This window comes from Streptomyces sp. NPDC057424 (assembly GCF_042803315.1).
In the GTDB taxonomy this organism is placed as follows: Bacteria; Actinomycetota; Actinomycetes; order Streptomycetales; family Streptomycetaceae; genus Streptomyces.
On record NZ_JBHVCP010000049.1, the window covers coordinates 1 to 57,006 of the forward strand.

Below are 57,006 nucleotides of genomic sequence, written 5' to 3' on the forward strand. Positions count from 1 at the left end.
CCAGACCCCGCTCACCGGCGTCGAGAAGCACCGTCGCTTCCCTGCGACCTGATCCAAACGACAGGCCCCAGCGGGCCGTCGACCTACTACCCCGCCTGGCAGGTGCACCGCTGAGCGCACGACCGCTGGAGCTGCCGATGCCGACCGCCGTTCGTCTTCCGTATCCGTCACTGCCGGTTCTGCTGGCTCTGCTGCTGGTCCTGGCGGGCGCCGGGCCCGTCGGGGCGGTGGAGCGGCCCGTGGTCGAGCTGTCCACGTCCCAGGCGGGAACGGGCGGTTCGCTCACCGTCAGCGGCAGCGGCTGGCGGCCTCGTGCCCTGCTGACGCTGCTCGTGTGCGGGCAGGCCGAGCCGGAGCGGGGCGTGACCGGCGGTACCAACTCCTGTGCCAACGCCGACGGCCGGACCGTCACCACCGGCGCCGACGGGCGCTTCCGCCGCGAACTGCCCGTCGTGGAGCCGCCGGTGCCGTGCCCCTGCGTGGTGCACGTGGCGACCGTGACGGGAGCCGCGGCCGAGGCCGACGCGGCCCTCCAGGTCGCCGGGCACGCCGTCGAGCCGCTGCCCGCGGAAGCGGCCGGCGGACGGCTGTCCCTGCTCACGGACACCCGGCTGCGGGGCTCCGGCGGGCTGCTCACCTGGTTCGGCTCTCCGCCCGCGCGGACCCTCGTGGTCACCGTCGGCAACGTCGGCACCTCCCCTGTGCGGAACCCGGTCTTCCAGGTCGGTACCTCCCACGGCGTGTTCGCCCCCGAGTGGCAGGACCAGCGGTGGCGGGGCACGATCCGGCCCGGCGGCAAGGCCCGCATCGAGCTGCCCGTGGAGCTCGGGGCCGGGGCACACGGCGACTACACCGTGTCATTGAAGTACGGCGGCAAGGTGCTCGCCGAACACCCCTGGGGCGTGGGGCGCCCCTGGGGCGTGACCTTGTTCTGGGCCCTCGTCCTGCTCGTCGTCCCGGCGGCACTGTTCCGCGCGGGCCTGGCCGTGATCGACCACCTACGGCCCCGCCGCCCCGGACACGCGGCCCGCCCGGCCCGCCGCCTGCGGCTGCCCGCCCCCCGCCGGGCGACGGCGACGCCCTGGTTCGCCCCGGACGCCGACCCCCCCGAGGTCGACCAGGACATGAGGAAGGGCCGTCGTACCCCGGGGGGCGACGGCCCTCGTCTCAGAGTCCGGCGGCGGTGATCAGCGGACGTCGCCCATCATCGCCTTGACCTTCTTGCGGTACATGTACACCGCGAAGCCGGCGACGACGGCGAGCCCCGCCTCCAGCGCCACGAAGCCCGTCCTGTCGAGGTTGACCCCGCCGACGGCCGGGTTGGACAGCAGCGCGGTGACGGAGTCACCCGCGGTGACCGCGAGGAACCAGACGCCCATCATCTGGGAGGCGTACTTCGCCGGCGCCATCTTCGTCGTCACGGACAGGCCCACCGGCGACAGCGTCAGCTCACCGACGGTCTGCACGAAGTAGATCGCGACCAGCCACATCGCCGCGGCCTTGTGGCCGCCCTCGGCGATCGACAGCGGGGCGAGGAAGAGGAAGAAGGACGCACCCACCAGCACCAGGCCGGAGGCGAACTTCACGATGGTGCTCGGCTCCTTGCCGCGCCGGTTCAGCCACAGCCACAGCCAGGCGAAGACGGGCGCAAGCGCCATGATCAGGACCGGGTTGACGGACTGGTACCAGGAGACCGGGAACTCCCAGCCGAAGACGGTGTTGTCGGCCTTGTCGCTGGCGAAGAGCGACAGGGTCGAGCCGCCCTGGTCGTAGATCATCCAGAAGACGGCGGCGGCGACGAAGAACCAGATGTACGCGGACACCTTCGAGCGCTCGCCGGAGTCCAGGTCCTTGTCGCGCAGGATGCGGGTGATGACCAGGATCGGCACGATCAGGCCGAGGAGCGTGAGCGGGATCAGCGCCCAGTTGAGGGTGAAGTGGCCGGTGCCGCCGACCAGGGCGTAGAAGACCACGGCGACGGCCAGCCAGATCAGGCCCTTGCGCAGGGTGGCTGCCTTCTCGGCGGGCGACAGCGGGGTCGGGATCTCGCTGCTCCTGGCGTCCAGGTGGCGGCTGCCGAGCAGGAACTGCACGAGGCCCAGCGCCATGCCGAGCGCGGCCAGCGCGAAGCCCAGGTGCCAGTCGACGCTCTCGCCGACGGTGCCGATGACCAGCGGCGCGATGAAGGCGCCGAGGTTGATGCCGATGTAGAAGACCGTGAAGCCACCGTCGCGGCGCGGGTCCTCCGGGCCGTCGTACAGGTGGCCGACCATCGTGGAGATGTTGGCCTTCAGCAGACCGGAACCGACGGCGACGAGGCCCAGGCCGACGTAGAAGCTCGCGGCGGCGGGCAGGGCCAGGCACAGGTGGCCGATCATGATGACCACACCTGCGACGGCGACCGTCTTGCGGGGGCCGAGCACCCGGTCGGCGAACCAGCCACCGGGCAGGGTGAGCAGATACACGAGCGACAGGTACACGGCGTAGATCGCCGTCGCGGTGCCCGCGCTCAGGTGCAGGCCACCCGGGGCCACCAGGTACAGCGGAAGCAGGGCCCTCATGCCGTAGTAGGAGAAGCGCTCCCACATCTCGGTCATGAACAGAGTGGCCAGTCCGCGGGGGTGGCCGAAGAAGGTCTTCTCGGAACCGGGGGTGCCCGGTCGGGCCGAGTCCTTCGTCAGGCTGGACGCCATGGTCGTTCCTTGCTGCTCGGGACGCGCCCCGCTGCGGCGGTGGTGCGCCCGGTGGGGGGCTGCCGGCACCGGTGGGTACGGCCGTCCGTCCGACGCCTACGGGGTCCGCTCCGGGTCACGGAGCGGTGGGCGGTCGCCACCGGGATCCACGCCTCTACGCGCGTCGCCGCACTGCGAGGCCCGGCCACAGGTCGTTTCACGTGGGGGGCCGGCGGGAACCGGCCCGCACACAAAAGAGACCCTCAGGGCAAACAGCCTCCGAAGGTCGCCGTGGTGCTACAGGCGTTGATTCACCATACGGCAGGACACCGCCGTATATGGAAGGACTTGAGACACGGATCACAGGTGTCGGGGGAACCTCACGCGCCGTTTCCAAGGTCCTTACCGCGATCACACCTCACAGGCAGAGGTTCGTGCACCTACCCCCGGTACGTAAGAGCCGGGTATGCCAACGGTAAGAATCAAGGATTCCGGTCACACCCCAGCTCAGGGCGTTGCAGGTCTACCATCACCTCATGACCCGTGTACTGCTCGCCGAGGACGATGCGTCCATCTCGGAGCCGCTGGCTCGTGCTCTGCGCCGGGAGGGCTACGAGGTCGAGGTCCGCGAGGACGGACCCACCGCTCTCGACGCCGGACTGCAGGGTGGCGTCGACCTGGTCGTGCTCGACCTCGGTCTGCCCGGTATGGACGGTCTGGAGGTGGCCCGCCGCCTGCGTGGCGAAGGCCACGCCATCCCGATCCTCATCCTGACCGCGCGCGCCGACGAGGTGGACACCGTCGTCGGGCTCGACGCGGGTGCCGACGACTACGTCACCAAGCCGTTCCGGCTCGCCGAACTGCTCGCCCGCGTCCGGGCCCTGCTCCGGCGCGGCGCCGCAGAGCCGCAGCAGCCGCCCGCCACGCACGGCGTGCGCATCGACGTCGAGTCGCACCGCGCCTGGATGGGCGAGGAGGAGCTCCAGCTCACCGCCAAGGAGTTCGACCTGCTGCGGGTGCTGGTGCGCGACGCGGGCCGGGTCGTCACCCGCGACCAGCTGATGCGGGAGGTCTGGGACACGACCTGGTGGTCGTCGACCAAGACCCTCGACATGCACATCTCCTGGCTGCGCAAGAAGCTCGGCGACGACGCGGCCAACCCCCGCTACATCGCCACCGTGCGCGGTGTGGGTTTCCGTTTCGAGAAGAGCTGAGCCGAGAGGCGGGCTCGGGTAACAGGACATGCGTCGCCGACTGATCCAGTCCACGCTCGCCGTGGTACTCGTCGTGATCGCCGTCTTCGGCGTCTCCCTCGTCATCGTCGAGACCCGGACGATCAGCAACAGCGCCCAGGAGCGGGTGGAGTCCGAGGCGGTGCGGCTGGCCAGCATCGTCGACAGCAGGCTCTTCGTCGCCCAGCAGGTCGACGCGGAGGTCCTGCGCGAGCAGGTCACGCAGGACCGCTACTACGCGGTGATCCGGATCCCCGGGGAGTCGCCCATCGAGGTCGGCATGAAACCCGCCGGGGACGTCATCACCGCGACCGCGCCCGGTGAGGAGGGCGAGACGGTCACCGTCCAGGAACCGCGCTCCTCGGTGACCCGTGAGGTCGGCCGGACGCTGCTGATCATCGCGCTGGTCGCACTGCTGGCGGTGGTGGCCGCGGTGCTGCTGGCCGTCCGCCAGGCGAACCGGCTGGCGTCGCCGCTGACCGACCTCGCGGAGACGGCCGAGCGGCTCGGCTCGGGCGATCCCCGCCCCCGGCACAAGCGCTACGGGGTGCCCGAGCTGGACCGGGTGGCGGACGTGCTGGACGGCTCCGCCGAGCGCATCGCCCGCATGCTGACCGCCGAACGGCGACTGGCCGCGGACGCCTCCCACCAGCTGCGCACGCCGCTCACCGCGCTGTCGATGCGGCTGGAGGAGATCACCCTCACCGACGACCTGGAGACGGTGAAGGAGGAGGCGACGATCGCGCTGACGCAGGTCGAGCGGCTGACGGACGTCGTGGAGCGGCTGCTGACCAACTCCCGCGATCCGCGCACCGGCTCCGCCGTCACCTTCGACCTCGACGAGGTCATCCAGCAGCAGCTCGCCGAGTGGCGGCCGGCGTACCGCAGCGCGGGCCGGGCCATCGTCAGCTCCGGCAAGCGGCATCTGGAGGCCGTCGGCACGCCCGGCGCGGTCGCGCAGGTCCTGGCCGCACTGATCGAGAACTCCCTCATGCACGGCGGCGGCACGGTGGCCCTGCGCACCCGCGTCACGGGCAACCAGGCGGTCATCGAGGTCACGGACGAGGGGCCCGGCATCCCCGCCGACCTCGGCGCCCGCATCTTCGAACGGGCGATCAGCGGCCGCAACTCCACGGGCATCGGCCTGGCGGTGGCCCGCGACCTGGCGGAGGCCGACGGCGGCCGCCTGGAAATGCTCCAGACGAAACCCCCGGTGTTCGGCCTGTTCCTGTCCCGCACCCGCTTGTCCAAGTCCCAGGACGACGAGCCGACGGTCCGCTAGGGGCTGTCGGGGCACGGGGGTGCCCACCTGGCCTCGGGTCACCCGAAGGGCTACGGCACCTGCTGCTTGGTCTTCGGGGGGCTGGCCGGCTCGTTCTGCAGGACCGGGTCCGGAATCGCCGGCGTCTCCCGGGAGGGGAGTGCGCGGAACACCCACGAGCGGTAGGACCAGAAGCGGAACAGGGTCGCGACGCCGATGCCCAGGAACTTGAAGACGTTGTTCTGGAGCGGGGTGTCCCAGCCGAAGCCGTACGTGGCCGTGTACAGCACGCCGTTCTCGATGACCAGCCCGATCGCGCTGAACAGCAGGAACAGGGTCATCTCACGCGTACGGCGGCTCTTGTCGCGGTCGCGGTACGTGAAGTAGCGGAAACCGACGTAGTTGAAGACGATCGCGACGACGGTCGCGATGACGCTCGCGCGCACCACCTGGAGGTCGGTGGTGTGCCGTACCAGGTTGAAGACGACGAGGTTGACCAGCACCCCGGCACCACCCACCGCGCCGAATTTGGCGACCTCGTGAACGAGCCGTCGGAGCCGAGAAGCACCATGTCCCATGGTCGTGCAGGCCCCCGTCCGGTCGTCGGCGTCAACCCAGCCATGCTAACCACCCTCCCGCGCGATCTTCCTGCGCATGCCGGTGGGCGGCCGGAGACGGTCCGTTCAGGGCCGGGGAGGGAGGGGAAACCGGCCACTCTGGCGCGGCCGATACCCTGGGGGAGTGACGTTCCCGGTAGTCGGCATGGTCGGCGGTGGCCAGCTCGCTCGTATGACACACGAGGCGGGCATCCCGCTGGGCATCAGGTTCAAGCTCCTCAGTGACACCCCGCAGGACTCCGCTGCGCAGGTCGTGAGCGATGTCGTCGTCGGCGACTATCGCGATCTCGACACGCTGCGCGAGTTCGCCCGTGGGTGCGATGTGATCACCTTCGATCACGAACACGTACCCACCGAGCACCTCAGGGCTCTGGAGGCGGACGGCATCCCCGTGCGCCCCGGCCCCGACGCGCTCGTGCACGCCCAGGACAAGGGGGTGATGCGCGCGAAGCTCGACGCGATCGGCGTCCCCTGCCCCCGGCACCGGATCGTGTCCGACCCGCAGGACGTGGCCGCCTTCGCGGCCGAGGGCGGCGGTTTCCCCGTCGTCCTCAAGACCGTCCGCGGCGGTTACGACGGCAAGGGCGTGTGGGTCGTCGACTCCGCCGAGGAGTCCGCCGACCCCTTCAAGGCCGGCGTACCCGTGCTCGCCGAGGAGAAGGTCGACTTCGTCCGCGAGCTCGCCGCCAACGTCGTGCGCTCCCCGCACGGGCAGGCCGTGGCCTACCCGGTCGTGGAGTCCCGCCAGGTCAACGGCGTCTGCGACACGGTCATCGCCCCCGCCCCCGACCTCGACCACGCCCTGGCCCTGCGGGCCGAGGAGATGGCGCTGAACATCGCCAAGGAACTCGGCGTCGTCGGCCACCTGGCCGTCGAGCTCTTCCAGACCCGCAATGACGACGGGTCTTCCGGTGTCCTCGTCAACGAACTCGCGATGCGCCCGCACAACTCCGGCCACTGGTCGATGGACGGTGCCGTCACCAGCCAGTTCGCCAACCACGTCCGCGCGGTCCTGGACCTGCCCCTCGGCGACCCGCGCCCGCGCGCCGAGTGGACGGTGATGGTCAACGTCCTCGGCGGCGACTACCCGGACATGTACTCCGCGTACCTGCACTGCATGGCCCGCGACCCCCAGCTCAAGATCCACATGTACGGCAAGGACGTGAAGCCCGGCCGCAAGGTCGGTCACGTCAACACCTACGGCGACGACCTGGACGACGTGCTGGAGCGCGCCCGTCACGCTGCCGGCTACCTGAGAGGCACCATCACCGAATGAGCCCTGTTGTTGGCATCGTCATGGGGTCGGACTCCGACTGGCCCGTCATGGAGGCCGCCGCCAAGGCCCTCGACGAGTTCGAGATCGCCTACGAGGTCGACGTCGTCTCCGCGCACCGCATGCCGCGCGAGATGGTCGCCTACGGCGAGCAGGCCGACGGCCGCGGGCTCAAGGTGATCATCGCCGGGGCGGGCGGCGCCGCCCACCTGCCCGGCATGCTCGCCTCCGTGACCCCGCTGCCGGTCATCGGCGTGCCCGTGCCGCTGAAGTACCTCGACGGCATGGACAGCCTGCTGTCCATCGTGCAGATGCCGGCCGGCGTCCCCGTGGCCACGGTCTCCGTCGCCGGTGCGCGCAACGCCGGTCTGCTGGCGGCCCGCATCCTCGCCGCGCACGACGAGGAACTGCGCGGCCGTATGCGCGACTTCCAGCAGGAGCTCAACGACCAGGCCACCGAGAAGGGCAAGCGCCTGCGCTCCAAGGTCGAGGGCTCGGGCGGGTTCGGCTTCGGCGCGGGGAAGTGACGACGATGACCTCCCTGGAGGCGGCCCGGGAACTCCTGAGCGAGTTCCCGGTCGTCGACGGCCACAACGACCTGCCCTGGGCGCTGCGCGAACAGGTCCGCTACGACCTGGACGCGCGGGACATCGCCGCCGACCAGAGCGCCCATCTGCACACCGACCTCCCCCGGCTGCGCGCGGGCGGGGTCGGCGCGCAGTACTGGTCGGTGTACGTCCGCACGGACTCGCCCGACCCGGTCGCCGCCACGCTCGAACAGATCGACTGCGTCCGGCAGTTGCTGGTCCGCCATCCCGGGGACCTGCGTCCCGCGCTCACCGCGGCCGACATGGAGACCGCCCGCGGGGAGGGCCGTATCGCCTCGCTCATGGGAGCGGAGGGCGGCCACTCCATCGCCAACTCCCTGGGCACCCTGCGCGGCTTGTACGGGCTGGGCGTGCGTTACCTCACGCTCACCCACAACGACAACGTCGACTGGGCGGACTCCGCGACCGACGAGCCGAAGGCCGGCGGTCTCACCGCGTTCGGCCGTGAGGTCGTCCGGGAGATGAACCGGCTCGGCATGCTCGTCGACCTCTCCCACGTGGCCGCCACGACCATGCGGGACGCGATCGACACGAGCTCCGCCCCGGTGATCTTCTCCCACTCCTCCGCCCGGGCCGTGTGCGACCACCCGCGCAACATCCCGGACGACGTCCTGGAGCGGCTGCCCGCCAACGGCGGTGTCGCGATGGTGACGTTCGTGCCGAAGTTCGTGCTCCAGGCCGCCGTGGACTGGACGGCCGCGGCCGACGAGAACATGCGCGCCCACGATTTCCACCCCCTCGACACCACCGCGGAGGCCATGAAGGTCCACCGCGTCTTCGAGGAGCGGCACCCGCGCCCGGTCGCGACGGTGTCGACGGTCGCCGACCACCTGGACCACATGCGCGAGGCGGCTGGCGTCGACCACCTCGGCATCGGCGGCGACTACGACGGCACGGCCTTCACCCCCGACGGCCTCAGCGACGTCTCCGGTTACCCGAACCTCCTCGCGGAACTGCTCGACCGCGGCTGGTCCAAGGCCGACCTGGCCAAGCTGACCTGGAAGAACGCGGTCCGGGTCCTGGACGCGGCACAGGACGTGGCCCGGGGGCTCCAGGCGACGCGGTCGTCCTCCAACGTCCGCATCGAGGACGTGGACGGCTGAGTCGCGCTCCGACGTGACCTTGGCCGGTGTGCGCTCCCTGCGGCCCGGCCCGGCCGTCTGCGCCGACGGCGGGCTGTTGAAGAACGGCTACAGCGGGTAAGACCGAGGTGGACCTACCGCGTTATCGCGATTTCTCGGATCGAGCCTGGCGTCGACAGGGCCCGAGCCGCCCGGGTGCGAGCTCCCGGCGCCGGGCGAGCTGCCAGGAGTGGCAACTCGGCGTGCGAAGGGGGCGGCATTGGCTGAGGATCGGGGTGCGGTTTCATGGCGGAAGAGCAGTTACAGCAGCACGGCGGAACAGTGCTGCGAGATGGCCGTGGTCGCCGGGGGCGTACTGGTTCGCGATTCGAAGTGCCCGAGCCGCGTGGTGCTCGCCTTCACACCGGACGCCTGGCGTACGGCCTTGGTGTGGATGTCCCGCCCCCTTCCGGGCCGGGCGGCACCATGAGCGAATCGGATGCGGACGGACGTGAGATGAGCGGCCCACGCCGTGAGCGGTCGACGACCAGGGAGCCCGGTTTCCTCGGATACTGCCTGGTGACCGGTGTGCTCGCCTCGGCCGCCGGGGCCGGCGCCTCGCTCCTCGGCGGGACGCTGTGGGCGCGGCTCACGATGTGGGTGACCGTGCTGATCGGCGTATCCGCGGTCGCGGGATGGTGGTGGGTGCGCTCCCCGGCTACGGCGCGTCATTGGACGGTTGATCTTCTGGTGCGTCCGGCAGCAAAGGACGTATCGTCTCGAAGAGCCTGATGAACGTGCGGACCAGGAGGGGGCCTCCGGCCACGCTGCCCATCCAGCAGATCTCCGGGGGGACGCCCATCCGGATGCCGGCGTAGGCCACGAGCGTGGAGACGGCGGACGAGAACACCACGAGAGCGGCGACGTTGCGGACCACCCGTATGACGTCGTCCACATGGGCCCGTCGGCGCCGGATGTTCTGCTCGGTTTCCGCCTTCTTCAGCCGGAGCAGACGAGCGCACGCCTCGCGGCCGGCGATGGCTCTCCGCACCAGAGCGGTGTGCTCGGCGCCCTGGGGCCGGTGACCGGGCCCAGGGGCGGCCACCGGGCGCGTCGAATCGGCGCGCACCTTACCGGGAGACGGCTCCGTCCTGCGGCGCCTCTTCCTCCCCTTTTCCGTCGTCATGGCTTCCCCTGGGCCCCCGTGGCACGCTGAACCGGCGGTCAGGTGCGGTGGAATTGTTCGATGAGGTCGTCGAGCAGCGCCACCGTTTCGTCCTCGGTCAGCGCCTTGTTGCGCAAATCCTCGAAGCACTCCTGGTACCGGGCGACCAGTTCACGGTCGTCCCGGTTCGTCAGCATGCCTCCCGGGCCGGCCATGTAGAGCACGTCCTCGTCGGCCTGGAAACCCAGGAGGAAGAAGGTGCTGTCCAGGCTGTCGTGCGCGCCTGCGGTGAAGGGCAGAGCGCGGAGGGTGGCACGGCTCTCGGTGATCAATTCCTTGATGAAGCCCAGTTGGCGCCGCATCGTCGCGGGGCCGCCGATCTGGCGGCGCAGGGCCGCCTCGTCGAGAATCATCTCCACTTCGGGGCCGTCCTCCTGCAGGACCCGCTCCTGCCGGGCCATGCGGAGATCGATGTGCTGCTGTGCCCTGGGGTTGGGCTGGCCTGCCTCGAAGAGCGCGGACACGTAGTCCGCGATCTGCAGGTGACTGGGGATGAGGCTGGGGTGGTAACCCTTGATGGCGTTCGCCGCGCTCTCGTACCCCAGGTACTGGGCGAACGGCTGGCTGATGATGTCGTTGTACTCGGACCACCACGACTGGCCTTTGCTGCCGCGAGCCGCTTCTTCCAGTTCCGTGACCAGGTCCGGATCTTCCACTCCGTATTCCTGGAGCATCGCCCGAAGGTCTGTCACGGAGAGGCTGACCGAGCCCGCCTCGATCCGGATCAGCTTGGACAGCGACCACTCGAGCACTTCGGCTGCCTGCCGCTGGGTCAGGCCGCGCTTGTCGCGGGCGGCCTTGAGGGCGAGACGCAGCTTGCGGCGGTTGAGGCTCGGGTCCACGGACCTGGGCATGGCGCTCCTTCGGGAGAGTGACGGCGGCGAAACAGCACTTGGCGTGCCGAAACTTTCCCATCCTACGGGCGCGAATCGACTGTCATCCATCCGAGTGACTCGAATGGCTGCATGCTTGACGCTGCCGTCAATCCGGGGATACCCGAACGACACATGTCTAATCGACCTGCGCCGGTGCGGGCCCAGTGAGTGGTGCAGGTCACATCACGGGGAGGAACGGCTGAGCGGTCGTGGTGCTGAAGAGGCAGGAAGGGCCCGTGGCCGCGGCCCCGGGCCGGGGAGCGGAGGACGGCCGGTGTGATCGCGGCGGCGTACTCCGAACGCTCCGCCCATCAGGAACCGCTCCGGGCTCCGTGCGACGGTGACCGTACCTCACGAACGACCGTACGGAGCCGCCATGGCAGACCTCCAGGACGACCTGCGCCCCACCGCCGCGGCCGCCGGCGAGTTCGACGAGCTGGCCGAGCCGTACCCCGACGAGGGTGTCGTCACGGCGGAGTCCTACGAGCCCGTCTCCGATCCGGAGGACGCGCCCATGGCCCGGGCGCACGCCATCCTCGCCGCACACCCCGTCGCCGACGGCTACAACGGTCTGCCCTGGGCGCTCAAGCGCCTGTCCTGGTACGACCTGGAGGACGGCGAGAGCACCGTCGACACGGATGTGCCCCGGCTGCGCAGCGGCCGGGTGGGCGCACTGTTCTGGTCGTTGCACCTGCCCGAGGGCCTCGACGGCGACCGGGCCGTCGGCGCCACCCTGGAGCAGCTGGACCTGGCGAAGACCATCGTCCGGACCTGCGAGGGCGGCCTGCGGCCGGCCTGCACGGCGGGCCAGGTCGCGGACGCCCGCAACTGCGGTCGCGTCGCCGTGCTCCTCGGCCCCGCCGGCGCCCAGGCTCTGGGCGACTCGATCGGCATCCTGCGCCAGCTGCACCTGCTCGGCCTGCGCGTCCTCACGCTCACCGGGGTGTCCTGGGCCAGCGATGCCGGGCTGACCCGGTTCGGCGAGGAGGTCGTGCGTGAGATGAACCGCCTCGGCGTGATCGCGGACCTCTCCGGCGCCTCCGCCCAGACCGTCCGCCGCGTCCTGAGCCTCTCCCGGGCCCCCGTGCTGTGCAGCCGCTCAGCGGCCCGGAGCCTGCGCCCCCACCCGGTCAACCTCCCCGACGACCTGCTGGCGGAGCTGGGTGCGGCCAAGGGGCTGTGCCTGGTGCCGCTGACCGCCGAGCAGACGGGCCCGACCGTCCGCGATGTCGCCGACCATCTCGACCACATCCGCGCCGTGGCCGGGGCGCACTGCGTCGGACTGTCCGGCACCTACGACTCCGGAGCCGCCCACCCGCAGGAGCTCGGCGACACCTCCTGCTATCCGCGGCTGATCGCCGAGTTGCTGCGGAGGGGCTGGGAGGAGGCCGACGTGGCCCTGCTGACCTGGGGCAATGTCCAGCGTGTCCTGCGCGGCGCCGACTTCACGGCCCGCGCCGCACAGCAACGCCGCGAGCCGTCGACGGCGACGATCTCCGATCTGGACGGGTAGCGGGCCGGCCGACCGGGCCGGATCAGGCGTGCACCCGACCTGACCAGGCGTGCACCGGGCCGGATCAGGCGTGCACCCGACCTGACCAGGCGTGCACCCGACCGGACCAGGCGGGCACCCGACCGGATCAGCCGTGCTCGATCCGGCACAGGCAGAACGGATGCCCCGCCGGGTCGGCGTAGACACGGAAGCCCTTCTTCTCGTCGTCCTCCTTGTCCAGCACCCGCGCGCCCAGCGCCAGCACCCGCTCCTCGGCCGCGTCGATCTCGTCCCAGGTCGCCCCGGCGTCGAAGTCCAGGTGGAACTGCTGGGCGTTGCGGTCGGCCCGCGGCCACTCCGGCGGAGTGTGGCCGGGGGAACGCTGGAAGGCGAGCCGTGGCCCGCCGGGGAGGCGCAGCACCACCCAGTCGGGGTCGTCGTCCTCCGGCGTGCCCCCGCCGACCCGCGCGTAGAAGCGGGCCAGCTCGCGGGGGTCGGGGCAGTCGACGACCACGGAACGGAAACGTGCCACGGCGGACATGGGGCCTCCGGGGTCAGTTGGCGCAGAGGCAGAACGGGTGCCCGGCCGGGTCGGCGTAAACCCGGAAGGTCCGCTCCCGGTCCTCGGCGTCCAGCGGCTTCGCCCCGAGCGCCAGCACGCCCTTCTCGGCCGCGTCCAGGTCGTCCACCACGAGGTCGAGGTGGAACTGCTGCGAGCCGTCGGGTGACGGCCACTGCGGCGGTACGTACCCGGGGGATGCCTGGAAGGCCAGCGGTGTGCCGCCCGGCACCGTCAGGTCGACCCACTCGTCCTCCCCGTCGGTCTCCACCGTCGGCGTGCCGCCCAGCACCTCGGCGTAGAAACCGGCCAGTGCGCGCGGGTCGGGACAGTCCAGGACGACCACACCCAGCTTGGCGAGAGCCATGACTTCCTCCTCGAAGTCGCCGTTACCCGTAAAGGCGGGCAACCAGTAACCGTTACTGCATGCTCCCTCATTGGCGGTAACCTCGCAAGGGGAATCGCGAGAGGTACGGTCCAGCCATGACGGAGAGATCGCCCGCGCCCGGCGGCCTGGCCCTGGTCGAGGCCCTGGTGAACACGCTGGACATCGAGTGCGGCGCCGACGCGCTGGACACGCCCGAGGGCCGGGCGCGCCTCGGCATCACCGCGGACGAGACGGACCGGGCCCGCACCCTGCGCGAGTCCCTGCGCGCGACCCTCCTCGCCCACGCCGGCCACCCGCCGCACCGCGCCGTCACCCCCCTCGGCACACTCCTGGCCGAAGCGCCGCTCCTGGTCACGGTCGACGCGGCGGACGGCTCGGCCGCCCTCGCCCCCGCCGACGACCGCTCCCTGCACGCGCGCGTGGCCGCCGCCGTCGCCGAGGCCCTGGTCGCCGGCACCTGGACCCGTCTCAAGGCCTGCGAGGCCGCCGACTGCCACTGGGCCTACTACGACCGCAGCCCGGCCGGCCGAGGCCGCTGGTGCTCCATGCAGGTCTGCGGGGCCCGCGCGAAAATGCGCCGCTACCGGGCCAAGGAGGGCTAGGGGGTCACCCGCGGATCTCCGCGGCGTCGCGACGCCCGGCATGCCGGGAGCACGCACCGCACGCCGCTCCGGCGTCACGGCGATCCGTCACAAGCCCCCAGCCGCCCCCGCCGCACGGCCGGGTGGTGCAGAATGCACGAAGACGCCGGTTCGGCCGACTGAGCCTCGGCCGAACCGGCGTCATCTTCCTGACGCTTCCCGCGCTCAGGCCCGCGGACGCCCCATCGCCCGGTACGTCCAGCCGGCCTTGCGCCAGCGCTCCGGGTCCAGGGCGTTGCGGCCGTCCAGGATCACCCGCGCCGCCGCGACCTCGCCGAGTGCCCCGGTGTCCAGCTCGCGGAACTCCCGCCACTCCGTCAGGTGCAGCACGATGTCGGCGCCACGCACGGCCTCCAGCGCCGAGTCGGCGTACCCGAGGGTCGGGAACACACTGCGGGCGTTGTCCATGCCCTTCGGGTCGTAGACCGTGACCTGGCCGCCCTGGAGGTGGATCTGCCCGGCCACGTTGAGCGCGGGGGAGTCCCGCACGTCGTCCGAGTCGGGCTTGAAGGTCGCCCCCAGCACCGCCACGCGCTTGCCCAGGAACGGCCCGCCGCCCAGCACCTGCCGGGCCAGCTCCACCATCTGCCCGCGCTGGCGCATGTTGATCGAGTCGATCTCCCGCAGGAACGTCAGCGCCTGGTCCGCGCCCAGCTCACCGGCGCGCGCCATGAACGCCCGGATGTCCTTGGGCAGACACCCGCCGCCGAAACCGATCCCGGCCCGCAGGAACTTCCTGCCGATCCGGTCGTCGTAACCGATGGCCTCCGCCAGCTTGGCGACGTCCCCGCCCGCGGCCTCGCACACCTCCGCCATCGCGTTGATGAAGGAGATCTTCGTGGCGAGGAAGGAGTTCGCGGAGGTCTTCACCAGCTCGGACGTCGGGAAGTCGGTCACCACGAACGGCGAGCCCTCGGCGATCGGCGTCGCGTACACCTCCCGCAGCAGCTTCTCGGCCCGCTCGCTGCGCACGCCCACCACGAGACGGTCGGGGTGCAGCGTGTCGTCCACGGCGAAGCCCTCGCGCAGGAACTCCGGGTTCCACGCCAGCTCGGCGTCCTCCCCGGCGGGCGCGTGCGCGGCCAGGTAGGAAGCGAGGCGGTCCGCGGAACCGACGGGCACCGTCGACTTGCCGACGACCAGCGCCGGACCGCGCAGATGCGGCGCGAGCGAGGCGAACGCGGAGTCGACGTAGCTCATGTCGCAGGCGTACTCGCCGTGCCGTTGCGGGGTGTTCACACAGACGAAGTGCACATCGCCGAACGCGCCGATCTCTGCCCAGTCCTGGGTGAAGCGCAGCCGGCCGCTGGAGCCCTCGATGCCGGCGACGTGCTTGCGCAGCAGCTCCTCCAGCCCCGGCTCGTACATCGGGGCCTCGGCGCGCTCCAGCTTCTCGATCTTCTCGCGCACGACGTCGAGGGCGAGCACCTCGAAGCCCAGCTCGGCCATGGCCGCCGCGTGTGTCGCGCCGAGATAACCGGTGCCGATCACGGTGATCTTCAGGGCCATGGGTGCTCCAGGGGTCTACGGCATGTGGTGCGCGCCCGAGCATAGCCGGGGCATGGCGGCGCGCTTCACCGGGCAACTATCCCGCTGTCGCCTAGCTCACGTATCACTCCCGTGGGCGACCCCATAAACTTTTGATTACTTAACGGTAGTTAGCGTCACCATCGCAGCGTTTTGGAGCGTGAGAGACCTTGGCCGGATCGGCTGACTTCGACCTGTACCGCCCGTCCGAGGAGCACGACATGCTCCGTGACGCCGTCCGCTCGCTGGCCGAGGCGAAGATCGCGCCGTACGCCGCCGCCGTGGACGAAGAGGCCCGCTTCCCGCGCGAGGCGCTCCAGGCGCTGGTGGCGAACGACCTGCACGCCGTGCACGTCCCCGAGGAGTACGGCGGTGGGGGCGCGGACGCCCTGGCGACCGTCATAGTCATCGAGGAGGTCGCGCGGGTCTGCGCCTCCTCCTCCCTCATCCCGGCCGTCAACAAACTCGGCTCCCTGCCCGTGATCCTCTCCGGCTCCGAGGACTTGAAGAAGCAGTACATGACCCCGCTCGCCAAGGGCGACGGCATGTTCTCCTACTGCCTCTCCGAGCCGGACGCCGGCTCCGACGCCGCCGGCATGAAGACCAAGGCCGTCCGCGACGGTGACCACTACGTCCTCAACGGCGTGAAGCGCTGGATCACCAACGCCGGCGAGTCCGAGTACTACACGGTGATGGCCGTCACCGACCCCGAGAAGCGCTCCAAGGGCATCTCCGCCTTCGTCGTCGAGAAGTCCGACGAGGGCGTCTCCTTCGGCGCCCCCGAGAAGAAGCTCGGCATCAAGGGCTCCCCGACCCGCGAGGTCTACCTCGACAACGTCCGCATCCCCGCCGACCGCATGATCGGCGAGGAGGGCACCGGCTTCGCCACGGCGATGAAGACCCTCGACCACACCCGCATCACCATCGCCGCCCAGGCCCTCGGCATCGCCCAGGGCGCCCTCGACTACGCCAAGGGCTACGTCCAGGAGCGCAAGCAGTTCGGCAAGCCGATCGCCGACTTCCAGGGCATCCAGTTCATGCTCGCCGACATGGCCATGAAGATCTCGGCCGCCCGCGCCCTGACCTACCAGGCCGCCGCCGCCTCCCAGCGCGTCGACGCCGACCTCACCTACCTGGGCGCCGCGGCCAAGTGCTTCGCCTCGGACGCGGCCATGGAGGTCACCACGGACGCCGTCCAGCTGCTGGGTGGGTACGGCTACACGCGGGACTACCCGGTGGAGCGCATGATGCGCGACGCCAAGATCACGCAGATCTACGAGGGCACCAACCAGGTCCAGCGCATCGTCATGGCGCGCAACCTGCCGTAGCCCCGCCCTCGCGGACACCCCCCGGCCTCCGGCTCGTGCCGGGGCCGGGGTGTGTCACAGGAAGCGGCGGATCGGGGTGACCGCGGCCTCGGCGAGGCGCAGGGGGAGGGGGCGCCGCTTCCAGCGGGTGGGGTCGATCGGCTCGCTCCGCTTCCGGTCGGCGTCGAAGTCGGTGTCGAGCTCCGCGGTGAAGTCCTCGTCGAGGACCGCCAGGACGACCTCCTCGTCGTGCTCCATGGAGCGGCGGTTGACGTTGGTGGAGCCGATGAGGGAGCACACCCCGTCCACCGTGATGATCTTCGTGTGGAGCATGGTCGGCTGGTACTCCCGCACGTCCACGCCGGCGTCGACGAGGGTCTGATAGTGCTGACGCCCGGCCAGCAGGCAGGCCCGCTGGTCGGTGTGCGGTCCGGGCAACAGGATCTCGACCCTGACCCCGCGGCGGGCCGCCGCTGCCAGGAGGCCGATGAAATAGGTGTCGGGGGCGAAGTAGGCCGTGGCCAGCCGCAGGCGCTCCTGCGCCGAGGTGATCAGCACCCGCAGCACCGTCTGCATGTCCTGCCAGCCGAAGGAGGCGGAACCCCGCACGACCTGGACCGTGGCCCGTCCCGGCTGTTCCTGGGCGGTGAAGCGGTCGTGGTCGTCGTAGAGGTCGTCGTGGCACTCGGCCCAGTTCTGGGCGAAGGCCGCGGCGATGCCGTCGACCGCGGGGCCGCGGACCTGTACATGGGTGTCGCGCCACTCGTCCGGGTTGCGGGCGGCGCCGCACCACTCCTGCGCGATCCCGACGCCCCCCGTGAACGCCGTGTGCTCGTCGGTGACCAGGACCTTGCGGTGGCAGCGGTGGTTCTGCCGCATCGGCGACAGGCGCGTGGGCCTGCGGAACCAGGCCACCTGGACGCCGGCCTCGTCCATGGCGTCCAGCAGGTCCCGCTCTATCTCCTTGGCCCCGAAGCCGTCCAGCAGCAGCCGCACCCGGACACCCGCGCGAGCCCGCGCGGCGAGGGCGTCCGCGAACTCGTGGGCGACCTCGCCGCGCCAGTACACGAACGTCATCATGTCGACGGTGTGCTCCGCGGCGCGGATGGCGGCCAGCATCGCGGGGAAGATCTCGTCGCCGTTGCGCAAGGGCACGAGCTCGTTGCCCTCGGTCGCGGCGACGCCGATCAGCCGCTCCAGCCGTCTGCGCAGCCGCTGTTTCTGTGCCTCCGGTCCTCTCGGCTCCGGTACCCGCCGTTCGTCGTGCATCTGCTGCGTCATGTGTGGGTCTCCCCCCTGCGCGGTTCGCTCGCCGCCCCCGGCCTCGCGACGCCCGGGCCCCCGGCGCGCCTGCACACCCTTTTTGCCGCTGCCGGAGGATTCACGCAGATCCCGGTGAGTCGTGCCTCACAGACGAGGAGGACCGCACACGGGCGGGTCTGCCCTGTGGTGCTCATGGGGCCGGAGGCGTAGGACGAGAGGAGCGGGCGCCGATCCGCGGTTCCGGCCGCCCCCAGGAGGAAGTCATGACCCAGCAGCCCGCCACCACCACCCCGCTGAGCAAGGAGATGCAGGACTGCGTCCAGGCGTGCATGACCTGCCACAGCGTGTGCGAGGAGACCATGAGCTCCTGTCTGCAGACGGGCGGCCCGGCCCAGATGCAGATCATGCGCACGGTCATGGACTGCGCCGAGATGACGCGCATGTGCGCCGACATGATGATGCGCCGCTCGCCCCTCATGGCCGAGATGTGCGCGATGTGCGCCCGGGCCTGTGACATGTGCGCCGAGGCGTGTATGTCCATGCCGGAGGACGCGCAGATGATGCGCTGCGCCGAGGCCTGTCGCCGCTGTGCCGAGATGTGCCGCTCGATGTCGGCCGCCTCGATGTGAGAACCGCCCCACGGTGAAGGGGGCACCCGCCCGGGTGCCCCCTTCCGCTGCCTGCCCGCTCAGTTGCCCGAGACGGTGACCTTTTCGTCGTTCTTCAGCTGGTTCACCAGTGTCTTCACCTTCGCGGTGTTCCACTGGAGGTTGCCGTTCGGGGCGTTGCCTGCGAGCGGCATGTTCATCGACTTGCCCTCACCGCCGCTGACGCCCTTCATCGCCCAGAACATCGACGCCAGGTCGAACAGGCCCATGTCCTCGTCGACCACCAGGGAGTCCAGGCCCGCGCCCATGGTCGGGTACAGCTTGAACGGGTTGAGGACGGTGCTCGGGGTGGCGACCTGGTTGGCCAGGGCCGAGAGGAACTTCTGCTGGTTCTTCGTACGGTCCAGGTCGGAGCCCCTGAGGGCGTAGCGGGTGCGGACGAAGGCCAGGGCCTGCTCGCCGTTCAGGGTCTGCTTGCCCTTCTTGAGGTCCGCGCCCGACTTGGTGTCCTTGATGTCCTGCGGGATGTCCATCTCGACACCGCCGACCGCGTCCACGATGTTCGCGAAGCCGCCGAAGCCGATCTCCACGTAGTGGTCGATGTGCAGGCCGGTGTTGGCCTCGACGGTACGGACCAGCAGCTCCGGGCCGTCCTCCGAGTACGCCGCGTTCAGTTTCGTCTGGCGGCCCGTGGCCGGGTAGAGCTTGCCGGAGTCGGAGCCCTTGTACGAGGGGATCGTGACGTTCGAGTCACGCGGCAGCGAGACCAGCGTCGGGCCGTTGCTGCCGGTGTGCAGGATCATCATCGAGTCCGTGCGCTTGCCCTCCGCGGAGCCGGTGCGCAGTCTCTTCTTGTCCTCGGCCGACATGCCCGCGCGGCTGTCGGATCCGACGATCAGGTAGTTCGTGCCCTCGCCGGCCTCCGGCCGGTCGATGACCTTCGACAGGTCGACATCGCGGTTGAGCTTGGAGTCGGCCCAGAAGTACGTGCCGACGCTCGTCACCACCAGCACCGTCACGACGGTGATCGTCGTCACCTTGATCCGGCGGCGCCAGTTCGGCCCGGGGCGCGGCTCGTACCAGCCGTCGTCCGGTCCGCCGGGGCCTCTGCCGCCGGGCGAGCCGTAGACCTGGCCGGTGTTGTAGCCGCTGTCGTACCCGTCGCCGGGACCGTAGCCGCCGCCGTCGACGTACGACGGCTGCTGCGGCACTCCGCCCTGGTACGGCGGGGCACCGCCGTACGCCGCCTGCCCGGGTGACGCCGCCGGGCCGCGGCGGACCTGCCGCATGACACGGGCGCTCTCGGGCCGTGCGCTCGAGCTGCCGCGTCCGTACCGGCTGCCGCGGTTGTCGCCGGGGAATCCCTCGGGCCAATCATTCATGCGCCCCAGTGTGCCGGTCCCCGTGGTGGGCCATACAAGAGTCGTCGGAAAATCAGAGCACGGCTGTGGCGAAGCTGACACAGAATCCCCTCATACCGCCTCGGCATAAGGTGGGGGCCATGACAGACCAGGCCCCAGCTGCGGATTCCGGCACCACGGGAATCCCGGGCAAGCCGACTTCGGCGTCCCGCACCACCCTCAGCCACATCATGACCCACAACGACACGAACCTTCTGGGGACCGTGCACGGCGGGGTGATCATGAAGCTGGTCGACGACGCGGCGGGAGCGGTGGCCGGGCGGCACTCCGGTGGGCCGGCGGTCACCGCGTCCATGGACGAGATGGCGTTCCTGGAGCCGGTCCGCGTCGGTGACCTGGTGCACGTCAAGGCCCAGGTCAACTGGACCGGCCGCACGTCCATGGAGGTCGGTGTCCGGGTCCTGGCCGAACGCTGGAACGAGTCCGCCCCGCCCACGCAGGTCGGTTCCGCCTACCTGGTCTTCGCCGCGGTCGACGCCGACGGCAAGCCCCGCCGGGTCCCCCCGGTCCTCCCGGAGACGGAACGCGACAAGCGCCGCTGCCAGGAGGCCCAGATCCGCCGCACCCACCGCCTGGCCCGCCGCCGCGCGATCATGGACCTGCGCGAGAAGCGAGCGGCGGAGGGCTTCGAGGACTGACGCGCGCCTACGGGCACGCCACCTCGTCGCCCCGCACCACACCGAACTCGCCCTGACCCGGGTCCTCGGCGCGCACCTTGCTGACGCGTTCGAAGTCGGGGCCCGCGATCACCTTCAGGGTCGGGCCCAGGCCCTTGACCGCCCGGAGTTCGCTGCCCGGCAGGGCCGCCGCGAGGGACTTGGCGGAGCGGTCCCAGCGGGGGTCGTGGGCGACGATCGTGCGCTTCACGTCGCGGACCGCGGCGTTCACCGGGGCCTTGGTCGTGCGGAAGCCGGTCGAGGCCAGGGCCGCGTCCACCCGACGGCCGAGGCCGGGTGTGCGGGTGCCGTTCTCCACCTGGACGCGGATCTGCTGCGGGGCGACCGGGACGATCCGGGCCGCGCCGTGCGGCCGGTGCACGGACAGCGGCTGGTCCTGGCGCAGGGCGTGGAAGAGCCGCTCGGACTTCACGGGGTCCCACTTCAGGGTCGAGCCGACCCCCTTCACGGCGTATCCCATCCGCCCGATCGGGACGGTGGTGAACTCGGAGGAGGAGGGGGAGAAGTTCCGCATGGCCCGGCCCAGGTCCAGCATCTCGTCCGTGCCGAAGCCCTTGTCGGCCCGGACCGAGCCGAGCACCGCACGGGTGACGTCCCGGAACTTCATCGGGTTGAGGAGGATCCCGGAGGAGGTGATCCGCTCCACCAGCGCCGCCATGAAGCGCTGTTGCCGTTTCATCCGGCCGAGGTCGGAGGCGCCGTCGACGTGGCGGGCGCGGACGAACTGGAGTGCCTGCCCGCCCGCGAGCGTGTGCCGGCCGGCCGGGAGGTTCAGGCCGGTGTAGCTGTCCTTCAGGGGGTCCGCGGTGCAGATCTGCACGCCGCCGACCACGTCGACCGTCTTCATGAAGCTGGTGAAGTCGACCTCCAGGTAGTGGTCGATCTTCACCTTCGTCATGTTCTCGACCGTGCGCACGGTCAGCTGCGGCCCGCCCTCGGCGTACGCCGCGTTCAGTTTGACGGGGTGCCGGCCGTGCCGCTTGCCCGTCGTACGGTCGGTGTGCGCGGGCATCACGGCGTACGAGTCGCGCGGCAGGCTCACCACGCTCGCCCGCTCCCGGTCCTGCGAGATGTGCACGATCATCATGGTGTCGGTGCAGTGGCAGGGGGCGCCGCCCAGCCGGTACTTGCGCCGCTCCTCCTCGCTGATCTTCTCGCGGCCGTCGGTGCCGACCAGCAGGATGTTCATGCCGTGGCCGGCCTGCGGGCGGTTCTTCATGTCCTTGAAGGGGTCGACCCGGGCGATGTCCGCGTCCAGGCTGGTCATCACCGCGTGCCCGATACCGGCGGAGGCGAGGACCACCACGGACAGCGTGGTGACCGCCCGCATGCCCCAGCGCGGTCGGCCGCGCCGTGCGGGCGGAGCGGGGCGGCGCGGAGCCCGGCGGGGGGCGGGGGGCTGCGAGCGGCGCTGGGGTGCGGCGGTGGACCGAGGGGACCGCGGCGGCGTGGGCATGGGGACACCTCCGGACGACGGCCGTACGTGGGATCCGTGAAACCGTAGGCCGATACGATCTGCGGCCCGGGCCTCCGCCCCGGCGGCGCGCACCGGTGTCCCCCGTTCGCGGTAACGTGAGCCCCCTATGAACGCCAATCCCGACGTGCGGCTCCCCGCCGTTTCCGTGATCATGCCCGTCCTCAACGAGGAGCGGCATCTGCGGGGAGCAGTCCAAGCGATCCTCGCGCAGGAGTACGCCGGCGAGATGGAGGTCGTGATCGCCCTCGGTCCGTCCACGGACCGCACGGACGAGATCGCCGCCGAGCTCGTGGCCGACGACCCGCGCGTACACACCGTCCCCAACCCCACCGGCCGTACGCCCGCAGCGCTGAACGCGGCGATCAGCGCCTCCCGGCATCCGATCGTCGTCCGCGTGGACGGGCACGGCATGCTCTCGCCGAACTACATCGCCACCGCCGTACGGCTCCTGGAGGAGACCGGCGCGCAGAACGTCGGCGGCATCATGCACGCCGAGGGCGAGAACGACTGGGAGCACGCGGTCGCCGCCGCGATGACCTCGAAGATCGGGGTCGGCAACGCCGCCTTCCACACGGGCGGTCAGGCGGGCCCGGCCGAGACCGTGTACCTGGGCGTGTTCCGGCGCGAGGCGCTGGAGCGGCAGGGCGGCTACAACGTGGAGTTCATCCGCGCCCAGGACTGGGAGCTGAACTTCCGGATCAGGGAGGCCGGGGGCCTCATCTGGTTCTCGCCCGAGCTGAAGGTGTCGTACCGGCCCCGGCCGAGCGTGAAGGCACTCGCCAAGCAGTACAAGGACTACGGCCGCTGGCGGCACGTGGTCGCCCGCTTCCACGAGGGCTCGATCAACCTGCGCTACCTCGCCCCGCCGACCGCCGTGTGCGCGATCGCGGCCGGGGCCGTGGTGGGCGCGCTGCTGACGCCGTGGGGCTTCGTGGTGCCCGGCGGCTACCTCGCGGCGATCCTGCTCGGCTCGGTACCGGCGGGCAAGGGCCTGCCGCTGAAGGCGCGGCTGCAGATCCCCGTGGCGCTGGCCACGATGCACATGTCGTGGGGCTGGGGCTTTCTGACCAGCCCGCGGGCGCTGGCGAAGAAGGTCATCGCCTCCCGGCGCCCCGCGGTGCGCGAGGACGCCACCGCGAGCTGACCCGACGCGGCCATGGGCCCCCTTCCCCGCCGGGGAGGGGGCCCATGGTGTGTGCGGGCGCCCGGGTGCGGTGATCGGCAGCCGGGGCCGCGCACCACGTGACGACGGCGCCGACGAGGACGACCGGACCGGCACGGGCGAGCCGCGTGTGCGGGTCCCGCCGGGCAGCGGCCCGCCCGCTCCGCGCTGATCGCGCTCGGCACGGTGCTCGGCGTCGGCACGTTCGTCGCGGTCCTCGGACTGACCGCGACCACGTCTTCGCAGCTCGGCTCCTGCTTCAACGAACTGACCGTCACCGAGATGACCGTCGAGGACACCGGCGGCGAGCAGCCCGAGTTTCTCGCCAACGCCTTCCCGGCGGACGCGGACCGCCGCATCGAGGCGCTGGGCGGCGTCCGCGAGGCCGGGGCGTACTGGCCCGTACGGCTAGACCCGGGCACCACCGTCGGCGCCGCGCCCCCGACTGCCGGCGCGACGGGGGAGGAGGCGCGGGTCGTCGCCGCCTCGCCCGCCGTCCTCCCGGAACGGCGGGCCCGCTCTCTCATGCCGCGGGCGTGTTCACCACCGGTAGGGCTCGTACACGTCCATGCACTCCTTCTTGTCCGCTGTCAGCGCGTCCGCGGACTCGGGCAGGTCGCCCGCCTCGGGAGCCTTCTGCTTCGGGTAGACCGTGCCCTCCCGCCAGTCGCTGCCGATGGTCAGCGTGGTGGTCACGTCGTCCGTCGCCCGCACCTGGCTGCTCGGGATGCCGACCGCCTCCGCCACCGACAGCGCGTTGGCCCGGCCCTGCTCCCCCGTGCTCTTCGGGTACGTCACCCGGGTCCGGGTCTGCGGATCCTGCCGGCCGGTGGCGACGGCCCGGGCGAAGCCCTCCTGCTGCAGCGCGGCCACGATCGCGGCGGCCCGCCGGGGAACGGCGGCCTGTTCGTCACCGGCCGTCCCGTTGACGACGGAGACCGACAGCCCCGCGGCCGGCGCGGCGGCGGGCTCCGTGGCCTTCACCGACGCCGGGGACGGCCCCGATGCCGTGGCCGCACGCGCCTTTCCGCCCTTGTCGAAGGAGACGTCGTCGCGGAGCATCGCCCACATCCTGTCGGCGTCCTCCGGCTTGGGCACCAGGTGGTTGCGGTTCAGGGGGTCCTCGATCCACGGCATCGTCGTCATCGTGATGCGGTTGGTCGGGACCGACTTCAGCTGCATGCCCAGGTCGTACAGCTCCTTGACCGTGCCGATCTCCTCGGACACCTTCAGCGCCTTCGTGCCGGCCTCGGCCAGGCCCATCAGACGGCCGGTGTCGGTGAAGACGTTCTGCTCCTTCAGCGTCCGGATCATCGCGTTCATGTACATGTGCTGCGCCTTGGCGCGCAGCGGGTCACTGCCCCAGGCGTGGCGGGTGCGCAGCCACTGCAGCGCCTCCTTGCCCTGCACCTTGTGCGTGCCGGCCTTCAGCTTCAGTCCGGAGCCGCCTCGCTGGCCGGGCAGCGGCCGGTCCCACACGTTCTGGTTGACGCAGACGGGAACACCGCCGACGGCGTCCGCCATGTCCACCACTCCGGCGAAGTCGACCATCATCCAGTGGTCGATGTACACGCCGGTCAGGTTCTGCCAGGTGGCCAGGGTGCAGCCCGGGCCGCCCCGTTGGAGCGTCTCGTTGATGATCGTGTTCTTGGCCGGGTAGGTCTCCCCGGTGTCGGGGTCGACGCACTTGGGGATGTCCACCCGGGTGTCCCGCGGGATGCTCACCACGGACGCGCTCTCGCGGTCCGCCGAGACGTGCAGGAGCATCTGCACGTCCGCCAGGGGCTTGCTGCCGACGTTGTCCCTGCTGCCGCCGAGCTTGACGTTCTCCGCCGAGTTACGGCTGTCGGAACCGATCAGCAGGATGTTGAGCGGGGTCTGCCCCGCCGCGTTGGGTCCGGACTTCTTGACGTCGGACTCGCCGCTGCTGCGTTTGCCCTTGTCGATGTTGCCGTTGAGATGGCGGTAGTAGAGGTATCCGGCGCCGGCCGTCCCGAGTATCAGTACGGACAGCACGAGCGCGGACCAGCGCAGTATCCGGCGCCCGCCGCCGCGCCGCCGGCCGTGGCCGCCTCTGGTCACCTCGCTCCCGCCCGAGGAGGGCGCCGCCGTCCCCGGACGCTCGTCCTGGGCCGGGCCGTCCGAATCGTGCCGTGTGCTGCCTCCGCGCACGTCACTCTGCGCCATACCCCTGCCTCCCACCCCTACGGCCGACCCACGGGTCCGCCCCGCGTCGTGTTCGGATCACGGGTGACCCGTGCCCGTCCGGAACACGGGTTCCCCCGGTGCTCTGCCGGAGCACGGTCGTCCCCGCTCCTGGTTGGACCACTGACATGCCCGGTCGGATGTACACCCGGCCGATTCGTCCGGGCATGCTCCGTCCACCTGTGAGACGCGAGAGGGGACAGTCAGGTCACTTCGCGCACTCGACCTTGTCGGCGGTGGCCTTCTGCACGTCGTCCGGCACCTTCGCCGGGGTGGTGAGGGGCACGCCCGCGCCCTCGAAGTCCTTGCCGAGGGTCAGCGTCATCGCGGGTGCCCCCTGGGAGTTGGTCACGCTCTCGCCCGGCTTCATCGCGGACCCGGACAGGCCCATGATGGCGGCGAGCCGGCGCGCCTGGGCGGCCTGGTCGGGCGCGTACTCCAGCGTGGTCTTCGCCAGCGGCTGCTCCGCGTTGCCCGCGTTCTCGGACTTGGTCACGCCCTCCTGGACCTGGAGCCAGCTGAGGGTCTCCTGGGCGCTGCCTGCGACGGCACCGCCGTTGAGGATCCGCACCCGGACCTCGGAGGCCGGCGCCTTGGTGCCCTTCAGCCGGGCGGCCTCGGCGGCCTTCTCCTTCTTCTTCTCCTGCTTCACCTCGGACAGCGACACGTCGTCCCGGACCATCGCGAAGAGCTGCTGGGCCTGGGGTTCCCTCAGGACCACCGTGGCCTTGACCTTCTCCGCGGGGTTGTCGTCGACGGGCACGGTGGCGAACGTGAGGTTCTTGGTGTCGAACTTGCCCAGCTCGGCCCCGAGGTCGGCCAGCTTCTTGATCGTGCTGATCTGGGAGTCGACGGTCAGCGCCTTGGTGCCCGCCTCCGCCAGCTTGATCATTTTGGACGGGCTGGTGAGGGTGTCGTTGGACTTCAGCTTGCGCAGCATCGAGCCCAGGAACTGCTGTTGCAGCTCGATCCGGCTCAGGTCACCGCCGAAGCCCACGGAGTGCCGGGTGCGGACGAAGGCCAGCGCCTCCTCTCCCTCGATCGTGTGCTCGCCCTTGGGCAGATCGAGCTTGGAGTCGGGGTCCTTGATGTCCTTGGCCAGACAGACGTCGACCCCGCCCACCGCGCTGGTCAGCGTCTTGACCGCGTTGAAGTCGGCCACCATGAAGTGGTCCATCTTCAGCCCGGTGAGCTCGGTGATCGTACGCATGGTGCAGCTCGGCGTCCGGTCCTCCTGCCCCAGGCTGTTGTTGAAGCGGGTGCGCTGCGTGCCCGGGATGACCTTCTCCGAGCCGTCCTCCTGCGTCGTCGGACAGTCCGGGATGTCGGTGATCAGGTCGCGCGGGATGCTCAGCACCGTCGCGTTCGTACGGTCCCTGGAGACGTGCAGTACGAGCGTGGTGTCCGCGTGCCCGGAGCTGCCCTTGTCGCCGTAGCCCTCGTTGCCCTTGCCGGTGCGCTTGTCGGTGCCGACCAGCAGGATGTTGATCGCGCGGTCCTTGCTGAACCCGCCGGTGCCGGCGCCGTCGTCGGAGACGGACGTGATGTTGTCGTTGAGGTGCTCGTAGTAGAGGTACGCGGCCGCGCTCACCCCGACCAGCACGAAGGCCAGCGAGCCGCCGGTCCACACCAGGGCCTTCTTGCCCTTCGCCTTCTTCTGCGCCGGACGGCGTCCGCGCCGCCCCGCGGTGGGCCCGGCCGGGGCGCTGGTGCGTCTGCGCGGGGAGGGCGTCTCACCGCCGGGTGCCGCCGTCCCGGAACTCCGGGCGGGGGCTGTGGTGCGGGCACGTGCCGCGCCATCTGTTCCGGTCGTGCCACGGCCACCGGAACCACGGGGCCCGGGAACGGACGACTGCGCTGCGGAAGGGGCCAGTCGCAGTTCGTATTCACCGGTGTTCGGGTTGAGTACCCATTGGTCTGCGGGGTCGATGTCGTCCGCCCGCCCACGGCCTTGCGCGTCCACGGTTGCCTGATTCCTCCGTCGGGCCACGCGGCGCCCTCCCCCGGAAGACGCACGGTGCTGGTGAAGCAGTGCACCCCCCAGGACGGACCTCATGGGTGAGAGCACTGGATCGCACACACTATCCGCACACTTCGCCGTCAAGTGACGTGGGTGAGAAATTCCACGTTCTCACAACTGGGCAATTCCGCCCATTTGTTTGAAGAAAGCTCGGCGAACGCGAAGGAAATTTACCTCACTTGGCACACTCGACCTTGTCGGCGGTGGACTTCTGCACCCCCTCCGGTGCCTTTGAGGGTGCGGTGAGGGAGACCCCCGCCCCCTCGAAGTCCTTGCCGAGGGTCAGCGTCATCGTCGGCACCCCCTGCGTGTTGGTCACGCTCTCGCCCGGCTTCATCGCGGACCCGGGCAGGCCCATGATGTCGGCGAGGCGGCGGGCCTGGGCGGCCTGGTCGGGGGCGTACTCGAGGGTGGTCTTCGCCAGCGAGGCGGGCGCGTTGCCGGCGTTCTCCGACTTGGCCACACCCTCCTCGTTCTGCAGCCAGCTGAGGGTCTGCTGGGCGCTGCCTGCGACGGCGCCGCCGTTGAGGATCCGCACCCGGACCTCGGAGGCCGGGGCCTTGGTGCCCTTCAGCCGGGCGGCGACCGCGGCGGCCTCCTTCTTCTTCTGCTCCTTGACGGCGGTGAAGGACACGTCGTTCTTGATCATGTCGAAGACCTGTGGGGCCGTCGACTCGTTCAGTACGACCGTGGCCTTGACCTTCTCGGCCGGGTTGTCGATGACCGGAACGGTGGTGAACGTCAGGTTCTCGGTGTTGAGCTTGCCCAGCTCAAGACCCAGGTCCTTCAGCTTGCCGATGCTGTCCAGCTGCGAGTCGACGGTCAGCGCCTTCGTGCCGGCCTCGGCCAGGTCGAGCATCTTCGACGGACTGGTGAGGGTGTCGTTGGACTTCAGCTTGCGCATCAGCGCACTGAGGAACTGCTGCTGCAGCCCGATCCGGCTCAGGTCACCGCCGAAGCCGACGGCGTGCCGGGTGCGCACGAACGCCAGCGCCTGCTCGCCCTCGATGGTGTGCGTGCCCTTGGACAGCTTGAGGTGCGAGTCCGGGTCGTCGATGTCCTTGCCCACGCAGACCTCGACCCCGCCGACCGCGCTGGTCAGCGTCTTGACCGCGTTGAAGTCCGCGACCATGAAGTTGTCCGGCTTGACCCCGGTCAGCTCGGTCACGGTCCGCATCGTGCAGCTGGGCGTACGGCCGTCCTGGCCGAGGCTCGTGTTGAAGCGGGCCTGCTGCGTGCCGGGGATGATCTTCTGGGTGCCGTCCTCCTGCGTCGTCGGGCAGTCCGGCACGTCGACGATCAGGTCACGCGGGATGCTCAGCGCGGTCGCGTTCGAACGGTCCTTGGAGACGTGCAGCAGGATCGTGGTGTCGGCGTGCCCGACACTGCCCGCGTCGCCGTAGCTGTCGTTGCCCTTGCCGGTGCGCTTGTCGGTGCCGATCAGCAGGATGTTGATCGCCTTGTCCTTCTGGAAGCCACCGGTGCTCGCGCCGTCGTCGGAGACGGACGCGATGTTGCCGTTCAGGTGCTCGACGTAGAAGTACGCGGCACCCGCGCCGGCGACCAGTACGAACGCCATCGTGCCGCCGGTCCACAGCAGGGCCTTCCTGCTCTTCGAGGCCTTCTTCGCCGGACGCCGTCCGCGCCGCCCCGGCAGCGGCTCCTCGGGCGCCCCGCGGCGCCTGCGCGGCGAGGGCGCCGCGCGCCCGGGCGTCTCGGACCGGGACCGGCCGGGCGCCTCCCTGCGGCCGCGCGCCGGCGGGGCCGCCTCGGAGGACCGCGGCCTGCGGGGACCGGGAACGCCCGACTGCGGTGCGGAAGTCCCCAGGCGCAGTTCGTATTCGCCGGTGTTCGGGTTGAGCACCCACTGATCTGCGGGATCGATGTCGTCCGCTCGCCCACGGCCTTGCGCGTCCACGGTTGTCTGTTTCCTCCGTCGGGGCACGCGGCGCCTTCCCCCTCCAGGCGCTCGGGTCTCGGTCACACAGTGCGCGACCTCAGGGCCGTCCCTCAGAGCCGGGCGCACCGGATCGCTCACACTAACCGGCCCTTTCGGCGCGGAGTGACGACGGTGACCCATTCCACGTCCCTACACCTGGGCAATTCGCCCATTTTCCAGGTGAAGAGTTCATTGCCTTGAAGTGACCTTGGCGCCCGCTTTACTCGCAGGTGTCCTCGGCTGCCGTGTTCCCCCGAAACGTCGGTGGAGGAGAAACGGTGACGGCGGGCTCGCGATAAGGGCCCGGATGCGAATCACCGTACGACCCGTGACGTGGGCCGTTCCCCTCGACGACCACCGGTGTGTCCGTACGCAGCCGCTCGAACAGCCGCTCCGCCGCGGGCTCCACGAGTTGGTCGCGATTGGCGTCGTACGCATACGACTCCCGGGGGACGGTCAGGAATTGCACTTGTTCCATGGGGATGTCGCGCAGGCCGCGCACGAGTTCGTACAAACCACGCAAGCTCGCCAGTTCCGGGTCGGTGGTGAGGGATGACGTGGCGGCGTCCAGGACGGGATACAGCTTCGCCGGATTCAGCAGGACGTCATTGCTGCGCACCTTGTTGACGAGTGCCCCGAGAAAACGCTGCTGGCGCTCCATCCGCTCGGTGTCGCTGCCGTCGCCGAGGGTCTTGCGGGCCCGGACGTAGCCGAGGGCCTGCTCGCCGTTCAGTGTCACGCGCCCGGCGGGCAGCCGCAGCTTGGCGGCCCGGTCGTCGATCGGCGCCCGCAGGCACACCTCGACGCCGTCGACCGCGTCGACCATCTTCTTGAACCCGTGGAAGTCGACGACGACGTGATGGTCGACGCGGATGTCGGTCAGCTTCTCCACGGTCCGGATGGTGCACGCCGAACCGCCGAGCTGGAAAGCCTGGTTGAACATGGCGAGGCGCGGCGTGCTGCGGGACCCGTCCGGGCGCCGGCAGCCCGGCAGGTCCACCATCAGGTCCCGGGGGAGGGAGACGGCGGTGGCGCTGTCCCGGCCCGCGGACAGATGCAGCAGGATCGTGGTGTCGGACCGCTCGGTGCCGGAGTCCCGCCCGTAGCGGGAGTTGCCGGTCCCCTCACGCGAGTCCGACCCGATCAGCAGGATGTTCCGCGCGTCCTTGACCAGGGAGGTGGGCCGCTCCCTGTCGTAGCGCGCGAGCTCGGCGGCGGCCGCCTCGTCGGGGGTGATGTTCCCGCTGAGCTTCGCGTACACGGCCCAGCCGACCCCGCCGGCCGCCACGAGGAGCGCCGTGACCCCGAACGCCGTGATCCGCACCCACCGCCGCCGGCGCCGCCGTACCAGCCCCCGCCCGCTGGCGGACGCCCCCACGCCCGGACCGACCCTGTAGCCCACGGCAGCAACCACCCCTCCTGACGTAGGAACGCCCCGCGCGCACTGCTCCTACGACCATGGCGCGGATGGCGGGAGGGGGGTGGGTGGGGATGGGCCGAACGGGGGGAGGGTTCGGCTACCGGCCCGCCGTGCCGCGGGCGATCGTCGTGACCCGCTCGCTCTCCACCCGCTTGTCCAGCACCCCGTCCGCGGCCTGCTCCAGATGCCGGCACAGCACGACGGAGCTCCCGGTGGCCAGGGGCCCGTACAACCCGGCGTTCAGCCCTTCCCACGTGTCGTACGGCAGCCCCGACAGGATCCGCGACCCTGGCCCGGTCAGGCCCAGCTCCGTCGCCTCGGCCCGGGCCCGCTCGACCACCTCGGCCCCGCTGAACTCCCGCCCGGCCACGATCAGCGCAGGCCCCTCCGGATCCACGGGTGCGTACGGCACGAACCGGTCGCCCTGCCCCGGGACTTCCACCGCGTAGTCGGCAAACCCCTCGGGGGCCTGCGGAAACCGCCCTCCGAGTGGCCGCAGCGCCATCGCGATCCGCGTCCCGGAGCAGGCTCGTGCCTCCTCCAGCCGGTCCGGTCCGCTCACCACGACGTCGGCCGCCCGGGCGTCCCCGGACACGTCCGCGACGACTCCCGCCGACGCGCACGCCAGCAGCCACACCGCCGTCTGCCAGTGCGCGGGCAGCAACAGCGCCACCCGGTCCCCGGGCTCGACGGACAACTCGTCCTGGAGGAGGTTCGCGGTCTTGGCCACCCAATTGGCGAAGGTGGCCACGGACAGTTCGACACGTTCACCCGTGGCGTCGTCGTAGAAGGTCACCAGGGGACGTCCCGGGTCCGCGGTGAGCGCGGAACCCAGCAGGTCGGCGGGGGTGCGATCGGTGGCGTTCACCCGCGCAAGCGTACGCGGCGCACGACCCTCCCCCCAACGGCCCGGTCGCCGCCCCGCCGCGAATCCGCCACCGGTTCGGCCGAACCGGGCCGACAGCCCGTCACATCACAAATAGACAGACTTGTATGACTATGTCCAAGATCAGGGGCATGCGTGGATTCCTTGCTTCCTCGATCGGTGTCACCTGTGCGGCCGCTCTGGCCCTCCCCCTCACCCCTCCCGCCCTCGCGGCGACGGCGGGACCGGTGCCGGCCACGGAAGCCGCGGCGACGGCGAGACCCGCGCCCCACGCGGGGACCCCGGCCACGGCCCCGACCGACCGGCGCGCGGCCGAACCGTACGCCGCCGGAAGCACCCAGTCCCTCCCCCTCGAACCCCTCACCCGCAACCGCGCCACCCCCTCCGCCCCCTCCACCGAGCAGGGCCTGCCCCGCCGGGCCGTACGCCACTTCTCCCTCGTGGGCGTCGTCTGGGACGACCCCGACGCCGAACTGCACGGCCTCGTCCAGGTCCGCACCCGCGCCGCCGATACCGGCAGCTGGTCGGGCTGGCAGGACGTGGAGACCCACAACGCCGACCACGCCACCGACCCGGACACCCCCGAGAGGGCCTCGGGCCGCGTCCGTGGTGCCACGGCCCCGCTGTGGGTCGGCGACTCCGACGGCGTGGAACTCCGGGTCCGCTCCGAATCCGACGGCCCGGCGGCCGACTCCGCCGAGCACACCCGGGGCACCCGCAACCGGCCCGCCGCGCCCCCGCTGCCCTCGGGCCTCCGCCTCGAACTCGTCGACCCCGGCGAGGGCGACGCCCCGCCCCCGGGTGCCGGAGCGGACGGCCCTCGCACCGGCGGCCTGAACGCCGAGGCCTCCGCGCTCACCGACGCCGCCTCCGCCGTCAACGCCGGCCTCGCCCCTCTCGGCGCCACCGAGATCACCGCACTGAGCCGCGCCGAGACCGAGCAGGAGTTCTTCGCCCTCAACGCCGGCGAACCGACCGAGCAACAGCGGCAGGCCAGGCCGTACGTCGGACCGCGCCCGGGTATCGTCACGCGGCGCGGCTGGGGGGCGAGCGAAGGGTTGCGGGAAAGGGGCTTCCGGTACACCAAGAAGGTCCGGGCGGCCTTCGTGCACCACACGGCCAGCGGCAACAACTACCGCTGCTCGCAGGTCCCGTCACTCATCCGCAGTATCTACCGCTACCACGTCAAGAGCATGGGCTGGCGGGACATCGGCTACAACTTCCTCATCGACAAGTGCGGAAAGATCTACGAGGGCCGTGCCGGGGGCGTGGCGAAACCGGTCCTCGGCGCGCACACGCTTGGTTTCAACAGCAACAGCATGGGGATCGCCGTCCTCGGGTCGTACGGCGCCACCAAGCCGTCGAAGTCCGCGGTCAAGGCCGTCGCCCGGCTGACCGCCTGGAAGCTGGGGCTGTACCGGGTCAATCCGAAGGGAAAGACACACCTGAGGTCGGCCGGCAGCAATCTCTACCGCAAGGGCAAGAAGGTACGACTGAACGTGATCTCGGGGCACCGGGACGGCTTCAAGACCGAGTGCCCGGGACGCAAGCTCTACGGCAAGCTCGGCTCGGCCCGCTCCAAGGCGGCCCGCTACCAGGGCCGCTGAGCACACGTTCACCGTCGACGGGAGGGGCAGGGGGCGGAATGCCGCACGGCCGACGAAGGCGCCACGGAACGGTCTGCATACACTGACCGGCCGAAAGACAGTTCGGCCGGTCCCGGCAGGAAGCAGAGACGACACGTGACAGAAGCGATCCTCCTGGTCGGCGGCAAGGGCACCCGGCTGCGCCCGCTCACGGTGCACACGCCCAAGCCCATGGTCCCGGCGGCCGGGGTGCCCTTCCTCACGCACCAGCTGGCGAGAGCGAGAGCCGCGGGTGTCGAGCACATCGTCCTGGCCACGTCCTACCTGGCCGAGGTCTTCGAGCCGTACTTCGGTGACGGCTCCGCGCTGGGACTCCACCTCGAGTACGTCACCGAGGAGGAGCCGCTCGGCACCGGCGGAGCCATCCGCAACGTGGCCTCACGGCTGCACTCAGGCCCCGACGACCCGGTCCTGATCTTCAACGGCGACATCCTGACGGGCCTGGACATCCGGGCCCTGGTCGACACCCACGAGACGACGGGTGCCGACGTCTCCCTGCACCTCACCAAGGTCACCGACCCGCGCGCCTACGGGCTGGTCCCCACGGACGACACGGGCAGGGTCCTGGCGTTCCTGGAGAAGCCGCAGACCCCCGAGGAGATCGTCACCGACCAGATCAACGCGGGGGCGTACGTCTTCCGCCGCTCGGTCATCGACTCGATCCCGCTGGGCAGGCCGGTGTCGGTGGAACGGGAGACCTTCCCCGGCCTCCTCTCGGCCGGCGCGCACCTGCAGGGCATGGTCGACTCGACGTACTGGCTGGACCTGGGCACCCCGGCAGCCTTCGTCCGGGGCTCCGCCGACCTGGTCCTCGGCCGGGCCCCGTCACCCGCCGTCCCCGGCCGCTGCGGCGACCGCCTGGTCCTGCCCACGGCACAGGTCGCGTCCGACGCGAAGCTGTCGGGCGGCACGGTGGTGGGCGAGGGCGCCTTCGTCGCGGAGGGCGCGCGGATCTTCGGCAGCACGATCCTGCCCGGCGCGGTCATCGAGCCGGGCGCGGTCATCACCGACTCCCTGATCGGCACCCGGGCCCGTGTCGGCCAACGCTCGGTCCTCACGGGCACGGTCATCGGCGACGGCGCGGTGGTCGGCCCCGACAACGAACTCCTGGAGGGCGCCCGCATATGGTGCGATGCCCGCATCCCGGCAGGAGCGGTCCGCTTCTCGTCGGACCAGTAGGACGTACGGGGGCGGGGCCGCCCGGCCGCGGGGGCCCTGTCCCGCTCAGCTGCGGGGGTCCCCTCCCAGCTCAGCTGCGAGCCCCCGTTCCGCTCCGCTGCGGGTCATCGTGCCGCTCAGGGCGATGGGGGCCCTGTTCGAGCGAAGCCGAGGTGTCGCGGGAGGGCGGCGCAGCGGCACCCCGCTCCACCGGGCCGAGCAGCGCCCCGCCCCAGCACCCACGCCCAGCACCTGAACCCAACGGCTCAGAGCTGCCCGATGTCCCACCGAGGCATCTTCGGCGCCCTGCGCGCGGGCACCCTCCCGCTCAGCAGAATCAACCGGGCCGCCCGATGCCGCTGCCCCGCATACGGCTCCAGCAGCTCCAGCATCACCGCATCATCCGCATCCCGGTCGCCGGCCAGCGCCCACCCCACGATCCCGGGCAGATGCAGATCGCCCACCGTCACCTCGTCCGCAGCCCCGTGACTGCGCTGCACCGTCTCCGCAGAGGTCCACGGCCCGATCCCCGGCACAAGCTCCAGCCGCGCCCGAGCCGCCCCGGGCGCCATCCCCACCGCCTGCTCCAGCCGCGCAGCCACCCGCACGGCACGCAGAATCGTCGACGCCCGCTTGTTGTCGACCCCCGCCCGGTGCCACTCCCACGACGGAATCAGCGCCCAGGTCCGAGGCGCCGGCATCACATACATCCGCGCGGGCGCGGGCCCCGGCGCCGGCTCCCCGAACTTCCGCACCAGCAGCCGCCACGCCCGATACGCCTCATCGGTCGTGACCTTCTGCTCCAGAATCGACGGGATCAACGACTCCAGCACGAGCCCGCTCCGCGTCAGCCGCAAACCCGGACGCCGATGACGGGCCGACGCCAGCAACCGGTGCCGCGGCACGAACGCCGACGGATCGTCCTCCGCGCCGAGCAACTCCGGCAACCGCTCCAGCAGCCACTCCGCCCCGGGCCCCCAGGCCTCCCCGCGCACCCCACGGCCGTACGCGCACACCCGCAGCGTCCCGGGCCCGGCCGGAGTGAGACTGGTGCGCCAGACGGCCCCGTCCGGTGTCGCCCGGAACGTCGGATCGCCGGGCCCGCGCCGCAACGGCCCGAGCACCAGCCCGAGATCCAGCGGCCCGTCCGGCACCCAGGCGCGCACCCGCCCCGGCCCCGCCGCCTGCCGCGGCACCCCTCCGGGCACGGCGACATGTCCACCGCGCACCGGCACGGGAGTACCTCCCACGCCTTTCGGGCTGTGGGGGAGCGTGGGTCGCGAAGCGAACCGTCCTGCCATGAATGACGTCCCTGGAATCCGTGAGGTGCAGCCCTACGAGCGTAGGCGCCGCCCGGCACCTGTCACCGCACCTCGATGAACGCCCCCGCGTCCCGGTCGGGCCGCGACCGCGGTTCCTCCGCCGGATGCCCGACCGCCACGGCCCCCATCGGGTCCCAGTCCGCGGGCAGGTCCAGTACCTCGCGCACCACGTCCCGGCAGAACATCGTCGACGACACCCAGGCCGAGCCGAGCCGCTCCCCGGCCAGCGCGACCAGGAGGTTCTGCACGCCGGCGCCCGCCGCGACCACGAACATCTCCCGCTCGGCACCGTCCCGCCGCGGGTCGCCGTACGTGTGCGAGCCGTCCATGACCAGGCAGGGGACGACGAGACAGGGCGCGTTGCGCAGGACGTCCCCGCGCCGGACCCGCTTGGCGATGGACTCCTCCGTCTTGCCGTCCCGCCGCAGATCGGCGATCCACGCGTCCCGCATGGCGTCGAGCAGCCGCGTCCGCGACTCCTCCGACTCCAGCAGGACGAACCGCCACGGCGTCGTGTGGTGCGGCGCCGGAGCGGTCACGGCCGCGGCCACGGCCCGCCGTACGGCGTCCGCGTCGACGGGCTCGTTGGTGAAGGACCGGACCGTACGCCGCTGGGTCACGGCCAGCCGTACCGCCTCCGAGGTGCCGAGGCGGAACATGTCGTCGCGCGCTCCGCGGACCACGGCCCGCGCTCCCTCGCCGTCGTCGCCCTCCGCGACCAGGTGCGGGAGGCCGCGCACCACGGCGACGGGCAGCCCCGCGGCCTTGCCCTTGACCAGGTCGCCGGCGGCGGCGAGTTCGTCGGCCGTGGCGACGACGGTGGCACTGAGCGGATTGCCGTACGCGTCCGTGCCGCCGCGCAGATCGTCGAGCACGCGCACTCCGGCGGCGCCGATCGCGACGTCCGTGAGCCCGGCGCGCCAGGGTCGGCCGAACGTGTCGGTGACCACGACCCCTACGTCGACGCCGAGGGCGTCGCGCAGTCCGTCGCGGAGGGCGCGGGCGGACGCGTCCGGGTTCTCGGGCAGCAACAGCACCGTCCCGGAAGGGGTGTTGGACGCGTCGACCCCGGCCGCGGCCATGACCAGGCCCTGCCGGTTCTCGACGATCCGCAGGGCGCCGCGCCGGGCCACGACCCGGACGGTCTCCGCGTCGATCGCTGCCTCCCGGTCGGCGGCCCGGACGATCCGGCCCTCCGCCTTGGACACGATCTTCGAGGTGACGAGCAGTACGTCCCCATCGGCCAGGCCGGGCTCGGCGGCCGCTATCAGCTTCGCCAGGTCGTCCCCGGCCGTGACCTCGGGCAGCCCGGCAATGGCCCACACCCGGTAGCCGCCGGCGCCCGGCTCCTCGCCGCTCACGCTCCGCGCACCTCCTCGGCCAGCGCCAGTGCCTCCCGGGCCATCCGCGCGGTCGCGTCGGCGTCGCTCATCATCAGCGGCACGGCCCGGCAGCGGATCCCGGCCGCTTCGATCTGCTCCACCGCGCCCGTGTCCACCGAGTCCACGAGCCAGCCGTCCAGCAGGCCCGAACCGTAGTGCTCGGCCACCGCCGTCGCGGTCGACTCGACCCCCACGGCGGCGAGCACCTTGTCGGCCATGCCCCGCACGGGCGCGTCGCCGACGATGGGGGAGAGGCCGACGACCGGCACCCCGGCGTCGGCGATCGCCTCCCGGATGCCGGGCACGGCGAGGATCGTGCCGATCGACACGACCGGGTTGGACGGCGGGAAGAGGATCACGTCCGCCTCCGCGATGGCCTCCAGGACGCCCGGCGCGGGCTTCGCCTGGTCGGCGCCCACCGGCACGACCGCCCGGGCGGGTACCGAGGCGCGCAGCCGCACCCAGTACTCCTGGAAGTGGATCGCCTTGGTCTCGCCGTCGATCTCGACGGCCACATGGGTCTCGACGCGGTCGTCGGACATGGGGATCAGCCGCACGCCCGGCTTCCAGCGGTCGCACAGCGCCTCCGTGACCGCGCTCAGCGGGTATCCGGCGCCGATCATCTGCGTCCGCACGATGTGCGTGGCGAAGTCCCGGTCACCGAGGCCGAACCACTCGGGCCCGACGCCGTACGCCGCGAGCTCCTCCTTGAGGTGGAAGGTCTCGTCGGCGCGACCCCAGCCCTGTTCCTCGTTGATGCCGCCGCCGAGCGTGTACATCACCGTGTCGAGGTCCGGGCAGACCTTCAGCCCGAAGAGGTGGATGTCGTCCCCGGTGTTGCCGATGACCGTGATGTCCGCGTCCGGCACGGCCCGCTTCAGACCGCGCAGGAACCGGGCACCGCCGATGCCGCCTGCCAGAACCACAATGCGCATGGGAGCCATCCTTGCAGGCGCCTGAGACAACCGGTCAGCGGCTACGGCAACCGGTCAGCGGCTACGGCAACCGGTCAGACGGTCAGAGCACCCGGTACGGTCCGGGCGTCGCAGTGCGGGGCCGTGTGCATCGGCATCTCGGTGAGGCCCGGGTAGTAGACGTGCAGGCTCACCGCCGGCTCCATCGCGTCGTTGACGACTTCGTGCACGTACCCCGGCGCGAACACGCGCTGCGCGCCCGCCCGCAACGCGCGCGTGCCCCGCTCCGTGCGCTCGGTCAGCGTGCCGTCCAGCACGGTCAGCACACCGGAGGAGCGGCCGTGGTCGTGCAGCCCGCTGCCCTGCCCGGGCACCCAGGACAGCAGCCACACCTCGTAGCCCGGGCCGGTGCGCAGCCGGTGGTACCAGCGGCTGGCGGCGTCGTAGCGGACGAGGTGCTCCCACTGGGAGCGGTCCTCGGCGAGGGAGCGGGCCAGTCCGGCGAACTCGGCGACGGTGGCCGGGTGCTCGCGTGGGGACTGCAGGAGGTGGGTGACTTCGAGGATGTCGCCGGCGATCTGGAGGTCGCTGTCGCTGTTCATGGGGTGCGTGGTTCCTCAGTGAAAGAAGGTCAGAGGGAACGGGAGCCGAGACGCGGGTGGCTCGGCCTTCAGCTGGAGCAGGTGTGGCTCAACAGCTGGGACAGCAACAGCTACAGCGAGCGCGGGCAGCACCGTGGGACCCGGCGGTGCGGGTCGAGGTGGGTGCCGAGTTCGCGAGCATGCCCACAAGGACACCGGTTCACACCTTCACTGTCAACTCGACACCCGGTATGTGGGACGTGGTTCACCTCATCCGGTCGATCGCTCAGATGAAAGGTTTGTTCATGGGCCGCCCGGGACACATGGCGTCCAACCGGGCGCACAAACCCCGTTGCGTAGTCGTGATCCGACTGTGATCCGTTTCGCTTCGACGTGCGTGTCGGAACGAGATCGAACTCCTGGGCGTCCTTCTCCGTAGAGGTCTGCGAGGGGTCCGGTGGAAGGTGCGAGCCCTCGCGGGCTCGGTCTGTGTGTCAGGTTTTATGGTGATTTGAACACTTTCCGCATGGGCTTGGTTCCGCAGAGTGAATAAGGGGCTCAATAGCAGATCTCGGCTTGACTCGCCCGGAGCAGCACACTTGTAATTTCACTCGTGTCGTTCAGCCGGAATCGGTAACGGCTAGATCACGGGGACGCGAAAGACAGACGAGGGGCGCACATGACCGAGACGGTGCAGCAGCTGCTGGTCGACGACGCGGACGAGGAACTCGGCTGGCAGGAGCGCGCGCTGTGCGCCCAGACCGACCCCGAGTCCTTCTTCCCCGAGAAGGGCGGCTCGACCAGGGAGGCCAAGAAGGTCTGCCTCGCCTGTGAGGTCCGCTCCGAGTGCCTCGAGTACGCCCTCGCCAACGACGAGCGATTCGGCATCTGGGGCGGCCTGTCCGAGCGGGAGCGCCGCCGGCTGAAGAAAGCGGCCATCTGACCCACCCCTCTTCGTGAACGGCCCGCCGCCCATGGGTTATCCACAGGCGGCGGGCCGCTGTGCTGCGCAGCCGATAGTGTGGTCGCTCGTCCGAGACGCCCCGCATCCCCCACCGGGCGCAGGCGTCCACCGCAGTCCACCGAACCGGGGCCCGTACCTCGATGTCCGTGCACAGCCACCCGGCAGCCCATCACGACAGCGCTGCCGCACCTGAGTTCCCGCGCCATGTGGTGACCGCGGTCCTCGTCTCCCACGACGGCGCCCGCTGGCTGCCCGACGCGCTCGCCGGGCTGCTCGGCCAGGAGCGGCCCGTGCAGTTCGCGATGGGGGCCGACACCGGCAGCGCGGACGCCTCCGCCCAGCTGGTCACCGACGCCCTCGGCGCCGACCGCGTACTGCACCTCGCCCGCCGCACAGGATTCGGCCAGGCCGTCGAGGAGTGCGGCCGCACCGCCCCCGTCCTCACCCCGGACGAGCTGCCGTACCTGAAGCGCCCCAGCGGCTGGGACCCGGTCACGCGCTCGTGGCGCGACGACGCCTACGACCTGCCCGAGCTCCCACACGGCGAGCCGGTGCAGTGGCTGTGGCTGCTGCACGACGACTGCGCCCCGGACCCGGACGCCCTGGCCCAGCTGCTGCGGGTCGTGGACAACGAGTACGAGCTGGGCCGCGAGGACGTGGCCGTCGTGGGCCCCAAGCTCCGCGGCTGGTACGACCGGCGGCAGCTGCTGGAGGTCGGCGTCACCATCGCCAACTCCGGCCGCCGCTGGACCGGCCTGGACCGCCGCGAGCAGGACCAGGGACAGCACGACCACGTCCGGACCGTGCTGTCGGTGTCCACCGCCGGCATGCTCGTCCGCCGAGACGTCTTCGAGCAGCTCGGCGGATTCGACCGCCACCTGCCCCTCATGCGCGACGACGTCGACCTGTGCTGGCGCGCCCACGCGGCCGGCTACCGCGTCCTCGTCGCCCCCGAGGCGGTCGTCCGCCACGCCGAGGCGTCCAGCCGAGAGCGCCGCACGGTCGACTGCGTGGGCCGTACGGCCGCCTCCCCGCACAAGGTCGACAAGGCCGGCGCCGTCTACACCCTGCTCGTCAACTCGCGTACGGCCGTGCTCCCCTGGGTGATGCTGCGGATCGTGCTCGGCACCCTGCTGCGGACCGTGGCCTACCTCGTGGGCAAGGTCCCCGGACAGGCCGTCGACGAGATCCGCGGCCTGATGGGCACGCTGCTCAGGCCCGAGCGGATCCTCGCCGGGCGGCGCGGACGAGGCGCACCCCGGATCGACAAGGGCGAGCTGCGGGCGCTGTTCCCGCCGCCCGGCGCGACCGTCCGAGTCACGGTCGAGCAGGCCGCCGGCAGCCTCGCCGGCAGCTCCGACCCGGAGGTCACCGCCGGGGCGGGACGGCACGGCGGCGCCGTCGAGTCGGGCCCCGGCGGCGACGACGCCGACTTCCTGGAGATCGAGCAGTTCGCCCGGCTCAAGCGCATCGCGCGCAAGCCCGGCCCGGTCCTCTTCCTGGTGCTGCTGCTGGTCTCCCTGGTCGCCTGCCGCCAGCTCCTCGGCGGCGGCGCGCTCGCGGGCGGCGCCCTGCTGCCCGCCCCGGCCGGCTCCGCCGAGCTGTGGTCGCGCTACCTCGACGCCTGGCACCCGGTCGGCGCCGGCGGCACCTCGTCCGCGCCGCCGTACGTCGCACTCGTGGCGATGCTGGCGTCCCTGCTGCTCGGTTCGACCGGCCTGGCCGTCACGGTCCTGCTCGTCGGCTCGGTGCCCCTGGCCGGCGTCGCCGCCTACTTCGCCTCCCGCCCGCTCGTCGAGTCCCGGCTGCTGCGCGCCTGGGCGGCCGTCGTCTACGCCTTCCTGCCCGCCGCCACCGGCGCCCTCGCCGGCGGCCGCATCGGCACCGCCGTCCTGGCCGCGCTGCTGCCGCTCATCGCCCGCGCGGGCATCGCGGCCGGCGGCCTGACGAACTCCGCCGGAGCCCGCGGCAGCTGGCGCGCCACCTGGGCGTACGCGCTGCTGTTGACCATCACCACCGCCTTCACGCCGATCGTGTGGCCCATCGCACTGCTCCTCGGCATCGGGCTGCTGGTGCTGCGGCGGAGCGACATCACGGCCTACGGGCTGCGGTTCGTCGCCCAGCTGGGCACGCCCCTGCTGCTCCTCGCACCCTGGTCCCTGACGCTGCTCCCGTTCGGCTTCCTCAAGGAAGCGGGCCTCGAGTACGGCCCCTCGACCGCCTCCGCCCTCGACCTGCTCGGTGCCAGCCCGGGCGGCCCCGGCACCGTCAGCGGCCTCATGCTCATCGGCATCGTGCTGGCCGCCCTCGCCGCCCTGGTGCGCTCGGAACGCCAGTCGGGCATCTGGACGGCCTGGGTGGTCGCCCTGGTCGGCTTCGTCTTCGCGGTCCTGTCCAACACCTCCACCTGGGCCGGCCCGGCGACGCTCGTCTACGGCATCGCCCTCCTGGCGGCCGCCGCGCTCGGCGCCGACGGGGCACGCGCGCGTGTGGCCGAGCAGAGCTTCGGATGGCGCCAGCCGGTCGCCGTGCTGATCGCCTTCGCCTCGGCCGCGGGCCCGCTGCTCGTCGCGGCCGGCTGGATGATCCGCGGCGCCGAGGGCCCCCTGGAGCGGCGCGACCCGACCCAGGTCCCCGCGTTCGTCGCCGAGGAGAGCGGCACCCGGGACCAGGCCCGCACCCTGGTCCTCGACAGCGACTCCGGCGCCCACGTCGGCTACATGCTGGTCCGCGGCTCGGGCGCCCGCCTCGGCGACGGCGAGATCGCCGCGGCCGACGGCGAGAACAGGAGGCTCGACAAGGTCGTCGCCAACCTGGTCGCCGGTTCCGGCGCCGACCAGGCCGACCAGCTCGGCGGCTTCGCCGTGCGCTACGTCCTCGTCCACCAGGGCGCGCCCCGCGAGGTCACCCGCGTCCTGGACGCCACTCCGGGGCTGACCCGGCTCAGCCAGCAGGACGGCGGAGCGCTGTGGCGTGTCAACCGGGAGGTCGCGCGCGCGACCATCGTCCCCGCCTCCGGCACCCCGCAGCCCGTCGCCGCCGGGCCCGTCGACATCCACACCACGATCCCGACCGGCACCGGCGGACGCGTGCTGCGCCTCGCCGACTCCGCCTCCGACGGCTGGTCCGCCACGCTCGACGGGAAGCCGCTGACCCGTACCACGGTCGACGGCTGGGCCCAGGGCTTCACACTCCCCGCCACCGGCGGCAGGCTGGACGTCACCTACGACGACCCGATCGGTCACACGGCCTGGCTGTGGGCCCAGGGTCTGCTCGCCGTCGTCCTCGTGGTGCTCGCCCTGCCCGGCCGCCGCCGCGACATCGACGACGACCTCCCCGAGGAGCCGCTCGTCCCGGCCCAGGCCGTCTCGGGCGAGGGCCGCCGCGCGCGTCGTCTGCGCGCCCAGGCGGAGGCGGAGGCCGAAGAGGCCGCCGGACCCGAGGAGTTCCCGCCCGCACAGCCGGAGCAGCCGCCGGCGCCGGTGCCCCAGCAGCAGAACTACGGTGAGTGGGACAACGCCGGCTACCAGAACGGCGAGTACGCGGGCTACGGCGACCAGTACCAGAACGCCCCGTACCCGGCGGACGCCTACGGGCAGCAGTACCAGGCGGACCCGTACCAGGGCGGCCAGTACGACCCGTACGCGTACGGCGGCCAGGGCCAGACCCCCTCGTACGACCAGCACGACCAGCAGGGTTACGACCAGGCCTACCAGCAGGGCTACGGCACGCCCTACGACCCGGCGCAGCAGCATCACCCCCACGGCACGGGCAGTGAGCGTCCCGACGGGAGCCAGCAGTGAACCGCACCACCCTGTCCCTGATCGCCGGCACGACCGCGCTCGCCGCCGTCACCGGCTTCGCCGCACTGTCCCAGCCGGACGACCCGGGTACGGACACCGCCGCAAAGGCGGCCGCCCAACTGCCCGTGGAGCGCACGAGCCTGCTGTGCCCGGCGCCCAGTACGTCCGACCTCGCCGAGACGACCTACACCTCCTTCACGCCCGTCACGAAGGGCACCGGGAGTGACGGCAAGGCCGAACTCCGCGCGGCCACCGAGGAGTCGGCGGACGCCTCGGGCGACGGCGAGGACAAGGGCAAGGACGACGGGAGCTCCGGCAAGGACAAGCCCGCGAAACCCGGGCTGACTCCCAAGGAACCCGGCAAGCCGGTCACCGGCGACAGCTCCGGCGGCGACGCGCCCGCCCTCCTCGGGACCGCGGACGGCAGATTCGCGCCCGGCTGGACCGTCCAGGAGACGACCGAGGTCGCCGCGGGCACCGGGCGCGGGCTGCAGGGCGTCAACTGCACCGCTCCGGACACCGACTTCTGGTTCCCCGGCGCCAGCACGGAAGCGGACCGCACCGACTACGTCCACCTGACGAACCCCGACGACTCGGCCGCCGTGGTCGACATCGAGCTCTACGGCAAGGACGGCGCCCTCAAGTCCGCGGTGGGGGAGGGCATCACGGTCCAGCCGCACTCCAGCGAACCGGTCCTGCTGTCCACCCTCAGCGACGCGCGGCAGACCAACCTCACCGTGCACGTCAACGTCCGCAGCGGACGCGTCGGTGCCGCCGTGCAGGCCCTGGACGACAAGCTCGGCGGCGACTGGCTGGCCGCGTCCACGGACCCGTCGGGCAGCCTGGTCCTGCCCGGCATCCCCAAGGACGCCACCGCCGTGCGCCTGGTCGCCTTCACCCCCGGCGACGCCGACGCGGACCTGAAGGTGCGCCTCGCCTCCCCCTCCGGTCCGATCACCCCGGCCGGTCACGAGACGGTGCACGTCAAGGGCGGCATGACGACCGCCGTCGACCTGGGCGACGTCACCCGCGGCGAAGCGGGCTCCCTGGTGCTGACCCCGACGGACCGGTCCGTGCCGGTCGTGGCGGCCCTGCGGGTCGTACGCGGCAAGGGCGGCAAACAGGAGACGGCGTTCATCCCGGCCACCCGCCCCGTCGGCACACGCGCGACGTCCGCGGACAACAGCGGCAAGGGCAGCACCCTGTCCTTGACGGCCCCGGGCGCCGCCGCCACGGTCAAGGTCACCGCCTCGGCCGGCAGCGAGGGCGGCACCCCGGTGTCGAAGACGTACACGATCAAGGCCGGCACGACCCAGGACATCGAGCCCCCGGCCCCCAGCGGCCTGAAGGGCACCTACGCGCTCACGGTCGAGCCGGTCTCCGGCGGCCCGGTCTACGGGGCCCGCACCCTGACGGTGAGCGAGGGCGGCGTCCCCGCCTTCACCGTGCAGACACTGCCGGACGACCGGGGAACGGTGGCCGTACCGGAGGCGGACGAGGACCTCTCGGTGCTCCAGAAGTAGGGCTGCCGGCCGGCAGCCGTCTCAGCCCTGGTCCTCGCCGTACCGCGGATCCACCGTCTCCGGCGTCAGCCCCAGGATCTCGGCGACCTGCTCGACGACGACCTCGTGCACCAGCGCCGCCCGCTCGTCGCGCCCCTTGGTGCGGATCTCGACCGGCCGCCGGTAGACGACCACACGCGCGGGGCGGCCGTCGCGCGCGCTGATCGTGCCGCCGAGCGGAACCGCCTCGTCGTTCCAGGCCTGGCCGGGCCCGTCGAGCCGCGGCACCTCGAGGACCAGGAAGTCGATGTCGGCGAGCTGCGGCCACCGCCGCTCCAGGCGCTCCACGGAGTCCTGCACCAGATCGGCGAACGCCTCCGCTCGGCTCGCGGCGAGCGGCACCTGCGGCGGTGCGATCGGGCCGCGCATGCCCCGTCCGTGGCGATCACGACGGCGGGGCCCGGGGGCGGCGGCACGGGGCGTTACGGGCTTGTCCATCACTGGTGAAGGGTAGTCCCCGCGGCGTCCCTGTGCCCGGTACCGCACGGCGGCACGGACGGGTTCCGGCCGCGCCGCGCGGCATGTCGCTACACGACCATTCAAGCCAACGTTGGGCTCAAATCCGTATACCGTCGAGACCGGTGACCTCACGGCAATTGAGGTTTTTACGGCGACTCTTGACCGCTTGCGGGGTCGTTCGACATCTTGGACGTCGATGTCCTGGCAGGTCAGCAAGGTGTGCCCAAAGGGGTGTGTGGGGCGTTTCACAACACGACACGGGGGAGTGACCTGGTGGAGAGTCGTCGCGGCCCGCTCAAGAGTGCGGTACCGTCCAACGTCGTGAGCCCTGTACGTCGCTGTTCGCGCACCGCCTGCGGCCGTCCCGCCGTCGCGACGCTGACGTACGTCTACGCCGACTCGACCGCGGTCCTCGGCCCGCTCGCCACCTACGCCGAACCCCACTGTTACGACCTGTGCGCCGAGCATTCCGAGCGCCTCACCGCCCCGCGCGGCTGGGAGGTCGTCCGGCTCCTCGACGGTTCGGCTCCGGCCCGCCCCAGCGGTGACGACCTGGAAGCCCTTGCGAACGCCGTGCGTGAGGCGGCCCGTCCCCAGGAGCGGGCGGCCGGGGCCGGCGGCGGAGGCCGCGGGGCCGACCCGATGGAGGTCGCGCGGCGCGGCCATCTGCGGGTCCTGCGCTCGCCCGACAACTGACCCCCTTCCTCGGCTGCACCGCACGCGCACCCACTGATGCGCGGCGAGCCGGGGAGTCGCCTTCGCCGCCGCCCAGTTCGCCGCCTCCGACGTCGTCCCCGGCGCGCAGATCCCGGCCCGTCCAGTACCGGATCGCCCAGGCCACGCAGACCTGTTACCGGCCCTTCCCGGAGTTGCCAGGCCCGGACGGCGAGCAGGTGGCGGAAACGTGTCTCGACCGGTGGCACACTCCTCCCGCCCGCCGGGATCTGCCCGGCCGCCTCGGCGTCGCCGCGACCGGCTCGGACACCCCCGCCAGCGCCCTCTTCGGTGCCCTCCAGGTGACCGCCGCCCGCGAGTCCGGACGGTCGCCCGAGCTCCTGGCCGCCGCCAACGGCTCCGGCGGCGTCCTCGGCAGAGGATCTCCCCGCAGAACCCGGCTCCGGGCTGGGTGCCGCCCTGACCTGAGGTGACGGACGGGAGCCCTCCGGGCGTCCGCCCAGCGCGCTGTCGGCGGGCAGGGGTAGTTTGAGCGGACCGACAGTACTTTTTCAGGAAGGTTGGCCGTGGCTGCTGATCTGTCGCAGGTCGTGAAGGCGTACGACGTACGCGGGGTCGTCCCCGACCAGTGGGACGAGTCCCTGGCCGAGCTCTTCGGGGCGGCCTTCGTGCGGGTCACCGGCGCGAGCGCCATCGCGACCGGGCACGACATGCGGCCCTCCTCACCGGGCCTGTCGCGTGCCTTCGCGCGTGGGGCGGCGGCCCTGGGCGCGGACGTGACGGAGATCGGCCTCTGCTCGACGGACCAGCTGTACTACGCCTCCGGCGCGCTGAACCTGCCGGGCGCCATGTTCACCGCCTCGCACAACCCGGCGCAGTACAACGGCATCAAGCTGTGCCGCTCGGGCGCCGCCCCGGTCGGCCAGGACACCGGCCTCGCGGAGATCCGCGAACTGGTCGAGGGATGGAGCGAGTCGGGCGCCCCGGACCCGGCCGCGAAGGCGGGCACGATCACCGGCCGCGACACGCTGTCCGACTACGCGGCGCATCTGCGCTCCCTCGTCGACCTGACCTCCATCCGCCCCCTGAAGGCCGTCGTCGACGCGGGCAACGGCATGGGCGGGCACACGGTCCCCGAGGTCTTCGCCGGCCTGCCCCTGACGCTGGTCCCGATGTACTTCGAACTCGACGGCACCTTCCCCAACCACGAGGCCAACCCCCTCGACCCGGCCAACCTCGTCGACCTTCAGAAGCGGGTCCGCGAGGAGGGCGCCGACCTGGGTCTCGCCTTCGACGGCGACGCCGACCGCTGCTTCGTCGTCGACGAGCGCGGTGAGCCGGTCTCCCCGTCGGCGATCACCGCCCTGGTCGCCTCCCGCGAACTGGCCCGGCACGGAGGCAAGGGCACGGTCATCCACAACCTGATCACGTCCTGGTCGGTCCCCGAGGTCGTCGAGGAGAACGGCGGCAGCCCGGTCCGCACCCGCGTGGGCCACTCCTTCATCAAGGCCGAGATGGCCCGCACCGGCGCGATCTTCGGTGGCGAGCACTCCGCGCACTACTACTTCCGTGACTTCTGGAACGCCGACACGGGCATGCTGGCCGCCCTCCACGTCCTCGCGGCCCTGGGCGGCCAGGACGGCCCCTTGTCCTCCCTCGTGGCCCAGTACGACCGCTACGCCGGCTCCGGCGAGATCAACTCCACGGTCTCCGACCAGCAGGCCAGCCTCGCCGCGATCCGCTCCGCGTACGGCACCCGCGAGGGCATCACCCTCGACGAGCTCGACGGGCTCACGGTCTCCGCCGCCGACTGGTGGTTCAACGTCCGCCCGTCCAACACGGAACCGCTGCTGCGCCTGAACGCGGAGGCGAGAAACGCCGAGACGATGGCCCGGGTGCGGGACGAGGTGCTGGGGATCATCAGGGGCTGAGGCCCCACCCCCACCGGCGGTAACCTGACCAGGCACGACCCCAAGCGCCCGCACCTCGAAGGAAACCCCATGCCCCTCGAATCCGGCCTCCTCGAGATCCTCGCCTGCCCGGCCTGCCACTCCCCCCTCACGGAGCAGGACAGCGAACTGATCTGCACCGACACCAGTTGCGGTCTGGCCTACCCCGTCCGCGACGGCATTCCCGTCCTGCTCGTCGACGAGGCCCGCCGCCCCGCGTGACCGGCGGGGGCTCAGGCACCCGGGCGACACTTCGGTGCACATAGCCCCCGGCACAGCGGGCACGCTTCAGGACACCCTCATATCGGACCCCGGCGATGGGAAGCTGCCGCCCATGCTCGACGAATCGCTGCTCGACTCCCCGGAGGGCCTCGCCGAGGCCGACCACCGCGGGCTGCTCCGCGGCGCCGCAGAAGCCGGCGCCCGCGTCCGCACGGCCGCCCGCCATGCCGCCGAGGCGGGCGTCAACGACCTCAAACCGGACGGCCGCCCCCGCGCGGTGCTCATCGCCGGCCCGGGTGCCGCGGCCACCCACGCCGCCGACCTCATCGGCACGCTCGCCGGTGCCGGCAGTCCGGTCACCCGCCTCGCCCCCACCGGCGTCGCCCCCGCCGCGGGCGCCCTGCGCTGGGAACTGCCCGGCTGGGTCGGCTCCGTGGACCTCCTGCTGATCACCACCCCCGACGGCACCGAACCCGGCTTGTCCCTCCTCGCCGAGCAGGCCTACCGCCGAGGCTGCACCGTCGCCGCCGTGGCCCCCGGCCGCACCCCGCTCGCCGACACCGTGCACGGCTCGCACGGCCTGTTCATGCCCATGGCGACCGCCCCGTACGACCAGGACGAGCCCCTGGCCGCGTCCGCCCCCGGCGTCCTGTGGGCCCTGCTCACCCCGCTCCTCGCCCTCCTGGACCGCACGGGCGTGCTCGCCGCCCCACCGGACGCCCTCGGCAAGGTCGCCGACCGCCTCGACCGCGTCGCCGAACGCTGCGGCCCGGCCATCGCCACGTACAGCAACGCCGCCAAGACGCTGGCCGCCGAACTCGCCGACGCGCTCCCGATCGTCTGGACCGAGGGCGTCTCGGCCGGACCCGCGGGCCGCCGCTTCGCCGCCGCGCTCGCCGAACTGTCCGGCACCCCCGCGGTCGTCGCCGAACTCCCCGAGGCCCTGGCCGCCCACGGCGCCCTGCTCGCCGGCCCGCTGGCCGCCAGCGCCGACCCCGACGACTTCTTCCGCGACCGCGTCGAGGAACCACCCGCCCTGCACGCGCGGGTGGTGCTGCTCCGCGACCGCCCCATCGGCGGCCTCACCGCCGCCCCCGGCGCCCGCGAGCTGGCCCTCAGCCACGACACACCGATCAGCGAACTGGAACCGGAGGAGGGCGGCGAACTGGAGACCCTCGCGGAACTGATCGCCATCACGGATTTCGCCGCGGTTTACCTGGCGCTCGCTTCGAGGGCCTGATCTTGCCCGGGACACCCTGAAGCGCCCGCACCCCGCACACGCAGAGAGAACCCCATGGACCGCCTCGACAACACCATCCGCCCCTACGCCTGGGGTTCGACGACCGCCATCCCGCAGCTGCTCGGCACCGAACCGACCGGCGAACCGCAGGCGGAGATGTGGATGGGCGCCCACCCGGGCGCGCCCTCGCGCACCGGCCGGGGCACGCTCGTCGAGGTCGTCGCCGCCGCCCCCGAGAAGGAACTCGGACCCGCCGCCGTCGCCAAGTTCGGCCCCCGGCTGCCGTTCCTCCTCAAGATCCTCGCCGCGGGCGCCCCGCTCTCCCTCCAGGTCCACCCCGACCTGGCGCAGGCCGAAGAGGGCTACGCGGACGAGGAGCACCGGGGCGTCCCCGTGGACGCCCCGCACCGCAACTACAAGGACGCCAACCACAAGCCCGAACTGATCTGCGCGCTCACCGAGTTCGACGGCCTGTGCGGCTTCCGCGCGCCGCTGGAGGCCGCGGCCCTGCTCGACGACCTCGGAATGGACTCCCTCAAGCCCTACGTCGACCTGCTGCACGCCCACCCCGAGGACGCCGCCCTGCGCGAGGTCCTCACAGCGATCCTCACCGCCGACCCCGACGAGATGTCCCGCACGGTCGCGGAAGCGGCGACCGCCTGCACCCGCCTGGGCGGCGCCTACGCCCCCTACGCCGACATCGCCCACCACTACCCGGGCGACCCCGGCGTCATCGCCGCGATGCTGCTGAACCACGTCCGGCTCCAGCCCGGCGAGGCCCTCTACCTGGGCGCCGGCGTCCCGCACGCCTATCTGAACGGCCTCGGCGTGGAGATCATGGCCAACTCCGACAACGTCCTGCGCTGCGGCCTGACCCCCAAGCACGTCGACGTCCCCGAACTCCTGCGCATCGTCCGCTTCCTCCCCGGCGACCCCGGCGTCCTGCGCCCCGAGGCCTCCCCGGACGGCGAGGAAGTCTACGAGACCCCCATCGACGAGTTCCGCCTCTCCCGCTACGTCCTTCCCGAGGCCGGCGCCGCTCACGACCTCACCCGCCCGACCCCGCAGATCCTGCTCTGCACGGCCGGCACCGTCCGGGCCGGCGAGCACGACCTGACCCCGGGCCGATCCGTCTTCGTCCCGGCCGGCGAAAGGGCCGAAGTAGCCGGAACGGGAACGCTCTTCCGGGCCACGGTCGTCGCCTGACCATCTCGAAGCCGCCCGTGCTGGTGACCTGAAGCACCGCGGCCCGAACGGGCTGCAACAATGGCCCACCGTCAAGCACGGGCAAAGCCACGGGCGCCGCATCAAGGCGGTGTCCCGGCCCTGGAACGGCGTACGAAGGGACAACGCGAACCTATGAGCGCGTCAGGCGGCACCAAGGCGATCGTGGCGGCACTGGCCGCCAACCTCGCGATCGCGGTAGCGAAGTTCGTGGCGTTCATCTTCAGCGGCTCGTCGTCGATGCTCGCCGAATCCGTCCACTCGCTCGCCGACTCCGGCAACCAGGCGCTCCTCCTGCTCGGCGGCAAGAAGGCGAAGCGCGAGGCCACCCCGCAACACCCCTTCGGCTACGGCCGCGAGCGCTACATCTACGCCTTCCTCGTCTCCATCGTCCTCTTCTCCGTCGGCGGCATGTTCGCCCTCTACGAGGGCTACGAGAAGATCAAGCACCCGCACGAGCTGACGAACTGGTACTGGCCGGTCGGCGTCCTGGTCTTCGCGATCATCGCCGAGACCTTCTCCTTCCGCATGGCCATCAAGGAGTCCAACGTCCTGCGGGGCAAGCGCTCCTGGAAGGAGTTCGTCCGCCACGCCAAGGCCCCCGAGCTCCCGGTCGTCCTCCTGGAGGACCTCGGCGCCCTCGTCGGCCTGATCCTCGCGCTCGGCGGCGTCGGCCTCGCCCTGCTCACCGGCGACAGCGTCTGGGACGGCATCGGCACCCTCTGCATCGGCATCCTGCTCATCCTGATCGCCCTCGTCCTCGCCGCCGAGACCAAGTCGCTGCTGCTCGGCGAGTCCGCCGGCGTCGAGGAGACCCAGAAGATCGAGGCCGCCGTCGTCGACGGCGACACGGTCACCCGCATCATCCACATGCGCACACTCCACCTCGGCCCCGAGGAACTCCTGGTCGCCGCCAAGATCGCCGTCCGCCACGAGGAGACCGCCTCCGAGATCGCCGCCGCCATCAACGCCGCCGAGGCCCGCATCCGCGAGGCCGTCCCCATCGCCCGCGTCATCTACCTCGAGCCGGACATCTACAGCGAGACCGAGGCGGCCAAGGGCCCCGACGCCGAGGCCTCGCCCGGAGGCCCGGCCCCCACGGCCCACTGACCCCTCCTCCCGCGCCCACGGGGCCCGCCGGACCACTCGGCGGGCCCCGTCGCCGTCCCCGGACCCGTCACATGATCGGCTCGATGTGTTCGCGGGCGGACTGGGGTTCGCACCCGCCCCCGGTGTAGCTTGGGACGGAGCCAGACGTCGCTGCTGATGGCGGTCGGGCGGTCCTCTCGCGGACCGGCCGAGGGAGAGAGGGCCTCCGACGGACTGCGCTGCGCGTACGCGGGCATGCCTGTGTCCTCTTCCGGGCACTCCTGTGTCCGCCGCCGCGCAGACCAGCCGTACCCACCTCGCCCCAACCCCGAGGAGCAGCTCGCAATGACGACTGTCGACAACCGACAGGACTTCAAGGTCGCCGACCTCTCCCTGGCCGCGTTCGGCCGCAAGGAGATCACCCTCGCCGAGCACGAGATGCCGGGCCTGATGGCGATCCGCAAGGAGTACGCCGAGGCGCAGCCCCTGGCCGGCGCCCGCGTCACCGGCTCCCTGCACATGACCGTGCAGACCGCCGTGCTCATCGAGACCCTGGTCGCCCTCGGCGCGCAGGTCCGCTGGGCCTCCTGCAACATCTTCTCCACCCAGGACCACGCGGCCGCCGCCATCGCCGTCGGCCCGAACGGCACCGTGGACAACCCCCAGGGCGTCCCGGTCTTCGCCTGGAAGGGCGAGACCCTGGACGAGTACTGGTGGTGCACCGAGCAGGCCCTGACCTGGCCGGACAGCCCCACCGGCGGCCCCAACATGATCCTGGACGACGGCGGCGACGCCACTCTCCTCGTCCACAAGGGCGTCGAGTACGAGAAGGACGGCAAGGTCCCCTCGCCCGACACCGCCGAGTCCGACGAGCACCGCGTCATCCTCGAACTGCTGACCCGCACCCTGGGCGAGAACCCCCAGAAGTGGACCCAGCTGTCCTCGGAGATCCGCGGCGTCACCGAGGAGACCACGACCGGCGTCCACCGCCTGTACGAGATGCAGCGCGACGGCGTCCTCCTCTTCCCGGCGATCAACGTCAACGACGCCGTCACCAAGTCGAAGTTCGACAACAAGTACGGCTGCCGCCACTCCCTCATCGACGGCATCAACCGCGCCACCGACGTCCTCATCGGCGGCAAGACCGCGGTCGTCTTCGGCTACGGCGACGTGGGCAAGGGCTGCGCGGAGTCCCTGCGCGGACAGGGCGCCCGCGTGATCGTCACCGAGATCGACCCGATCTGCGCCCTCCAGGCCGCGATGGACGGCTTCCAGGTCACGACCCTCGACGAGGTCGTCGACAAGGCCGACATCTTCATCACCACGACCGGCAACAAGGACATCATCATGGCCTCGGACATGGCCAAGATGAAGCACCAGGCCATCGTCGGCAACATCGGCCACTTCGACAACGAGATCGACATGGCCGGCCTCGCCAAGATCCCCGGGATCGTGAAGGACGAGGTCAAGCCGCAGGTCCACACCTGGACCTTCCCCGACGGCAAGGTGCTCATCGTCCTGTCCGAGGGCCGCCTGCTGAACCTGGGCAACGCCACCGGCCACCCGTCGTTCGTGATGTCCAACTCCTTCGCGGACCAGACCCTGGCCCAGATCGAGCTGTTCACCAAGCCCGACGAGTACCCGACCGGCGTCTACGTGCTGCCCAAGCACCTCGACGAGAAGGTCGCCCGCCTCCACCTCGACGCGCTCGGCGTGAAGCTGACCACGCTCCGCCCCGAGCAGGCCGAGTACATCGGCGTCCAGGTCGAGGGCCCGTTCAAGCCGGACCACTACCGCTACTGAGCCCGAGCAGCACCCCTGCCGGCCAGTTCGCTGCCGGTTCGGATCTCCGAGGCAGGCCCCCGCACCCCCGTGCCGGGGGCCTGCCCCGTTTGACGGACCGACGACCGGCCCAGCCCGTCAAGACCCAGGACCCCCATGCCCCACGGCCGCTATTCGCTCCACGATCCGCACGATCACACCCCCCTCGCGGAAGAACACTTCCAGTGCGCCCCCGGCCCCTCCGGCTGGCGCTACGTCTCCCGGCTGACCACCCCAGAGGGCGATCACCACGGCTCCGTCGACCTCACCCTCGACGAACTGGGCCGCCCCCTCCGCCTCGAACTCCACACCGCCGCCTGGCAGGTCCGCGGCGCCGCCCTCGACGGCGTCACCTGGGTCCGCACCGACCCCACCGGCACCGAGGCCACCGAAGGCAATGTGCGCGCCCACGCCTTCACCGGCACCTCCCCGGCGTTCCTCGTCGCCACCGCCCGTCTCCTGCGCCTCACCCCCTCCGCAGCCGCCACCCGCGTACGCCTCGTCGCCTTCACGGACCCGGTCCTCGCCCCACGCACTGTGGACCAGTCCTGGGCCTTGGTGAAAAGCGAAGCACACGCCACTGACAACGGCCCCCTGACCGTGGACGAATACCAGGTCACAGCCCTGGACACGGGCGAGCAGCACACCGTGCACCTCGCCGGCGACGTGGTGCTCGCCGCCCCCGGCATAGAGCTCGAAGACCTGGAATCACCGCCGTCGGTGTTCACCTGAGCGGACAGCCGCGCCCGGGGCCCGACAGGCCCTCCGCTACGCCGGCGGCACGAACCCGGTGCCGGGCCGCTCGTCCGCCGAGACCTCCGGTGACTCAGCGGGCCGCTCCCAGCCGGACGGCTCGGACGCCGCCTCACGGGGGCGGGGCGACGGCTGCGTATACACCGCAGGCCGGGGCGCAGCCGGTGTATCGCCCGTACCCACCGGGCCGTTCGGCCACGAACCTGCGGCGGACGGGGCCGTCTGGACCGCGTCGCTCCCGAAAGCGCGCCGGGCCTCCCGCGCCTGCCGCTCCTGCACGACCGCCGCCAGATACGCCGCCGGCGGCACACCCTGCGGCACCGGAGCCCCCGTACGCTCCGCCAGATCCGACGCCAGCCGCTCCGCCATCGACCCGCCCACCTGCGGATCCAGCTGCTGCATGCGCGTCAGGTACTGCCGGACGGCGAGCCACAGTCCGTCGGGCACCGCGGACAGATCGAGCCCCGAGAACCGCCCCGCCAGCCAGGGCGGAGGAGGCGGCACAAAGCCGGTCCGCGTGACCGGAATCCGCTCCCGCACGACGAGCGTCCCCGCGAACACATCCCCCAACCGACGCCCCCGCGCAGACACGAACGAGGCGACACAGGCGACGATCCCAAACGTCATGAGGATCTCGATCACGCCGATCAGGCCCCTCACCAGGGCATGCCGGAACCGGATCGGACCCCCGTCGTCCCGCACCACACGCAATCCGCACGCCATCTTCCCGAGCGAGCGCCCGTGACTCAGCGTCTCCACCGCGATCGGCCCGCCCACCAGCACGAGAACGAACGTGGCGATCGACAGCGCCGTCTGCGCCGCCTCGTCGAGCGAGGCCGTGGAAACGACCAGCGCGACGGTCACCGCGACGTAGACGGCCATGGCCGCCACCAGATCGAGCAGCACGGCCAGCGCCCTGCTGGGCAGCCTCGCGGGCCGCAGCTCCAACGCCACGGCCTCACCCGTCACCAGCTCACTCACGCCCGTCGTCCTTCCCCTGCCCTGCCCCCGACAGGGCCAGTCTGCCAAGCTGAGGGCGCATCGCACCGTAGTACGACAAGCTGATCCACGACGAGCCTCCGACGACCAGCCGAGGAGCAGGCACACCGATGGACCTCGACGTCTTCGTCTCCGCCCACCGAGCGGAGTGGGACCGCCTCGAAGCCCTCCTCCGTCGCCAGCGCCGCCTCAACGGCGCCGAGGCCGACGAACTCGTCACCCTCTACCAGCGCACCGCGACGCACCTCTCCCTGATCCAGTCCAGCGCCCCCGACCCGCAGCTGACCGGCCGGCTCAGCCAACTCGTGGCACGCGCGCGTGGCGCCGTGACCGGCACCCGACGCGCCTCCTGGCGCGATGTCACGCGATTCCTGGCGCACGGTTTCCCTGCCGCCGTCTACAAGTCGCGCCACTGGTGGGTACCCACCGCGCTCCTGTCGACGGCCGTCGCGGCCCTCCTGGGCTGGTGGATCGGCACCCACCCCGAAGTCCAGGCGTCCATCGCGGCGCCCAGCGAACTCCGCGAGCTCACCCGCCCCGGTGGCCAGTACGAGACGTACTACTCCAGCCACCCCGCCGCCAGCTTCGCCGCCCAGGTCTGGACGAACAACGCCTGGGCCGCCGCCCTGTGCCTCATCCTCGGGGTCTTCCTGGGGCTACCGGTTCTCTGGATCCTCTTCCAGAACATGCTCAACCTCGGCATCGGCGTGGGCCTGATGTCCTCGGCCGGCCGCCTCGACACGTTTCTCGGCCTGGTCCTCCCGCACGGCCTGCTCGAACTGACCGCCGTCTTCGTCGCGGCGGGCACCGGCCTGCGTCTCGGCTGGACCGTCATCGACCCCGGCCCCCGGACACGGCGCACGGCACTCGCGGAAGAGGGCCGAGCCGCCATAGGCATGGCCATCGGCCTCGCTCTCGTCCTCTTCGTCTCAGGCGCCATCGAAGGCTTCGTCACCCCGTCCGGCCTCCCCACCTGGGCCCGCATCAGCATCGGGGTGGCCGCCGAAGCGGCCTTCCTGGCCTACGTCTACGTCCTGGGCGGCCGTGCCGCCCGCGCCGGAGAGACCGGCGACGTCGAGGCAGCGGAACGCAGCGCGACCGTCCCCACGGCTGCCTGATCGCCCCTCCGGCCGCCGGATGTGCGACCACCTCCGTTCAGCTGCTAGTCTCCTCTTCGCCCCGCAGGAGCCGTTGACACGGCAAGTGTGGGGAGGTAGATTTGAACAGTTGCCTGCAGATGGGCTCTAGTCCCAGACCGGCCATTGCGAACATCTACCTGCTTCTTGAAACGTTGATTTCATTGAAGCCTCTACCGATGAATCGGAAATGAGCGGCCGGTCAGTCCGGCCCGGAACTTCTGATAAAGTCGGAGCCGCCGGAAAGGGAAACGCGGAAGCGGGAACCTGGAAAGCACCGAGGAAATCGGG

The 57,006-nt window shown here is 71.5% G+C and carries 48 protein-coding genes and 1 pseudogene; 28 read left to right on the top strand and 21 right to left on the bottom strand.

Features of this window, described 5'->3' with window-relative positions:
* Positions 1 to 137 precede the first annotated feature (137 nt).
* Positions 138 to 1,187 carry a hypothetical protein gene (locus tag ACFU3E_RS29655; RefSeq protein WP_384164884.1) on the top strand — a complete coding sequence of 350 codons (1,050 nt, stop codon included), beginning with the start codon at positions 138 to 140 and terminating at the stop codon, positions 1,185 to 1,187.
* Here the strand turns inward: ACFU3E_RS29655 and ACFU3E_RS29660 are convergent, their stop codons facing one another.
* Positions 1,188 to 2,693: a peptide MFS transporter gene (locus ACFU3E_RS29660; RefSeq protein WP_384164887.1), complete on the bottom strand. Its 1,506-nt coding sequence runs from the start codon at positions 2,691 to 2,693 to the stop codon at positions 1,188 to 1,190.
* A 515-nt stretch (positions 2,694 to 3,208) separates the two neighbouring features.
* Between ACFU3E_RS29660 and ACFU3E_RS29665 the strand changes: the two genes are divergently transcribed.
* Both ACFU3E_RS29665 and ACFU3E_RS29670 read left to right on the top strand, forming a co-directional pair.
* Positions 3,209 to 3,886 (top strand): response regulator transcription factor, encoded by a 678-nt coding sequence (locus tag ACFU3E_RS29665; RefSeq protein ID WP_345662418.1) that lies wholly within the window; start codon positions 3,209 to 3,211, stop codon positions 3,884 to 3,886.
* A 28-nt stretch (positions 3,887 to 3,914) separates the two neighbouring features.
* Positions 3,915 to 5,186, top strand: a complete 1,272-nt coding sequence (locus ACFU3E_RS29670) for an ATP-binding protein (RefSeq protein WP_384164891.1) — start codon at positions 3,915 to 3,917, stop codon at positions 5,184 to 5,186.
* Positions 5,187 to 5,236: 50 nt separating this feature from the next.
* Here ACFU3E_RS29670 and ACFU3E_RS29675 read toward each other — a convergent pair whose 3' ends face one another.
* Complete coding sequence (locus ACFU3E_RS29675) at positions 5,237 to 5,743, bottom strand: GtrA family protein (protein WP_384164895.1); 507 nt, start codon at positions 5,741 to 5,743, stop codon at positions 5,237 to 5,239.
* Positions 5,744 to 5,906: 163 nt separating this feature from the next.
* On the opposite strand from ACFU3E_RS29675, the gene ACFU3E_RS29680 reads away from it, so the two are divergent.
* The 4 genes from ACFU3E_RS29680 to ACFU3E_RS29695 all read left to right on the top strand — a co-directional run bounded on the left by ACFU3E_RS29680 (position 5,907) and on the right by ACFU3E_RS29695 (position 9,214).
* Complete coding sequence (locus ACFU3E_RS29680) at positions 5,907 to 7,058, top strand: 5-(carboxyamino)imidazole ribonucleotide synthase (RefSeq protein ID WP_384164898.1); 1,152 nt, start codon at positions 5,907 to 5,909, stop codon at positions 7,056 to 7,058.
* The gene (gene purE, locus ACFU3E_RS29685; RefSeq protein WP_078885255.1) at positions 7,055 to 7,582 is read left to right on the top strand and encodes a 5-(carboxyamino)imidazole ribonucleotide mutase; all 528 of its coding nucleotides are present in this window, start codon (positions 7,055 to 7,057) and stop codon (positions 7,580 to 7,582) included. The genes ACFU3E_RS29680 and purE overlap by 4 nt, the downstream gene beginning before the upstream one ends.
* 5 nt (positions 7,583 to 7,587) lie before the next feature.
* Positions 7,588 to 8,766, top strand: coding sequence for a dipeptidase (locus tag ACFU3E_RS29690; RefSeq protein ID WP_384164901.1), 1,179 nt, complete (start codon positions 7,588 to 7,590; stop codon positions 8,764 to 8,766).
* Between the two features lie 208 nt (positions 8,767 to 8,974).
* Positions 8,975 to 9,214 (top strand): DUF397 domain-containing protein, encoded by a 240-nt coding sequence (locus tag ACFU3E_RS29695; protein ID WP_384164904.1) that lies wholly within the window; start codon positions 8,975 to 8,977, stop codon positions 9,212 to 9,214.
* Between the two features lie 228 nt (positions 9,215 to 9,442).
* On the opposite strand, the gene ACFU3E_RS29700 is transcribed toward ACFU3E_RS29695, so the two are convergent.
* Together ACFU3E_RS29700 and ACFU3E_RS29705 are read right to left on the bottom strand one after the other, a co-directional pair.
* Positions 9,443 to 9,775: a hypothetical protein gene (locus tag ACFU3E_RS29700; protein ID WP_384164907.1), complete on the bottom strand. Its 333-nt coding sequence runs from the start codon at positions 9,773 to 9,775 to the stop codon at positions 9,443 to 9,445.
* 173 nt (positions 9,776 to 9,948) lie between these two features.
* Positions 9,949 to 10,803 carry a helix-turn-helix domain-containing protein gene (locus ACFU3E_RS29705; RefSeq protein WP_384164910.1) on the bottom strand — a complete coding sequence of 285 codons (855 nt, stop codon included), beginning with the start codon at positions 10,801 to 10,803 and terminating at the stop codon, positions 9,949 to 9,951.
* Between the two features lie 397 nt (positions 10,804 to 11,200).
* On the opposite strand from ACFU3E_RS29705, the gene ACFU3E_RS29710 reads away from it, so the two are divergent.
* Positions 11,201 to 12,337, top strand: coding sequence for a dipeptidase (locus ACFU3E_RS29710; protein ID WP_384164913.1), 1,137 nt, complete (start codon positions 11,201 to 11,203; stop codon positions 12,335 to 12,337).
* A gap of 127 nt (positions 12,338 to 12,464) precedes the next feature.
* Here the strand turns inward: ACFU3E_RS29710 and ACFU3E_RS29715 are convergent, their stop codons facing one another.
* Together ACFU3E_RS29715 and ACFU3E_RS29720 are read right to left on the bottom strand one after the other, a co-directional pair.
* Complete coding sequence (locus tag ACFU3E_RS29715; RefSeq protein ID WP_384164916.1) at positions 12,465 to 12,857, bottom strand: VOC family protein; 393 nt, start codon at positions 12,855 to 12,857, stop codon at positions 12,465 to 12,467.
* A gap of 13 nt (positions 12,858 to 12,870) precedes the next feature.
* On the bottom strand, positions 12,871 to 13,242 hold the full coding sequence (locus tag ACFU3E_RS29720) for a VOC family protein (RefSeq protein WP_384164919.1): 372 nt from the start codon (positions 13,240 to 13,242) through the stop codon (positions 12,871 to 12,873).
* A 116-nt stretch (positions 13,243 to 13,358) separates the two neighbouring features.
* Between ACFU3E_RS29720 and ACFU3E_RS29725 the strand changes: the two genes are divergently transcribed.
* The gene (locus ACFU3E_RS29725; protein WP_384164922.1) at positions 13,359 to 13,865 is read left to right on the top strand and encodes a CGNR zinc finger domain-containing protein; all 507 of its coding nucleotides are present in this window, start codon (positions 13,359 to 13,361) and stop codon (positions 13,863 to 13,865) included.
* A gap of 204 nt (positions 13,866 to 14,069) precedes the next feature.
* On the opposite strand, the gene ACFU3E_RS29730 is transcribed toward ACFU3E_RS29725, so the two are convergent.
* Positions 14,070 to 15,413, bottom strand: coding sequence for a UDP-glucose dehydrogenase family protein (locus ACFU3E_RS29730; RefSeq protein WP_384164924.1), 1,344 nt, complete (start codon positions 15,411 to 15,413; stop codon positions 14,070 to 14,072).
* 188 nt (positions 15,414 to 15,601) lie between these two features.
* Between ACFU3E_RS29730 and ACFU3E_RS29735 the strand changes: the two genes are divergently transcribed.
* Positions 15,602 to 16,759, top strand: a complete 1,158-nt coding sequence (locus tag ACFU3E_RS29735; RefSeq protein WP_384164927.1) for an acyl-CoA dehydrogenase family protein — start codon at positions 15,602 to 15,604, stop codon at positions 16,757 to 16,759.
* A 54-nt stretch (positions 16,760 to 16,813) separates the two neighbouring features.
* Here ACFU3E_RS29735 and ACFU3E_RS29740 read toward each other — a convergent pair whose 3' ends face one another.
* Positions 16,814 to 18,019, bottom strand: a complete 1,206-nt coding sequence (locus ACFU3E_RS29740; protein WP_384164930.1) for a phosphatidylserine/phosphatidylglycerophosphate/cardiolipin synthase family protein — start codon at positions 18,017 to 18,019, stop codon at positions 16,814 to 16,816.
* 245 nt (positions 18,020 to 18,264) lie between these two features.
* Here ACFU3E_RS29740 and ACFU3E_RS29745 point away from each other — a divergent pair, with 245 nt between their 5' ends.
* Positions 18,265 to 18,630 (top strand): four-helix bundle copper-binding protein, encoded by a 366-nt coding sequence (locus ACFU3E_RS29745; RefSeq protein ID WP_384164933.1) that lies wholly within the window; start codon positions 18,265 to 18,267, stop codon positions 18,628 to 18,630.
* Positions 18,631 to 18,689: 59 nt separating this feature from the next.
* On the opposite strand, the gene ACFU3E_RS29750 is transcribed toward ACFU3E_RS29745, so the two are convergent.
* Positions 18,690 to 19,991 carry an LCP family protein gene (locus tag ACFU3E_RS29750; RefSeq protein ID WP_384164936.1) on the bottom strand — a complete coding sequence of 434 codons (1,302 nt, stop codon included), beginning with the start codon at positions 19,989 to 19,991 and terminating at the stop codon, positions 18,690 to 18,692.
* Positions 19,992 to 20,110: 119 nt separating this feature from the next.
* On the opposite strand from ACFU3E_RS29750, the gene ACFU3E_RS29755 reads away from it, so the two are divergent.
* Positions 20,111 to 20,668, top strand: a complete 558-nt coding sequence (locus tag ACFU3E_RS29755; RefSeq protein WP_384164939.1) for an acyl-CoA thioesterase — start codon at positions 20,111 to 20,113, stop codon at positions 20,666 to 20,668.
* 7 nt (positions 20,669 to 20,675) lie between these two features.
* Here the strand turns inward: ACFU3E_RS29755 and ACFU3E_RS29760 are convergent, their stop codons facing one another.
* A complete protein-coding gene (locus ACFU3E_RS29760) occupies positions 20,676 to 22,037 on the bottom strand; it encodes an LCP family protein (RefSeq protein WP_384164942.1) in 1,362 nt (453 codons plus the stop codon).
* 253 nt (positions 22,038 to 22,290) lie between these two features.
* Between ACFU3E_RS29760 and ACFU3E_RS29765 the strand changes: the two genes are divergently transcribed.
* Complete coding sequence (locus ACFU3E_RS29765) at positions 22,291 to 23,328, top strand: glycosyltransferase family 2 protein (RefSeq protein ID WP_384164945.1); 1,038 nt, start codon at positions 22,291 to 22,293, stop codon at positions 23,326 to 23,328.
* Positions 23,329 to 23,886: 558 nt separating this feature from the next.
* Here ACFU3E_RS29765 and ACFU3E_RS29770 read toward each other — a convergent pair.
* The 5 genes from ACFU3E_RS29770 to ACFU3E_RS29790 all read right to left on the bottom strand — a co-directional run bounded on the left by ACFU3E_RS29770 (position 23,887) and on the right by ACFU3E_RS29790 (position 31,798).
* Positions 23,887 to 25,533, bottom strand: a complete 1,647-nt coding sequence (locus ACFU3E_RS29770) for an LCP family protein (RefSeq protein ID WP_384164949.1) — start codon at positions 25,531 to 25,533, stop codon at positions 23,887 to 23,889.
* A 226-nt stretch (positions 25,534 to 25,759) separates the two neighbouring features.
* Positions 25,760 to 27,514 (bottom strand): LCP family protein, encoded by a 1,755-nt coding sequence (locus tag ACFU3E_RS29775; RefSeq protein WP_384164952.1) that lies wholly within the window; start codon positions 27,512 to 27,514, stop codon positions 25,760 to 25,762.
* A 232-nt stretch (positions 27,515 to 27,746) separates the two neighbouring features.
* Positions 27,747 to 29,489 (bottom strand): LCP family protein, encoded by a 1,743-nt coding sequence (locus ACFU3E_RS29780; protein ID WP_384164955.1) that lies wholly within the window; start codon positions 29,487 to 29,489, stop codon positions 27,747 to 27,749.
* A 241-nt stretch (positions 29,490 to 29,730) separates the two neighbouring features.
* Positions 29,731 to 30,888 carry an LCP family protein gene (locus tag ACFU3E_RS29785; protein ID WP_384165012.1) on the bottom strand — a complete coding sequence of 386 codons (1,158 nt, stop codon included), beginning with the start codon at positions 30,886 to 30,888 and terminating at the stop codon, positions 29,731 to 29,733.
* A gap of 139 nt (positions 30,889 to 31,027) precedes the next feature.
* Positions 31,028 to 31,798 (bottom strand): TIGR03089 family protein, encoded by a 771-nt coding sequence (locus ACFU3E_RS29790; RefSeq protein WP_384164958.1) that lies wholly within the window; start codon positions 31,796 to 31,798, stop codon positions 31,028 to 31,030.
* Between the two features lie 149 nt (positions 31,799 to 31,947).
* Here ACFU3E_RS29790 and ACFU3E_RS29795 point away from each other — a divergent pair, with 149 nt between their 5' ends.
* Positions 31,948 to 33,423 (top strand): N-acetylmuramoyl-L-alanine amidase, encoded by a 1,476-nt coding sequence (locus ACFU3E_RS29795; RefSeq protein ID WP_384164961.1) that lies wholly within the window; start codon positions 31,948 to 31,950, stop codon positions 33,421 to 33,423.
* Between the two features lie 135 nt (positions 33,424 to 33,558).
* Positions 33,559 to 34,641: a sugar phosphate nucleotidyltransferase gene (locus ACFU3E_RS29800; RefSeq protein ID WP_384164965.1), complete on the top strand. Its 1,083-nt coding sequence runs from the start codon at positions 33,559 to 33,561 to the stop codon at positions 34,639 to 34,641.
* Between the two features lie 245 nt (positions 34,642 to 34,886).
* On the opposite strand, the gene ACFU3E_RS29805 is transcribed toward ACFU3E_RS29800, so the two are convergent.
* From ACFU3E_RS29805 to ACFU3E_RS29820, 4 genes are all read right to left on the bottom strand, one after another.
* A complete protein-coding gene (locus ACFU3E_RS29805; RefSeq protein WP_384164968.1) occupies positions 34,887 to 35,921 on the bottom strand; it encodes a DNA-3-methyladenine glycosylase family protein in 1,035 nt (344 codons plus the stop codon).
* A gap of 62 nt (positions 35,922 to 35,983) precedes the next feature.
* A complete protein-coding gene (locus ACFU3E_RS29810; protein WP_384164971.1) occupies positions 35,984 to 37,303 on the bottom strand; it encodes a coenzyme F420-0:L-glutamate ligase in 1,320 nt (439 codons plus the stop codon).
* Complete coding sequence (gene cofD / locus ACFU3E_RS29815; protein WP_384164974.1) at positions 37,300 to 38,259, bottom strand: 2-phospho-L-lactate transferase; 960 nt, start codon at positions 38,257 to 38,259, stop codon at positions 37,300 to 37,302. Before cofD ends, ACFU3E_RS29810 begins: the two co-directional genes overlap by 4 nt.
* Before the next feature lie 74 nt (positions 38,260 to 38,333).
* The gene (locus tag ACFU3E_RS29820; RefSeq protein WP_384164977.1) at positions 38,334 to 38,840 is read right to left on the bottom strand and encodes a cysteine dioxygenase; all 507 of its coding nucleotides are present in this window, start codon (positions 38,838 to 38,840) and stop codon (positions 38,334 to 38,336) included.
* A 658-nt stretch (positions 38,841 to 39,498) separates the two neighbouring features.
* Between ACFU3E_RS29820 and ACFU3E_RS29825 the strand changes: the two genes are divergently transcribed.
* The 3 genes from ACFU3E_RS29825 (at position 39,499) to ACFU3E_RS29835 (ending at position 45,109) form a co-directional block, all read left to right on the top strand.
* A complete protein-coding gene (locus ACFU3E_RS29825; protein ID WP_055531891.1) occupies positions 39,499 to 39,762 on the top strand; it encodes a WhiB family transcriptional regulator in 264 nt (87 codons plus the stop codon).
* Positions 39,763 to 39,923: 161 nt separating this feature from the next.
* Entirely contained in the window at positions 39,924 to 43,586 is a 3,663-nt protein-coding gene (locus tag ACFU3E_RS29830; RefSeq protein WP_384164981.1) for a glycosyltransferase, read from the top strand.
* A complete protein-coding gene (locus ACFU3E_RS29835) occupies positions 43,583 to 45,109 on the top strand; it encodes a DUF5719 family protein (protein WP_384164985.1) in 1,527 nt (508 codons plus the stop codon). Before ACFU3E_RS29830 ends, ACFU3E_RS29835 begins: the two co-directional genes overlap by 4 nt.
* Before the next feature lie 21 nt (positions 45,110 to 45,130).
* Here the strand turns inward: ACFU3E_RS29835 and ACFU3E_RS29840 are convergent, their stop codons facing one another.
* A complete protein-coding gene (locus ACFU3E_RS29840) occupies positions 45,131 to 45,586 on the bottom strand; it encodes a metallopeptidase family protein (protein ID WP_248503535.1) in 456 nt (151 codons plus the stop codon).
* 294 nt (positions 45,587 to 45,880) lie between these two features.
* Here ACFU3E_RS29840 and ACFU3E_RS29845 point away from each other — a divergent pair, with 294 nt between their 5' ends.
* The 9 genes and pseudogenes from ACFU3E_RS29845 (at position 45,881) to ACFU3E_RS29885 (ending at position 54,559) form a co-directional block, all read left to right on the top strand.
* Complete coding sequence (locus ACFU3E_RS29845; RefSeq protein ID WP_187826098.1) at positions 45,881 to 46,303, top strand: DUF3499 domain-containing protein; 423 nt, start codon at positions 45,881 to 45,883, stop codon at positions 46,301 to 46,303.
* A gap of 254 nt (positions 46,304 to 46,557) precedes the next feature.
* Positions 46,558 to 46,718: pseudogene (locus tag ACFU3E_RS29850) on the top strand (L-lactate permease); the annotation flags it as partial.
* A 130-nt stretch (positions 46,719 to 46,848) separates the two neighbouring features.
* Positions 46,849 to 48,213, top strand: a complete 1,365-nt coding sequence (locus ACFU3E_RS29855; protein ID WP_384164989.1) for a phosphomannomutase/phosphoglucomutase — start codon at positions 46,849 to 46,851, stop codon at positions 48,211 to 48,213.
* Between the two features lie 69 nt (positions 48,214 to 48,282).
* Entirely contained in the window at positions 48,283 to 48,453 is a 171-nt protein-coding gene (locus tag ACFU3E_RS29860) for a Trm112 family protein (protein ID WP_248503533.1), read from the top strand.
* A 112-nt stretch (positions 48,454 to 48,565) separates the two neighbouring features.
* Positions 48,566 to 49,693 carry an SIS domain-containing protein gene (locus tag ACFU3E_RS29865; protein ID WP_384164992.1) on the top strand — a complete coding sequence of 376 codons (1,128 nt, stop codon included), beginning with the start codon at positions 48,566 to 48,568 and terminating at the stop codon, positions 49,691 to 49,693.
* Positions 49,694 to 49,747: 54 nt separating this feature from the next.
* Positions 49,748 to 50,899 carry a mannose-6-phosphate isomerase, class I gene (gene manA, locus ACFU3E_RS29870; RefSeq protein WP_384164995.1) on the top strand — a complete coding sequence of 384 codons (1,152 nt, stop codon included), beginning with the start codon at positions 49,748 to 49,750 and terminating at the stop codon, positions 50,897 to 50,899.
* Between the two features lie 153 nt (positions 50,900 to 51,052).
* Positions 51,053 to 52,027, top strand: coding sequence for a cation diffusion facilitator family transporter (locus ACFU3E_RS29875; RefSeq protein WP_384164998.1), 975 nt, complete (start codon positions 51,053 to 51,055; stop codon positions 52,025 to 52,027).
* A 324-nt stretch (positions 52,028 to 52,351) separates the two neighbouring features.
* Complete coding sequence (gene ahcY / locus ACFU3E_RS29880; protein WP_384165000.1) at positions 52,352 to 53,809, top strand: adenosylhomocysteinase; 1,458 nt, start codon at positions 52,352 to 52,354, stop codon at positions 53,807 to 53,809.
* 135 nt (positions 53,810 to 53,944) lie between these two features.
* Entirely contained in the window at positions 53,945 to 54,559 is a 615-nt protein-coding gene (locus ACFU3E_RS29885) for a hypothetical protein (protein ID WP_384165003.1), read from the top strand.
* A 36-nt stretch (positions 54,560 to 54,595) separates the two neighbouring features.
* Here the strand turns inward: ACFU3E_RS29885 and ACFU3E_RS29890 are convergent, their stop codons facing one another.
* Positions 54,596 to 55,561, bottom strand: a complete 966-nt coding sequence (locus ACFU3E_RS29890) for an RDD family protein (protein WP_384165006.1) — start codon at positions 55,559 to 55,561, stop codon at positions 54,596 to 54,598.
* 128 nt (positions 55,562 to 55,689) lie between these two features.
* On the opposite strand from ACFU3E_RS29890, the gene ACFU3E_RS29895 reads away from it, so the two are divergent.
* Positions 55,690 to 56,697, top strand: a complete 1,008-nt coding sequence (locus tag ACFU3E_RS29895; RefSeq protein ID WP_384165009.1) for a stage II sporulation protein M — start codon at positions 55,690 to 55,692, stop codon at positions 56,695 to 56,697.
* The last annotated feature ends 309 nt before the right edge of the window (positions 56,698 to 57,006 follow it).

Bases quoted from the DNA above. Each gene is read 5' to 3' on its own strand.
- ACFU3E_RS29655 (WP_384164884.1), top strand. From the start codon at position 138: ATGCCGACCGCCGTTCGTCTTCCGTATCCGTCACTGCCGGTTCTGCTG.
- ACFU3E_RS29660 (WP_384164887.1), bottom strand. From the start codon at position 2,693: ATGGCGTCCAGCCTGACGAAGGACTCGGCCCGACCGGGCACCCCCGGT.
- ACFU3E_RS29665 (WP_345662418.1), top strand. From the start codon at position 3,209: ATGACCCGTGTACTGCTCGCCGAGGACGATGCGTCCATCTCGGAGCCG.
- ACFU3E_RS29670 (WP_384164891.1), top strand. From the start codon at position 3,915: ATGCGTCGCCGACTGATCCAGTCCACGCTCGCCGTGGTACTCGTCGTG.
- ACFU3E_RS29675 (WP_384164895.1), bottom strand. From the start codon at position 5,743: ATGGGACATGGTGCTTCTCGGCTCCGACGGCTCGTTCACGAGGTCGCC.
- purE (WP_078885255.1), top strand. From the start codon at position 7,055: ATGAGCCCTGTTGTTGGCATCGTCATGGGGTCGGACTCCGACTGGCCC.
- ACFU3E_RS29690 (WP_384164901.1), top strand. From the start codon at position 7,588: ATGACCTCCCTGGAGGCGGCCCGGGAACTCCTGAGCGAGTTCCCGGTC.
- ACFU3E_RS29705 (WP_384164910.1), bottom strand. From the start codon at position 10,803: ATGCCCAGGTCCGTGGACCCGAGCCTCAACCGCCGCAAGCTGCGTCTC.
- ACFU3E_RS29710 (WP_384164913.1), top strand. From the start codon at position 11,201: ATGGCAGACCTCCAGGACGACCTGCGCCCCACCGCCGCGGCCGCCGGC.
- ACFU3E_RS29715 (WP_384164916.1), bottom strand. From the start codon at position 12,857: ATGTCCGCCGTGGCACGTTTCCGTTCCGTGGTCGTCGACTGCCCCGAC.
- ACFU3E_RS29720 (WP_384164919.1), bottom strand. From the start codon at position 13,242: ATGGCTCTCGCCAAGCTGGGTGTGGTCGTCCTGGACTGTCCCGACCCG.
- ACFU3E_RS29725 (WP_384164922.1), top strand. From the start codon at position 13,359: ATGACGGAGAGATCGCCCGCGCCCGGCGGCCTGGCCCTGGTCGAGGCC.
- ACFU3E_RS29730 (WP_384164924.1), bottom strand. From the start codon at position 15,413: ATGGCCCTGAAGATCACCGTGATCGGCACCGGTTATCTCGGCGCGACA.
- ACFU3E_RS29740 (WP_384164930.1), bottom strand. From the start codon at position 18,019: ATGACGCAGCAGATGCACGACGAACGGCGGGTACCGGAGCCGAGAGGA.
- ACFU3E_RS29745 (WP_384164933.1), top strand. From the start codon at position 18,265: ATGACCCAGCAGCCCGCCACCACCACCCCGCTGAGCAAGGAGATGCAG.
- ACFU3E_RS29750 (WP_384164936.1), bottom strand. From the start codon at position 19,991: ATGAATGATTGGCCCGAGGGATTCCCCGGCGACAACCGCGGCAGCCGG.
- ACFU3E_RS29755 (WP_384164939.1), top strand. From the start codon at position 20,111: ATGACAGACCAGGCCCCAGCTGCGGATTCCGGCACCACGGGAATCCCG.
- ACFU3E_RS29760 (WP_384164942.1), bottom strand. From the start codon at position 22,037: ATGCGGGCGGTCACCACGCTGTCCGTGGTGGTCCTCGCCTCCGCCGGT.
- ACFU3E_RS29765 (WP_384164945.1), top strand. From the start codon at position 22,291: ATGAACGCCAATCCCGACGTGCGGCTCCCCGCCGTTTCCGTGATCATG.
- ACFU3E_RS29770 (WP_384164949.1), bottom strand. From the start codon at position 25,533: ATGGCGCAGAGTGACGTGCGCGGAGGCAGCACACGGCACGATTCGGAC.
- ACFU3E_RS29795 (WP_384164961.1), top strand. From the start codon at position 31,948: ATGCGTGGATTCCTTGCTTCCTCGATCGGTGTCACCTGTGCGGCCGCT.
- ACFU3E_RS29805 (WP_384164968.1), bottom strand. From the start codon at position 35,921: ATGGCAGGACGGTTCGCTTCGCGACCCACGCTCCCCCACAGCCCGAAA.
- cofD (WP_384164974.1), bottom strand. From the start codon at position 38,259: ATGCGCATTGTGGTTCTGGCAGGCGGCATCGGCGGTGCCCGGTTCCTG.
- ACFU3E_RS29820 (WP_384164977.1), bottom strand. From the start codon at position 38,840: ATGAACAGCGACAGCGACCTCCAGATCGCCGGCGACATCCTCGAAGTC.
- ACFU3E_RS29825 (WP_055531891.1), top strand. From the start codon at position 39,499: ATGACCGAGACGGTGCAGCAGCTGCTGGTCGACGACGCGGACGAGGAA.
- ACFU3E_RS29830 (WP_384164981.1), top strand. From the start codon at position 39,924: ATGTCCGTGCACAGCCACCCGGCAGCCCATCACGACAGCGCTGCCGCA.
- ACFU3E_RS29840 (WP_248503535.1), bottom strand. From the start codon at position 45,586: ATGGACAAGCCCGTAACGCCCCGTGCCGCCGCCCCCGGGCCCCGCCGT.
- ACFU3E_RS29860 (WP_248503533.1), top strand. From the start codon at position 48,283: ATGCCCCTCGAATCCGGCCTCCTCGAGATCCTCGCCTGCCCGGCCTGC.
- ACFU3E_RS29865 (WP_384164992.1), top strand. From the start codon at position 48,566: ATGCTCGACGAATCGCTGCTCGACTCCCCGGAGGGCCTCGCCGAGGCC.
- manA (WP_384164995.1), top strand. From the start codon at position 49,748: ATGGACCGCCTCGACAACACCATCCGCCCCTACGCCTGGGGTTCGACG.
- ACFU3E_RS29875 (WP_384164998.1), top strand. From the start codon at position 51,053: ATGAGCGCGTCAGGCGGCACCAAGGCGATCGTGGCGGCACTGGCCGCC.
- ahcY (WP_384165000.1), top strand. From the start codon at position 52,352: ATGACGACTGTCGACAACCGACAGGACTTCAAGGTCGCCGACCTCTCC.
- ACFU3E_RS29885 (WP_384165003.1), top strand. From the start codon at position 53,945: ATGCCCCACGGCCGCTATTCGCTCCACGATCCGCACGATCACACCCCC.
- ACFU3E_RS29895 (WP_384165009.1), top strand. From the start codon at position 55,690: ATGGACCTCGACGTCTTCGTCTCCGCCCACCGAGCGGAGTGGGACCGC.